Below are 57,671 nucleotides of genomic sequence, written 5' to 3'. Positions count from 1 at the left end.
CGGTTCAGCTCATCAAGACGCCGTGCCAGCACCGCCACCACGCCATTGCCTTCCACCGCGCAATCGTCACCACAATAGTCCTCGTTGTAGCCAAGCACGTCCGCTTCCATGGTGGTCAGATGCTTGGTGCGCCGCAGCATCATGCTCCAGGCCGGTGTCCCCAGGCCCTGCACCGCCGGCGTGGTCACCAGACGGACCACGCCCGGCACCACCTGCCCGGTGCGATACAGCGTCTGGTCCAGGAAGGAATAGGGCTCGCTCTCCGGCCAGTACAGGGCCTCATCGTCCTGGTAGTCGGGCCGGTCCCGATCCATGCCGCGCTGTCTCGCGTCAGCGGCGGCGATGCTGTTGGCGGTCACGTCCCAACCGGTTTCCGGAAATTTCACCAGACCGCTCAAGGTGTCGCTCAGGGTATAAACCGTGCCTCGCACCGGGGCCATCGGACCACGGGCAACGCCACCGTTACGCACCGAGGTGAAGCGGTCCCAGAACGAGACAAAGGCACCGGAGCGCCAACTGACATAGAGTGGATAGAAACCGTCACACTCCATCTCCGCCAGATAACGGTCCAGGCGTTCGTCGTTATAACTGGGGTGATTAAGGCCGCCATGGAAGAACAACAACACCTTTAGAGTGTCACCGCCCCGCCCTTTTTCCTGCCGGGCTCGCTCCAGCATTTTTGCTTCAATGTCATCAAGCAGTGCTTGATAGCGGGCGTACAGATTACGGTTCCCCGCCCCGGCCACGACAGCGCCGCGACGCTCGGCCTGGAACCGGTCCATGGATTTGAAGTTGGCCTGCTGATGTGAATACGGATCATAGGCTCCGTTGAGGTCGCTGCCGATATGGTGCAACCGTTTGGGGTCGTTCTGATCATATTGGGGTTTGGGAAAAAGCCGGGCACAGCCGGACACCATCATCAGGCTGGCGGCAAGCAGCAACACACCTGACAAACGGGCCCGGCCCGTCACACTGGGGGTGGCTGGCATACTGAAATCCTTATTGTGTTGTTATTTGGTTTTGGTCATTCCCGCCCTGAATAGAGCACGGATTAAAATGTGACGTCAATCACATAAATCAGCGCTCCCCGTGGCCAAGCATCGCCGTGGCTTCGCGGCCAGCCAGTGCCAGAAGACAGCCGCCACCGACCAGTAGATACAGATAAAAGGTCATGAACCGCCACACCAGCAACACCGTGGCGGTGGTCATGGTTCCCAGCCAGGGGGCCAGCAAAGCGGCACCGGCCACCTCCGCTCCGCCGGCGCCACCGGGTAGCAGAGTCAGGTAACCCGCCCCCATCGCCATCATCTGCACAAAAAAACCGTATACCCAATCCACATGCTTACCCAATGCCAGCACAGTGAGATAGATCACCGAATACCGCAGCAGCCAGTGCGTCAGGCACAGGCCGAACAGCGCCATCAAACGGCGGCGCGGCACTCGCAGGGTTTCCGCCATGCTCTGGCGAAAGCGCAGCAACGCGCGGGCCAGGGCACGCCGCCGCCGCAACGGCACCTGCCAGCGTTCCAGCCAGGGGTCGGTGAAGCGCAGGATATCACTGAACCGGTTCGCCACCGCCCAACACAGCAGCAGTGCCAGACCCAGCAATACCATCGGCAATGCCAGTTGCCACCAGCCCTCAAGATCCAGATAACGGCTCAGCCCGTACAGAGCCACCGTCGGCAGCAGTACCAGAAACACCACCAGGTCAGTGATCTGATCCACCGCGAACACCGCCGTGGCGGTGGCCGGTGTCACCTGATAACGACGCAATAGCGCCACCAGCGTAAAGGGCGCGCCACTGCCGCCGGGGGTGGCATTGAGCGCGCATTCAGTGGCCATCACCGTGGCGAGAGCACCGCCGTGGCCCAGGCCCTCGGCGCGATCCGCCAGCATAATGCGCAATCGCCAGGCATTGAGGTTCCAGCACAGGAAGATCATCGCCACCATCAGCAGCAACCAGGCCGCCGGAATATGCGTCAACCCATGAAAGGCACCCGCGCCCCCCAGCACCAGCGGCACCAGCGCCCCCAATCCCAGGGCCAGGAGCAACAGCCACCAGCGGCGCCTCACGGGGCCTCCCCGGTCAGTTCGTCAATCCATTGGGATTTGGTCAACGCCCGGCGACATCCGGCCAGCCGCTCAATGGCGGCGATCCAGGCGCGCCGTGAACGTGAATGGCGCATGTCCACTGGGTGCACCGCCAAGCGCAATACCGGTGAAGCATGATGCATCCACTCGCGCATCCGATTGACGCCCTGGAACAGCCCGCGCCGCCATGGTGATCGGGCTGACCACACCAGCGTTGGCGTCGGCAGAAACAGGTCGCTGGCGGGATAATGGAAACCGTCCCGATCCGTCCAATAAGCGAACCCGGCTTCGGCGATGGCGGCGCGTGAACCAGCGCTGGTCATCCAACCCGGAGGCACGAAGCCACGGGACCACCAACCGAGCTGATGAAACATCGCCAACCCCCGCTGTATTCGCACCGCCGCCGCTCGCCGGTCCAGGGCCGCGAACTCACCTTCATGCGTCAACAAACGCCGGCGCACCCAGTCCCCCGGCGTCGCCGGAGGGGGACTGTCGTCATGGTGGTAGTAGCCATGCAGTACCAGTTCGTCACCACGCCGGCGGCGCTGTTCCAGTGCCTGACAAAACCGCTTGTCCTCGATAAAGCCCCCGCCGCCATGGAAGTCCGGCACCACCAGCAAAGTCAGCGGAATCCGCGGGTGGCGCTCAAGGGCGCGCAGCAACGGCTGATAATCCGGCCAGGTGGCCGGACACACATCGTGCAGCGATAGCAGAAAGGCGCTGTCCGGCTGGTGGTCAGGTTTGTGGGCCATGGTGCTCCGATATCCGTGTTTCAGGACGGGCGCCAACCAGTCGCTGGTAATGGCGCACCAGACTGTCCACCACCTTGTCCCAACCGTGCTCCACCTCCACGTGGCGTCGCGCTCGCTCACCCATGGCTACCGGGTCAAGTTCCCCGAACAGGGCCCGCACCGCCGCCGCCATGGCCTCCCCGTCATGGGGCGGCACTCTTATTCCACACTCCTCCGGCACCACTTCCGGCAAGGCACCGCCATCGGCACAGATCACCGGGATTCCGGAGGCCATGGCCTCGAGCGCGACCAGCCCGAAGGTTTCCTGATCCCCGGCGTGCAGCAGCACATCCGACGACGCCAGCCAGGCCGCCACTTCCGTCGCCGGCAGAAACCCCTCGAATACCGTGGTGTTACCCGGTGCCTCCGGCTGCGCTCCGGTACCGATCAGCAACAGGTGATAACCGGAGCCCAGCTTCCGCATGGCATCGAACAACACTGGCAGATGCTTCTCCTGGGAGCCGCGACCGGCGAACACCAATAAACGCTCGTGTTCGCCGAGCCCCAGACGCGCCCGAGCCAACGGGTCGGCCCGGTTGGGATGAAAAACGTGAGCGTCCACGCCCAACGGCTGGATTTCCACATTGTGCAGACCACAGTCCCACAGCCGTTCGGCCATCACCCGGGACGGGCTGAGCACCAGATCGAAGCCGTCGTAAAGCTTTCTGACGTAGGCACGGGAGGCCCCGTCCAGTATCGGACTGATGCGGTTGTGCAGAAGCGTGATCAAATCGGAGTGGTAAAAGGCCACCGCCGGCACGTCCAGCAAGCGCGCTGCCTGGCGGGCCGACCAGGCCGGTGTGTAGGGGTCGCCGGCCTCTATCAGGTCCGGTTGCAGGCCGGCGATAATATGACTCCACAGCCCGACCCGGGTGGGAAAGCGGAAACCCGGCGCCATTGGCAGGTTGAGCGCCGGCAGTTGAATCAAATCACCCTGCAGCACTGTCTCCGCCCCCGGGTACACCACCTTGTGTTCGATGTCCCTGGCCAACAGTCCCTTGCGCTTGCTGTCCACATAGGTGTGTACCCCGCCGCTGGACTGCGCGTAAAACAACGTGGTATCGACGACTCTCAAGCGTGACTCCTTTCTCTCGCCTGTAATGAGCGCCCCGGGACCGGACCGGTTTGTGACCCGGTAATGACCCGGGGGTTTCAATATTGTGATAGGGCTAACGGCGCGGCCGTTCAATAGAAAAGGAGGAAAAATTTCACAGGCCCGCGAATTCCCTGGGGTCGCGGTGGTAAAGGGTTGTAAAACGGGGTCAGCGGCCGCGCAGCGGGTCCTGCCGGTAGAACAGAGTCAACTGGCCATAGACCTCCGGCAGGATCTGTTCGAGGGGCTCCGGCGTTTCGAAAAAACTTTCCGTGATGACCGCGAAAAACTCTCCCGGATCCTGCAGGGCGTAGGGATCGAGAAAGGGCTCCCCCTCCCGCTCGGCGTTTTCCAGCGCGCTCCAGGCGCGAGTGAAGGTGTCGTGCCAGACCCGGGCGTCCATGCCGTGATGCAGTGGCGGCGCGCCGTTGGCCGCGCCATTGCGCATATCCAGTTTGTGCGCCATCTCGTGCAGCACCACATTGAAGCCCGGCTCCGACGCCGCCGCCTGCACATCCTGCCAGGACAGCAGCACCGGTCCCCGGTCCCAGGCTTCCCCGGCCAGCACCCTCCCCTCACTGTGAACGATGCCGAACTCGTCCATCTCGTCGCCGGGCGTGACAAAGGCGTCCTCGTAGACAATCACCGTGTACCAGCCGTCGTACCAGTCCAGGTCCAGCCCCATGATCATCACCACCGCCATGGTGGCGATCTTCAGTTGCATGGCCGGCGTCACCTGGAAATCACCGCCGCCCCGAAACTCCTTGCGCAGCAGGAAGCGCAGCGTCTGTTGGAACAATCGCTCGCGCCGCTCCCCCTGGTAACGTCGCGCTGGTGCCCAATCAGCAATGGCGTGCTCCCATTGTTCCCGGGTCACCGGCAAACGGGCCAAACGTCGGTTTTCCAACCACAGACGGGTACGGTCGAACATGCGAGGTCCAGCAGGCAGAACAGGATCGCGCGGCAGCGCTCAGGCAGCTTGCCCCGTTCCCACGACACGTACAAGCATGGAACGATTGCAGGCTGTTTCAGAGCGCCGGCACGCCGATTCGCTGGCAAGCCGGCTTCCCACAGCGGCTTCGTGGATTGTTCCGTGGGAGGCCGGCTTGCCAGCGAATCGGTCTGGCCTGTTGCAAGGCAGCGGTTCATGAGCAGCGATTGTGGTGCTGCCCTCTCCGCCTCCTGCTACACTTCGTTCCTGCGTCCATACTGACGATTGTTCCGCTTTTATCCCTGGGAGAGAAAACGATGGTGTTGTCCATGGCCGTGCCTTTAGTGCTGCATATACTGGCGGCGGTGATTTGGGTCGGCGGCATGTTTTTCGCCTACATGGCTTTGCGCCCCGCCATGGGTGCCACTCTGGATCCGGAGTCCCGGCCACGCTTGTGGCTGCACACACTGGACCGTTTTTTCCACTGGGTATGGGGTTGCGTGGCGGTGTTGTTGATCACTGGCCTGTGGATGGTGTTCGGTGTCTATGGAGGTATGGGTTCCACTGGCGCCTATGTGCATACCATGCTGGCGCTGGGCCTGGTAATGATGGCGCTGTTCGCCCACGTTTACTTTGCTCCGTTCCGCCGTCTGCGCCAGGCGGTGACAGTGCGTCACAACGCAGACGCCGCCTTTCAGATAGGACAGATCCGGCGCATTGTCGGCATCAACCTGCTGCTGGGGCTGCTGGTGATCAGCATCGCCGCCGCCGGCCCCTATTTCTAAGAGCCTGTTCACGATCTTTACGCCACCGCGTTGCTGCTGGAAAACTCCCGGAGGGCCGGGCCCCACTTACTTTAGGTGGAGAGTCCACCAGGAGAGAAGGGAACTCCGGCGCGGCGGCGTAAAGATCGTCAACAGGCTCTAAGTATCCAGCGATCCCACGGCCCGGCCCGTGGCCGGTGAAGCCGCCATGCCGCCGTGCTAGAATCCGCATCGCCGTGCAAGGCGGCCCCACACTTGTAGCGGAGTTATGGTCCTTCCCAGTTCGACCAAATCGGATCTTCTGCTGGTCTGCGTGACCTTGTTGGCGGCAGTCAGTTGGATGTTCTCCAAGGAGGCGGTGTTGCTGATGCCGCCTCTTCTGTTCATGTGCCTGCGTTTTCTGCTGGCCGGCCTGATTCTGGCTTTGGTGGGACAGCGGCAATTGCGCCGCATGAATCGGGATCAGTACTGGCGCAGCGTCCAGGTAGGCATGGTGTTCGGCACCGCCATGAGTTTCTGGATCATGGGACTGCACTACGGCAACCATGTCGGTGAAGGCGCTTTCATCACCAGTCTTGGTGTAGTGCTGGTCCCGGTAATGGCGCGCCTGGTGTTCAAGGAGCAGCCACCGCTGAGTACCTGGCTGGCGCTGCCGGTGGCGGTGTGCGGGCTGGCGCTGCTATCTCTGGACGGTGGCTTCCAGGCCGAGTTGGGGCAGCTGTTCTTTCTCGCCTCGGCGACGATTTTCGCGTTGTTTTTCACCCTCAACACCCGCGCCGCCAATAACGCCACCATCACCGGCGCCGGTGGCCGGATCACCACCCGCGAACGGGTACCGGCACTGGCGCTGACCTCCGTGGTGTTGGGCACGGTGGGGCTGGTCACCGGCACCGCCTCCCTGCTGCTGGAGCCCTGGAGTCCCACTTTCCATTCCGGCGAACTGGGCCTGGTGATCGCGGCCTGGGTGGTTGCCAGTGCCACCCTGGGCACCGCCGCGCGGTTCTTTCTGCAGACCTACGCACAGAGCCTGTCCATGCACAGCCATGGTGTGGTGATCATGATCCTGGAACCAATGTGGACCGCGCTGCTGGCGGCATTCTGGTTCGGCGAAACCATGAACGCCACCCAACTGAGCGGCTGCGCGATGATCTTTCTGGCGCTGCTGGTCAACCGCTGGGGCGCGATACGGCGGGTGCTCAAACGCTGGATCGATCAACGCCGGGCGGCACGCGCGTGATCCCGGATCGCGGCGGTCCACTGCTGCTCCTGGCGGTGATCAGCCTGCTGCTGTTCGCACCGTTGGGGCCGGTGGTCTGGTGGTGGGCGCGGAAGGACTTGGATGCCATGGCGGCCGGCCGCGTGGACCCAGTGGGGCGCCCCTTCACATTGTGGGCCCGTGGGGTGTCGATGGCCGCCACCCTGCTGTTGGCGATGATGTTGATCGGGATATTGACTGCTTTATTTTCAATGAGATAGCATCTTTTTTTAATCTCAAATCAAGATCAAGAAGGTCCATTTTTCAACGCCTCCGTTGAAGCCGCTACCCGCCGCCCCCATCTGCTGGCGCTACTGTTTTTAATTAAGCCGGTTTGACCGTCAATCCACCATCGCCGGAAACCTCACTTGGTCGCTCTGTCGTCACGCAGCCTTCGCTCCCACCGTCGGGCACCGACAGGGAGTCTGCTCGCCCATCTGCTATGGGTGCTGATGCTGCTTGCCGCACCGCATTCCGGTCAGGCGTCTGGTACCGCCAAAGTCGGACCGCACACCCGGCCCCTCGACGGTGCCGCTCAACTGGCTCTGCCCTCCGGCTACCAGGTCCGTGGCGATACTTTCGCCGCTGATCACCACGACAACGGCGGTAACGCAGCGCTACTACCGTGGCTGCCGTCGGTGCCGCCGGCATCGTCCCGCCCTGGCCCGCTTCCTCCGCACCACCCCCTGGCGGTGGCTGTCGAGCACCACCGACCACAGGCTCCCCGCGCCCCACCCGCGTTCTCCATGCTCTGACGCCAAGAACACCGCCACAAGGTGGCGCCTTCGGGCGCGCGCCCGGCGGAGAGTGGTTTTAATGGAGAACGAACTTGAACCGATTTCGCTTACGGGCGACGGCCTATGCCCTCGTCATTCTGCTTGGTGTGCTCGCCGCACTGCCGAGTATCCTGCCACCGACGTCGTTGCAATGGGCGCCGGACTGGTATCGTCAACACCACCTGTCCCTGGGGTTGGACCTCCAGGGCGGCTCCCATGTGCTGCTGAAAGTCGAACAGGGACCACTGCTGGCCGAGAAAACCCGCAAGATCGCTCAGGAGCTGAGCCAGCGCCTGGACCGCAACGGTATTCAACATGGCCGCCCGGTCGTCGACGCTGATCATGTACGCCTGGCCATTCGCCCGGCTGCCGCCATGGAAGCCGCCGAGCGGCTGGCCGCGGACATCCGGGACAATCAGGGCCGCCGCCAACTCGCCGTGACTCACGATGGTCTGTTTCTGCTGTTACGGCCTTCTTCCAGTCTGTCGCAACAGGTGGTCAGCGATGCGGTGGAACGCAGCCTGGATGTAGTGCGCCGCCGCATTGATGAAACCGGCGTGGTGGAACCCCGGGTCACCCGCCAGGGCGACGATGCCATTCTGGTGCAACTGCCCGGCGTTACCGATCCGGAACGCATCACCGCCCTGCTCGGCCGCACCGCGCGCCTGACCTTCCACCTGGTCGCCGATGGCAGCGGCCCGGATCGTACCCTGGCGCTACCGGGAGCGGAGGACGGCCGGCGCTACCAGGTCGAGGCCACGCCTTTACTGGACGGCGGACAGCTGGCCGACGCCCGCCTGGGCTTCGACAGCCGTACTCATCAGCCGGTGGTGAATTTCACTCTGGACAGCGACGGTGGCCGCCTGTTCGGCGACATTACCACCCACAACGTGGGCCGGCCCTTCGCGGTGGTGCTGGACGGCGAGGTCATCACCGCGCCGGTGATCCGGACTCCGATCACCGCCGGTCGCGGTGAAATCAGCGGCAACTTCACCCCACAGCAGGCCGGTGACCTGGCCATGTTACTACGCGCCGGCTCCCTGCCCGCCCCGTTGCAAGTGGTGGAGCAACGCACGGTGGGCGCGGAACTCGGCGGCGACACCATCCGCATGGGCGTGATCAGCGGCGCCCTCGGCGCGGCCCTGGTGCTGGTGTTCATGATCTCGATCTATCGCCGCTGGGGCGTGATCGCCAACACCGCCCTGGCCATCAACGTGCTGCTGGTACTGGGCTTGCTGGCCAGTTTTGGCGCCACCCTGACGCTGCCGGGCATCGCCGGTCTGATCCTTGGCATCGGCATGGCGGTGGACGCCAATATCCTGATCAATGAACGCATCCGCGAGGAAACCGAGAAAGGCAAGAACGCCATGGCGGCCCTGCGCGCCGGCTTCCAGCGTGCCTTCGCCACCATCGTCGACGCCAATATCACCACGCTGATCGCCGTCGGGCTGCTGTTCGGTTTCGGCAGCGGTCCGGTGCGCGGCTTCGCCGTGACCATGGCGGTGGGTCTGCTGGTGTCGATGTTCACTTCGGTGTCGGTGACCCGGCTGCTGATGGAGTGGCGGCTGCGACGGCGGCAGCGGCAACCGCTGGCGCTGCCGGAGATCCCCGGGTTTCAGCGCCTGCGGCAACGCCAGCGGCCGATCCAGTTCATGCGCGTGAAGGCGTTGGGCATCGTGCTGTCGGTGCTGCTCTCGGCACTGTCCCTTGGCGCTCTGGTCTGGCCGGGACTGAACCAGGGCATCGATTTCCTCGGCGGCACCGCCATGGAAGTTCAGGTGCCGGCGTCACTGCCGGAGAATACTCTGCGTCAGGCATTGCGGGACGCCGGCCTCACCGACGCGGCGTTGCAGCCGTTCGCCAATGACGGCCATTTCCTGGTGCGGATGCCCGCCAGCGACGAGGGTAACGCCAGGGTGGAAACGGCGAAGACGGCGATCACCCGATTGGACGCCGGCAGCCGTTTTCCACGGGTGGATATGGTCGGCCCGGCGGTCAGCGGTGGCTTCATTGAAGCCAGCATCCTGGCGGTGCTACTGGCCGGGGCGGGCATGTTCGCCTACCTGCGGCTGCGCTTCGAACGGCATTTCGCCTGGGCGGCACTGATCACTCTGCTGCTGGACGTGAGCAAGACACTGGGGTTCTTTGTGCTGACCGGGGTGGAATTCAACCTCACCGCCATCGCCGCCCTGCTGACGCTGATCGGTTACTCGGTGAACGACAAAGTGGTGGTGTTCGATCGCATCCGTGAAAACCAGAAGCTCAATCCGGATCAGCCGTTGGAGACGCTCATCAACGTCAGTCTGACCCAGGTGCTGACCCGCACTTTGTTCACCTCCGCCACCACCTTCCTGGCCCTGCTGCCGATGGGGTTGCTGGGTGGCGGCGCGGTGGCCAGCTTCGCCCTGCCGGTGCTGTTCGGCATTGTTGTCGGCACCACCTCTTCCATGTACATCGCCGCGCCCATGGCGATGTTCCTGGAGCGCTGGCGGCCGACGCAACGGGCAGACACGGAGGCGCTGGCGGAACGACCCTGAGCCCCTCGCGGTTCGTGGATCAGTGGTGTCCCGGAATTCACAGGCACGCTCCATTCGCGGCCAAGGCCGCTTCCCACGGAAGGCACTACCAAGCCGCTGTGGGAAGCTGCTTTAGCAGCGAAGGCGGCGGTGGGCTTACCCACCGACCGCCACGTTGGCGTCCGGCTCTCAACCGTGACTCTTCAGCAACGCTTCCACCTTACTGATGTAGTTTTGCCGCGCGCTGTCCTGGTCCATGCCCTTGAGCCTGGCCCAAGCGTCGTACTTGGCGCGCCCCACCATATCCAGCATGCCCGGCCGCTTGCCGGTCACGTCACCGACACTGCCCTGCTTGAAATGGGCGTACAGATACAACAGGTCATCGTTGCCCGGCTTGCGTGACAGGGTCTGTACGTCCTTGCGGGCCTGTTCAAATTGCTCTTCATACGCCATTATTCGTACCTTCAGGTTGTGTTACCCATTTATCATTAGTCCGTTGCCCGGCGCGCTATCATGCCCCGGTTCGGCAAATAGTGTCCGCACCCACCAACGGAAGCAACCGGGCAAGCGACCACATAATAAGCAGCAACGTCAAAGAACGGGGGACTCCATGGCCACTGACAGCACTCAGACGCGATCTCTGGAAGCGGAACAGGAACGCGCCCTGAAACGCGCGCTGGGCACTCTCTGGGTACGGTTTCCCGGATCCCTGGAAGACGATTACATCGTCTACGCGGAACGCCGCGCCACCCAGTTGATCCGGCGATCGGTGTACATCCTGCTGGCGATTTTCCTGATCGTGGTGGTGCCGGTCTCGTTGCTGGTGAAGGACCCTTCGCTGAGCCGTTGGCAGGCCCTCGGCGTTTATCCCATTGCCTGTTCCCTGGTGTTGCTGCTGGCGGCGATCCATATCCGAGCGGTACAACGCCTGGTGGCCACATTGATCGGACTGGCGCTGATGATCTCACTGTCCGGCACCCTGATCGGCGCGATCCATCTGCAGGACCACTTCCTCGGCCAGGTGGCGGCGTTTGAAACCGTTTATGTGCTGATCATTGGTTTCTCGATCCTGCGGTTGCCGCCCACCCGCACCCTGTTCTGGTCCCTCGGTGCCCTGATCATCGCCCTGGCCGTGGCCCTTTATCAGGATTGGCGCATTACACCAATCTCACTGCTGCTGTACTACGGTTTCCCGCTTCTGGTATGCGCCTTGAACGGCTACATGCTCGACGCCAGTGCCCGCGGCAACTTCGCCAACATGTTGCTGCGCAACGCCGAGTCACAACGGCTGCGACGCTGGCGCGACAATGCCGACCGGGAAGCGCGGCGGCAGCGTCTGCTGAATGAATTCACCGCCCATATCGCCGGCAATCCGCGGGTCACCGAGCTGCTCGACAAGACCTTGGCGTTTCTGATCGAAAACACTCCGGCGGTGGCCGGCGCCGGCTACCGATTGGAGGACGACGGCCTGCACCTGGAAGCGGCGCGTGGGCTCGGCCAGACGGCGCGGGAGCAGTCCCACATCAAAAGCGACGGTTTCCTCGCCTCGGCCCTGGAGATTCAGGGCGCCTCGGTGCGCCACGAAGTACCCGGTGGCTACATGGATCTGGAAACCGGCCACAGCCAGATCCGCCCCGGCGAGGTACTGTTCCTGCCGATCCGGCAGGGCGAACACACCCTTGGCATCCTGGAACTGGCTTCCCTGGAGCCGTTCGACGAACACGTGCGTTCCGCCTGTGACGCCATCGCCACGCCACTGGGTTACGCCATGATCGCGGCCCTCGGCCGGGAGTCCTTCATCCGCCGCGCCAGAGAGAAACAGGGAGGGTACGAGAGCTTTGTAGGCTAGCGAATACTGTGCTCTGTTTCTTTCACTTTGGTGATCCTTCCCCCTATGAAAATGACATTGAATCTTATTTACAAATAAGCAAAAATGGAAATCGCAATGAAATACATTTCACTGCAAGGAAACATGAGCCAAACAAGGAGTAAAAATGGAATTTAGTAAAGGAATATCCTCATTCATGTTAGCCGGTTCTCTTCTTCTTTCTTCGGGGAACGCCATTTCAGACAATTACGCTGAACATAATACTGAAAGATCGTCGTGGTTTTACTCTCAAGCAAAGAAGGTGGAGAAGAAATTTAAGGATTGGGTAGAGGATTCTATCAACGAAGCGTTTGAAAAAGGGGCCTTAACCCTATTAGGGGAATCATTGGCCAACACTTTTGGTAAAAAGATTCTATCAAGTCTTTCAGGGCTAATATCTGTCGGCCCTTTCATCTCGTTCGATGGGATGATCAGTTTAACTGGAAGTTCAGGCGAAGCTCGCCTTGCCAGAAAAATTGAGATAATGACAAGGCTTATCCTTGATGCCATTGACGCATCAAAAGAAGAAATCATTAATTCAGTTGAGCAGCAATTTCAAGATGAAACCATGGCCCGCCTGAACACCATAATTCGAGATTATGGAATATACAACTCACGATCTGAAGAAGGCAGAAAAAGCGACTACCGGTTACTTCAAAACCTTATAAGTGACGCCAATTACGTATTAGAGAGGATGGAAATAAAGACTGACAAGTCTTTAGAAAACCTCCACAGCTATATGAATATAGCCAGCATACAAATGCTCATGCAGAGGGAATACACCCACTGGCTATACGTTAATGAAATTAATCCCAACGCGACGGAAGAAGAGATACAAGAAGAGACACAAAAGGTACTCAAAACCCAACTTGACTATGTAGTCACATATATCACAGAAAGCGCGGTTGGCGATATCGAATACTGGCGAAATGACTTTAGATCTCAATTCCCAACCTACGATACGGTAACGGGCTATGCGGATTCCCGAGAATATGATGCCCCAATGGACGAGCCGAGCTGGAGATTCTTTATATCCAGAGACAGTTTATACAACACCGGCTGGCAGGGTTATGCTCACTATTATTCTTACCCTATGGGGGATGGTCGCATACGAATCGGCACCATCCTGCACTCCATTTTCGAGGGGGACATACAGCTACCTAACCATCCTGACTCGTATGCCTGCAACTATTATGATGCAGCCGGAAAACTTATTGCGACTGAGAACAAAAGCGTTACTTGGATAGCGACTAAAGACCCCAAGACTTTATGCATCCCTAGAGCAGAGGACATAAAAACAGCCATTGATCGACATAGGGAAGACGAGGACTCTTTTGAACATTACATAATCGACGGATATCTGCCGGTACAGCAGATGATTGACACATGGTGGGACATGACGGGGAACCAACGGTCAAGACGGCTTTCTTCTGTAGATAACTACGTTTATTCTGCAGCGCAGAAATACTCCGATCTGTCGGTCAACATCCAAGATGTCGAAAATGGTAAAGGCAAGATCAGAATTAACAACTTCGGGCAAGCAGATACAGGGCGTGTAATTTTGAGATTTTCGGCGAATGGTAAATTTTTCATCACGGGATTAGAGCTTGATGATGGAACTCTCATTCAATTGCCCTATACCTGCACATCACAATCGCAATGCATACTCCCCATACTTAACGCTGAAAGCCAATTTCATGTACTTTTCAGTTACGGTAGCAGCACGACTACGTTTAACGCATCGGTGAAGTCATCCACAAAGGAATTGGGAATGGAGAACAACTACGCATCCGAAGAAATCTAGGTGCTTTGTTATGGCGCCGCGAAAGCGGCGCCATTCAGCTTTGATGTTAAACTAACGCAAAATGAATCAGGGATGATCTCATACGTCGCTCCTTAATCTTATAGCGGTCGTTCTCTTGTCGTAGGCTTTTTCGGGCTCACGCTGTACGGTATTTCCCACCCACTGTCGCTGCACATCTCCTACTTCGACGCCCGCGACCAGGCAGCGGCCAAGGGCAATGGACTGGCTTGGAGGTTTACATCACCATTGGGACTGGACCGACGGGTGCATCGCCGTCACCAATGAGGAAATCAGGGAGGTCTTGCCAGGAGTCCCCGACGGCACGCCGATCACGATTCATTGGTAAGGAGATCCGCCTCCTGCCCGCCACTGCCGGCGGCGCTTGAGCGGCGCCGACAGCCTTTCCGGATGGCGCGGCTCGACGTCGTCCAGCAAGGCGTAGATCGCTTCCAGATCCTTCTCCACATCGCCGGTGGGCCAGAACGCGTCCAGAATCCGCGCTTCCTTGCGCCGATAGCAGAACGTCACCACGATGATCGGCAATTCCAGCCCCAGGGCGATTCGATAGAAGCCGGTCTTCCATTCCCGCGCCCCGGTGCGAGTGCCTTCCGGCGTGATGCCGAGCCAGAATGGGTCGCCAGCGGCCAATAATCTCTGCGTTTCTTCCACCAACCCGCCAGCGCGGCCCCGGTGCACCGGAATGCCCCCCAGCGCCTTGAGCAATACGCCGGTGGGGCCCCGGAACAAGGTGTGCTTGGCCATGAAACGGATGTCCAGGCGCAGGCTCTGGATCGCGCTGATGCCCACCAGTCCATCGTAATTGGAAGTGTGCGGAGCGGCGATCATCACCGCCCGGGATATGTCCGGCAAACGCCCAACCACTTTCCAACCGATGGCACGGAGAACCCAGCGGCCCAGCAGCGCCATCATGGCGCTGCCGCGACGTGGCACCCGAGCGCCCAGATCCGCCGGATGTAGAGGAGGCAATTCAAGCCCGCTCATGGAATCAGCCAAACACCACGATGGTCTGGCGGCTGAACGCCACCGGACGGCCTTCGCCATCCCAGATCACCGAGCGATTCTGACCGTAGCCATCGGCGAAGCTATCGGTGTGCACGGTGTACAACCAATGATCGGTCCAGGGCAGCTCGGCCGGATCCTCCAGGAACTCCATGATCCAGGTCATGGAGCTGGACGGCACGCGCTTGGTCAGCATCGGAATCACCGACGGCGGCCAGACGTCCACCAGGCAGGCCAGGCTGGCGGCATCCTGGCGCTCCGGGCGTTCACGGAAGCTCATGTAGCCTTCGAAGTCCGGCTTATCGCTACCGGAATAAGGAAACTGACCGGCCACCGGGCGCATTTCGAACTCGCGCAGAAAGTCCGGCGAGACACCTTCCATGAACGGAATGGCGTGATACTTTTCCGCGGGGTTCCAGTCCGGCGCCGCCGGCCCCTGAACCCGGATGGAAGAGTCGCGGGCGTGCCCCAGGCTGGCCAGCATGGTGCTCACCACCTGCCCTTCCTGACGGGCGGTAACCTGCATCTGGGTCACGGATTTACCACTGCGCAGGATTTCCGCGTTCAACGCCAGCGGCCCCGGAACAGCGGGACCGACAAAAGTCAGAGCGAAAGAACGCAAAGGCGGAGGCTCCGGCAGTTCCCGCGCCAGATACGCCTGCATATGACGGATCAGGATGGCCCCCATCAAGCCACCAAAGGTGGCACGGCCCTGCCCCCAACCCTCGGGCAGAATCATTTCATTGGCTTCAGCCGCAACCATAATGGAATCAAATTTCATATTTCGCTCCCTCCGAGAGCGGCTATTGATAGCAGAGGGCGTGTTCCAGGGAAAGGGCCGAAACGATCACACTGCGGGATGCGTGGTCAATCAGGCTAATAGCGACACGGAAGGGACACCGGCGGCACCTCTAATAAGCTGTTCGCTGCCCAGGCAGCTTCCCACAGAGAGCACTACGGAGCCGCTGAGGGAAGCTGCCTGGGCAGCGAATCGGCGCTGTCGGCGGCATGTTACCCGCAAACGTGTTACCCCCGCCCCATGCCTTTCTTGGTCCGCGCCGTCGCCTCCGCGTGCAGCGGGTCCTCCGGCCAAGGGTGTTTGGGATAACGGCCGCGCAATTCCTTGCGGACCTCAGCGTACCCCTCCCGCCAGAAACGGTGGAGATCCCCGGTGATGGCCGCCGGGCGTCCGGCCGGGGTCAACAGCGAAGCGGTCAGCGGCAGTTGCCCATCGGCCAGGGACGGCAGCGCTTCCATACCGAAGCATTCCTGCAGTTTCACTTCCAGGCGCGGGCCGCCCTCGGGGAGATAATCGATCATCACGTCACGCCCCGACGCCACCGTGCAGCGTTCCGGCAACCACTGATCCAACCGCGCCTGCCGTTCGTGACCAAGCCACAGTGATAAGGCTTGCCCTAACAGCAGGTCACGCAGATCCCGCAAACTTCGGCGGCCAGCGAGAAACGGCAGCAACCAGTCCTCCAGCGTATCCAGCAGCGCCCCATCGTCCGCCGCCGGCCACTCTTGCGGGCGTAGCCGATGCATCCAGTTCACCCGTGCTTGCCACTGGCGCCAGCGGGGTTCCCATGGCAGCACCGACAGCCCCCGCTGACGGATACCGGCCAGCAAACCCTGCTCGATCAGCGCCGGCGATGGCGAGGGCAGCGGCCGCTGCTCAATCACCAACTGACCCAGGGCGCGTATCCGCTCGGCCACGACCCGCCCGCGCTGCTCGTCCCATCCCACCCGTTCGCTCCATGGAGCCTGCTCCAAGACCCTGACCAGCGCGTCCCCGTCCAATCCCCAAGCCAGCCGGATACGGCCCTCCTTGGGATCGCCGTCGGTGTCCAGCACCACCAGCCATTCATGTGCCGCCAGCGCCGAGCCCGGTGGCAGACGGGCGCCAGAGCCGTCAGCGAGAAGGTAACGAGAGCCGTCAGCCAGGGCACGACGGGCGCCATCAGCGACGGCATTACGACCCGTGCCTTGCTCTCGCCGGCGGGCCAGGCCGTCCGGAAAGGCCTCCGCCAGCACCCGCCCCAGCAGAAGGGCATCGGCTTCCTCCCGATCCGCCCGCACTCCGCGCAAACGCCGCAATGCTTTACGCAGTAACGGCCAATCCCCTGGGCGGGCTCGATAACGTTGCCAGCGCCGTTGCAAATCCACTTCCCGGTCCAGCCCGGCCGGCGCGTCCTGAATCAGCAACGCCAGTACCGCCGCGCTTTCCGAGCAGCCGTATTGATCACCCCGCGCCACCAGAGCCCCCTGCTCCGGGTCCATTGGCAGTTCCGCCAGCGCCCGCCCCAGTTCGCTGAGCGCGCCCTTCTCATCGAGCGCGCCCAACCGTTTCAGCCGCGCCCTCGCCGCCCGCCAGGGCCCCGCCGGCGGCGGCGTCAGCCAGAACAATTCACCGGGGTCGCGGCACCCCCAACGGGCCAGATCCAGCACCAGACCGTCCAGCGCCACCTGGCTGGTCTCCGCCTCAATATGCCGGGCCAGTACTTCCTCCCGGGACCACAACCGCAGGCACTGGCCCGGCCCAAGCCGCCCGGCGCGCCCGGCACGCTGGTCAGCGTTAGCCAGGCTGATACGGCGGGTGGTCAGGCGGCTGCGATGACGCCGTGGATCGTATTGCGGGCTGCGCTGCAAACCGCTGTCCACCACCGTGGTGACACCGTCCAGCGTGACACTGGTCTCCGCCACATTGGTGGCGAGCACCACTCTCGGGCTCTGACTGGCGCGCAATACCCGCTGCTGCTCATCGCCATCGAGGCGCCCATGCAAAATCTCCACCGCACAGCCCAGGCCAACCAGCGCCTCGCTCAGACGCCGGATTTCCCCGACGCCGGGCAAGAACACCAGTACCGTGCCCTGGCCCGCCATCTCACGCACGCAATCGGCACAATGATCCAGCCAGTGACGATCCCGCGTCGGCGCCCGATAGTGCACCGTCACCGGGTACTGCCGCCCCTCACTGCGCACCACCGGCAGTGCCAGCCCCTGGCCCAGCGGTTCCGCATCCAGGGTCGCCGACATCACCAGCAAACGCAGGTCCTCACGCAATGCCTGACGCACTTCCTGCACCAGGGCCAGCCCCAGATCCGCCTGTAGGGAACGCTCGTGGAATTCGTCGAACAGCACCGCCGCGTAATGCTCCAGCACCGGATCCTCATGCAGCATACGGGTGAGCACACCTTCGGTGACCACTTCAATCACCGTGTCCTTGCCCACGCGGCTGTCCAGCCGGGTGCGATAGCCCACCCGCTGGCCCACCGGCTGATCCAGCCGCGATGCCATGTAGGCCGCCACCGAGCGTGCCGCCACCCGCCGCGGCTCCAGCATCAGAATACGGCGCCCCTGACGCCAGCCGGCGTCCAGCAGAGCCAGCGGCACGCGGGTGGATTTACCGGCTCCCGGCGGCGCTTCCAGCACGGCGCCGCCATGCTGTTTCAGGGCATCGAGCAGGTCCGGCAGAACCTCGTCCACCGGCAGGGAATCGCAGGGGATAAAAGCATTCGTGGTCATGGCGCGTCATGATACAGACGCACCCGTCCGGCGGGCAGCCCTGTCAATGCACGGGCGCGCCGTCCACCAGAGCGCTGACCACATTCAGCAAGGGGTCGTCCGCCCGATCCGCGCGATGGGCGAATACCAGGCGCACTGGGGGGCCCGCTTCACAGAGCACGGTCACTCCGTCCTGCCGCCGTGCCTCATCGGTGCCGCCTTCATGCACCAGGCCCAACCCGGCACCGGCGGCGACCAGGCCCCGGGTCATGCTTTCCTTGTCGACCCGGATGATGCGCGGCGGTCGGATGCCGTGCCGCCGGAACAGCGCTTCCGCCGCCCGGCCGCAGCCGCTATCGGTGCCGGGACAAATCCACGGTAACGTCTCCAGACGCCGCCAGTCGAGCGGCCCCGGTGTCACCCAATCCGACGGCGCCACCAACTGAATGCTGAAGCGGGCCAGTTCCCAGGCGATCAGGCCTTCCTCCGCCGGCCCGGCGCGGTGATAAAAAGCCGCGTCCAGGGCTCCTCGCTGCAGCGCTTCGGCGAGGTCCCGGGAAGCACCGTATTCCAGCGCCACGTCCACATCGGGATGATGGCGCGCCAATTCGGTCAGCAAACGCCGTAACGGTGCCGGCTGAATATTATGGCCAGCACCCAGCCGCAACCGGCCCGCCGGCCCGCCGCGCAGGCGGGCGGCTTGTCGCAACAGGTCCTGGCGGGCCGCCAGCACCACTTCCGCCCTGGTCAGCAGGATTTCACCGTCGGCGGTGAGGTTCATGCCCCGGGGGGTACGTTGGAACAGGGTCAGTGACAGGGATTGTTCCAGGGCCTGAACGCGGGCGCTGATCGCCGGCTGGCTCAGGCACAGACGGCGGGAGGCGCGGGTGATGGAGCCTTCCCGGGCCACCGTCACGAATACGGTCAGTTGCTGCAGATCCATTCGCTCTTTATCCGGTCGCTCTTTATCCGACCGATTGGGCTTTCGGCCAGTTCCGCATCATGGCCCGAATCGGATAGCGTTGAGAAGCCCGCCGGGCCTTCAGCGCCGTCCGCTGACCAGGTGGACCCGCGCGCCCATCCATACTTCGCCGTTGCTCACATGGGCGCGGAACCGCTCCGTCAGCCGTTCCCGGGCGGTCTGGCGCTGGGCCTCATCCGCCTCCGCCAGCCGCTCCGAGATGGCGAAACTGGACAAGGCGAAATCCGCCGCCGGTTCCGGCGCCAGTCCGCCCCCTACCGGCAACCGCCCGCGCCATTCCTCCACGTGCAGGCCACTGAAACCGGCGGCCGCCAGCAACGCCAGCAACGGATCGGGATCGCCGTACCGAAACGGTCCCGGCGCTCGCCAGTCCGGCTCCGGCAGATTCATCACCGCGGCCACCTCACGGCGCGCTCCGTCCATCCACAGATTGTCATCCGCCGGTCCCCAGACCGCGAAAGTGAAACCGCCGCCGGGTGTCAGCCAGTCCGCCAATCGCGCGAACGCCGCCGCCGGCTCAGCGAAGAACATAATGCCAAAGCGGGACACCAGTTGATCAAACCGGGGGAAGGGAAGATCGACAACGGTGACATCGGACTGCTCGAAGAGCACCGGAGCGGCCGCGGCGGCCGCACGCTCACGGGCACTGGCCACCAGTTCCGGGGCGATATCGAAACCATAAACCTGGCTGCCGGCGGCCGCCCGTGCCGCGATGGCCAGGCTGGTGCCACCTCCTCCGGAACCGATATCGGCGATACGGCCGGGCCGGCTCAGATCCATGGCGTCCAGCAAGGGTCTGTCCACCGGTTTGAGCATGGCTTCGATGGCCCCCAACTGAGCCTGCCATTTACCGCCTCGCCCATTGGCCCAATCCCGGGATTGCAATGCATCGCTCATTCACTTCCCCTGCTTTTTCTGCCCGAAACCCGGGAGTGTGCCGACGCCGACCCACGCCATCCAATCGTTTTTACCGAGGGCCACCCCCGGCAAAACGAATACCCCCTTGTCCCGAGCCCGGCGGCGTTGGCTACGAAGCGGCTTCCCCCGCGGTGCCGCCCGCACCGCCGGAGTCGGCTGCGGATAATCCGGACGCCGGTGCGGCCGCTCGGCGAGATACCCTCCCGCGGTCTCCGCTAATGCCCTGTTGAATAACGGTGCCAGGCCGGCATGGAATTCACAGGTGACAAATTTGAACCGTTCCCGCAATCGCACCCGCTCCCAGGTAGCGGCCGGCGATGCCAGCCCCTGCTCTGGTCGCGGATCCGCCAGGTACCGGACTATCAGTGCGCCTTCGGTCAGCACCCGCCCATCGTCCAGTTCCAGGGCGGCAACATAGCCCTTCGGATTGATGGTGAGAAAGTCGCGGCCGTCGGCGGTTTTCTTGGTGCGGATATCCACCAGAATCCGTTCACTCGTGCAATACGATATGCGGCGACAAGGAGCAGGTACGCGGGGCGTCATACAGCTTCGTCGGGATCTCCATCTACAGGGCGCATGGCTTCGTAGAGGGGAATACTGGAGCATGCCCGCGCCATGCGGGCCCATCCGGACACGATCCGTGCACTGGTCGATGACAGCCACGGCCTGCGCTGTGGACGTCTCCGCCTGGGCCGCTTTCCTTCGGTCATCTCGACGCTATCGAGGTGGTTTCCCAGGAAGGCACTGATGAACTCGCCCGCCGCGCCACCGCGCCGGGCATCACGCTGGCGACGCAGCCGTTCATTCTCGCCACGGGCGGCTGCAAGGTGAACAGGCACAGCCTGTCTGCTCGGCACGGGGAGAAACGTTGCCGGCGGCACAGGCACTCCGGGAGCATCTGGCCGCCGCGATCCGAGCCGCGCCCCCGTCATCAGTAACGGCGCGGTGAAGAATTACCCTGGCATGCGCGTGGCGGCGTACTCGGCCAGGGCGGCGATGGTCTTGGACGGGTTCAATCCCAGCGCGCGGGGCACCATGGCGCCGTCCACCACATACAGGCCGGGATAGTGGAATACCGCGCCGGTGTGGTCCACCACCCCCTGCTTGGGGTCGTCGGCCATGCCGCAGCCTCCCAGTGGATGGGGGGTCACCAGATTCTTGAACCACTTCCAGGTGGCCGGCGTCATGCCCCGGCCGCCGGTGGCTTCAGTCAACGCCAGGTGGCGGTCGGCCAGCGCCTGCACCGCTTTTTGCGCCTTGCGGTAATCCCATTTCAGCCGCAGCCGGTCCTTTTTCCAGGGCGCGTACCAGCGCCGTCCCAGACGGAAGCGGCCGCCGGGATCGTCCACCGCCTGGCCGAACCACGGCATCATACGCAGAAACGGGTTACTGTCCTCGCCATATTCAAGCATGGCCGTGGCCAGGCGGGTGCGTGCCAGACGCGGGTGCCGGGCGGTGTGTTCCAGCAGATTACCCAGCAAGTCCGGCAGGCCGCCGTCCTCCACCAGGTAGCGAGCGCCGTTGTCGCTGCCATCCAGGTAATCGATGGCGCTGGTGATGGTGGGGCCGCGAGTCGGCGCGATCTCGCGATCGGCATAGAGCGCCGGCGTGAAGAAGTCGCCGTTACAACTCCAGTTGCGTCCCAGTACCCGGCTCAACTTCGGCAAGGTGCGGTACTGATCACGGCAACGCAACAGCAACTCGGTGGAACCGACACTGCCAGCGGCGACGATCACCCGGCCGGCGCGATAGCGGCGCCAGGCACCGGCCAGCAGATCACGCACGCCCACCTCGTAGCGGCCGTCTTCCAGCGGCCGTATCCAGCGCACGTGGTGCAACGGGCGAATATCGGCACCGTGCTGCTCCGCCCGTGCCAGATAGTTCAGGTCCAGAGTGTTCTTGGCGTTCACCGGACACCCCAGATCACAGTTGCCGCAATGCACGCAGGTGCCTTGCTCGCGGCCGTGGGCATTGGTCCAGGTTTTGCTGTGGCGATAGTCGTAAGCGTCATCGAGGCCGGCATGCCAGTCCGGATCGAACTGGATCGCCTGCGGCACCACTTTGAAGCGGCCACCGTGACCGAGCTTCTCCGCCGCCTCGTGCATCAGGCGGGTGCGCGGCGTCCACTGATTGTCCGGCAGCGACTGCACCCCCATCATTTGGCCGACGGTGTGGTAATGGCGGCTCAATTGCGGGAAACGAATGGCTTCCGGCCAGCCCTGTTCGAACATCTCCGGGCGAGCATCCAGGCTGACGTTGGCATAGATCAGCGAGCCGCCGCCCACGCCCGCGCCCATGGCGATGCTCATGTCACCGAAGTAGCGGAAGTCGAGCCAACCGTTCTGATGTTCGGGTTCGTCCTCATCCCATAGCCAGTTGTCCTGGCTGACACTGGGGTAGTCCCGTGACTGCCAGCGGCGCCCCCGCTCCAGCACCACTACCCGTTCCCCTCGTTCCGCCAGCCGGCAGGCCATCACCGACCCACCGAACCCACTGCCGATAATCAGTGTCGCCACTGTTTCCATGGCGCTTCCCCCCTGCTCCGTTCCCAACCCGGACCGCCGCAAAAGCCGCGCGACCGTGTCGCGCCCCCAGGCAATGACAAAGAGTCCGTTTTATTCCCTATGCTTTTCAAACACTTGCATGATGGATTGAAAGTAAATTCCTGTCCATCCGCGGTGCTATGTATTATCCTTCGCGCATCTCAGCCCCGCCAGCTTTTCATCATGGAACAGATCGATTTCGTCGACCAGCAGCAGAACCTCCCGACCACTCCGAAACGGGCACCGCGCATGCGCCGTACCGGTTCAGTGCGGGCCGGACACCGACGCCTCACCGCCGACATTCCCGCGGATCTGCACAAGCGCCTGAAGATGCAGGCCCTGCGCGAGGATCGTTCGGTTACCGATCTGATCGTTCACGCGGCGGAATATTATTTGCGGAAGGTCTAAACAGGGTCGCGTCCCATGGCACATGGGCCCCTGTAATTCGCTGGCACGCTTACACGCAAGCACGCTTGCACGCTAAATCCAAAACCCAGTAGCCAGTCCTGAAAACATGCTGGCCCACCCTTCACTTGTTAAGCAATCAGCCCTTTCCGCATGGCTACTGGGCTGGCAAGCATGGCGTGCTTGCGTGCTTGCGTGTCCTATGCCAGCGCCTTATCCCCGCCTTCACCAAACCGTCAACAATCCGTCACCGATCCGTCCTTGCTCATTCCTTAGCCTGCCGTGGAATCGGACAAGCGGAGGGACAATCATGGACGCGGATCTCTTTGTACTCGCCCTGGCGGTGCTGTTCGCCTTGAGCTACCGGCTACTGTTCCGTGCTCTGCCCCGGGAGCGCTGGCAATTCGTTGCCTGCCTGCCGTTGGCGAAAAACCGGGACGGCACCTGGCGCACGCTGAATCTCACCTATTATGGACTGTTCACCGGTCTGGCCGGCGGCTTTGGCGTCGCCGCGTTCGTGTTGCTCACCGCCGCTTCCGGCGTCCCGCTGGGCATTTCACTGGGACTGACCGCCGGAATCCTGGCAATCTGTCTGCCGGCGGCCAAGCTGATCGCCACGGTGGTGGAAAAGAATCGCCACGGCTTTACCGTGGGGGGCGCCAGTTTCGTCGGTATCCTGCTGGCGCCGCTGCTGCTCTGGGGTGCCGATGAAGTGTCCCGGCAATGGTGGCAAGAGCCGTTGCCGGTGATGCCACTGCTGGCCGCCATGACCATCGCCTATGTGCTTGGCGAAGGTATCGGCCGGCTCGCCTGTATCAGCTTCGGCTGCTGTTACGGGAAATCCCTGGAGCACGCGCCGGCCTGGGCCCGGCGTTGTTTCGCCGGCTTGCACCATGTCTTTCACGGCTTCACCAAGAAGATCGCCTTCGCCGGGAACATGGAAGCGGTGCGGGTCATTCCGATCCAGGCCCTCACCTGCGTGTTCCACACCCTGCTGGCCTTAGCGGGCATGGCCTTGTACTTCCACGGACTCTATGCCATCGCCTTCGCTCTGACACTGACCGGCGGACAATCGTGGCGGGTGTACTCGGAGTTTTTACGGGCGGATTTCCGTGGCGGCAAGCGCTTTACGGTTTACCAGACCATGGCCAGCCTGGCGGCGCTCTACGGCCTGCTGATCAGCGCGCTGCTACCGGGCGGCGACACTGTTGTGCCGGTATTGAGCGCCGGTCTGACCACCCTGTGGCAGCCGGGTATGATTCTCTGCCTGCAGTTAGTGACGGTGGGCATGTTCCTGTTTTCCGGCACCAGCACCATCACCACCGGGGAGCTGCGCTTCGGGCTGGCGCCGGACTGGCGCGGACAGGCCGGTTGCGATAGCGAGGCCGAGCCGCCCCTGGCTACACCAGCGCGGCGGCCTTGATCTGGGCATGGACCCGGCTCCCCGGAGCCAGTCGCAGCCGGTCCCGGGAATAGCTGGACAGACGCGCCAGCAACCACTGCTGTTCACATCGCAGCCGCACCAGACACTGCCCCTCGGGCAGTGTCCGTACATCGTCGACAATGGCCGGCAGGATATTCAGCACGCTGGAATCGCTGGCCGGCGACAACGTCAAACTCACGTCCCGCGCCGCCACCCGCAGACGCGGTGTGTCACCGCCGGGCCCGGAGGCCGGCACTCTCATCTCGCTGGCACCCAGCGCCAATACCAACAGATGATGCTCCGGTTCATAACGCAGATGCCGGGTGCGCAGCACCACCGCCGCGTCCCGGTGCTCCGCCAGCGGTGAGCCGGGGCCAGCCAGCACATCGTTGACCTCGCCCTGCGCCGCCAGGGCACCGTCGCGCAACCACCAGAGGTGCTCCCCCAATGTCAGAACCTCGTCCAAATGGTGGCTGACATACAGAACCGGAATGGTCTTCGCTACTTGGCCAATCACCGCCATCAGCGTCTGACGCCGGGCCTGATCCAGGGCCGCCAGAGGCTCATCCAGCAGCAGCAACCGTGGCGCGCTCAACAGCGCCCGTCCCAACGCCACACGGCTGGCCTCGCCACCGGAAAGCCCCTGTACCCGGCGCGACAGCAACGGCGCCAAGGACAGCAGTTCCAGGACTTCTTCCCAACGCTCAGCCGACACCGGTGCCCGCCGCGCGGCGTAGCGGAGATTGCCGATGACGTCCAGGTGTGGAAACAGCGCGGGTTTTTGCAACATCAGGCCCACCGGCCGGCGATGGGCCAGCAGCGTTCCGGCACGACCCTGCCAACGTTCACCGTCGAATTCAATCCGTCCCTGGCAAGGCTCAAGACCCGCCACCGCCCGCAACAGGCTGCTTTTGCCGGCCCCGGACTCTCCGAACAGGATGGTCACGCCACGCTCCGGCAACGTCCCCTGCACGGAAAGCTCAAAAGCGCCGCGACGAAGGGCGATATCCAGGCACAGACTCATAGCGGCCCCCGCGCCTTCTTCTGCCAGCGGAACACCGCCCACAGCAGCGCCAGCGACATCACCACCAGCATCAGCGCCAAACGCTGGGCACTGGCGTAATCCCCGGCCTCCACATGCTCATACAGCGCCACCGAGGCGACCCGGGTCTCGCCGGCAATGCTGCCGCCGATCATCAGCACCACCCCGAACTCTCCCAGGGTATGGGCGAAGCCGAGCACCGCGGCGGACAGGTAACCCGGGCGCGCCAATGGCAGCACCACGGAGAAGAAGCGGTCGAGAGGACTGGCGCCGGCGGCGGCGGCCATGTCCAGAACGTCGTTATCGATGGCGGCGAACGCGTTCTTTAACGGCTGCAGCACGAACGGCAGTGAATAGACCACGGAACCGATCACCAGACCGGCGAAGGAGAACGCCAATCCCGGCTGATTCAGCAAGGGACCAAGCCAGCCGCCGGGACCATCCGGACCAAGAAACAGCAGCAGATAAAAGCCCAGCACCGTGGGTGGCAGCACCAGCGGCAACGCCAGCAGCGATTCCAGCAGGGCCTGACCGGGACGGAAACGCCGGGCCAGCCACCAGGCCAGCGGTGTGCACAGCAGCAACAGGATAACGGTGGTGATCAGAGCCAGTTTGACACTCACCCATAATGCCAGAGCGTCACCGGCCGCCAGCATCAAGGCGTCTCCAAGCGATACCCGGCCGCGTCGATCCGTTGCCGGGCGGCGTCACTGAACAGGAAATCATAGAAAGCGCGGGCCGCGGGCCGGTCATCCAGCAGCACCGCCTGTTGGCGAATAGCCGGATAGGACTCCATCGGCGGCAACCAGAGACTGCCGCCGGCGTCCTTTACCTGGGACAGGGCCACGAATCCGGCCCGGGCGGCGCCGCTTTGGATGAACTGAAAGGTCTGCCCCACGTTCTCGCCACGCACCAGAGTGACGAACTCCGGCAACGCCATGGTGGCCAGCACCGCCTCGGCGGCAGCCCCGTAAGGCGCGGTACGGGCGTTGGCCAGCGCCAGCGGCGTCAGTTCGCCGCCCCGCAGTGCTTCCGGTCCCAGAGTCAGCCCCGGCTCCCGGCTCCACAGTGCCAGCACGCCCAGCGCATAGGTACGGCGGCTGCCGGCGACAATGCCCTGCTGCTGCTCCAATTGACGCGGGCGGGCCTCATCGGCGGCGAGGAACAAGTCCAGCGGCGCGCCCTGCCGTATCTGTGCATAAAGCTTGCCGGTGGAGCCCACGCTGACGGCCACCTCGGCCCCGGTGTGCCGGGATTGGTAATCCGCCACCAGCTGCCGCATGGGACCGGCGAAATTGGCGGCCACCGCCACCCGCACCGGCGCTTCCGGCCACGCCAGTAGCGGAAGCACCATCAGCAAAGCACAGCAGGCGAAGCGGACCATGCCGGTCTCCGTTAATGTGATCCGGACTCCCGGGGATTTTGTCCAAGATGGGCTTCGCCACGTTGGCGGGACAGTTCGATCTGACGCTGCCGCTCGGCGAAGCGGGCTTTCTGATCCGCCGTGGATTCGTGATAGCAACGCGGGCAAGACACCCCCGGCTCGTACATCGGGGACAGTTTGTCCTGATCCGAGATCGGCCGGCGGCAGGCATGGCACTGTTGATACTGGCCAGGCTTCAGGTCGTGATCGACGGTGACCCGCTCATCGAACACGAAGCATTCGCCCTGCCACAATGACTCGTCCCTGGGCACGTCTTCCAGGTACTTGAGGATACCGCCCTTGAGGTGATAGACCTCCTCGAAGCCTTGCTGGCGCAGATAGGCGGTGGACTTTTCACAGCGGATGCCGCCAGTACAGAACATCGCCACCCGCTTGTGGCGGGCCGGGTCCAGATTTTCACGCACATAATCCGGAAACTCACGGAACGCCCTGGTGTGAGGATTGATCGCGCCGGCGAAGGTGCCTACTTCGAACTCGTAGTCGTTGCGGGTATCGATCACCAGGGTTTCAGGATCGGCGATCACCCGGTTCCAGTCCTCCGCCTCCAGATAGGTGCCACGTTCGGCATCCGGATCCAGGTCCTCCACGCCCATGGTGACGATCTCTTTCTTGAGCTTCACCTTGGTGCGCAGGAACGGCGGCTCGTGGGTATAGGATTCCTTGTACTCCAACCCCTGAAAACGGCCGTCCGCCGCCAACCAGGCCAGCACCGCGTCAATGCCCTCACGGCTGCCGGCGATGGTGCCGTTAATGCCTTCCCGGGCCAACAGCAAGGTGCCGCGCACGCCGGCTTCGGTCATGCACGCCAGCAGCGGCTCACGCAGGTTCTGATAATCGTCGAGACGGGTAAAGCGGTACAACGCCGCCACCACGATGACATCGTTCATCGACTGAACTCCGGATCATGTTTGCTGCCGCCACGGCAATCCGGCGAGGCCGTCACCTCGCCGCCGCGGGCGTCCCATTCCTCGGGCGTGAACAAATGCAGGGCCAGTGCATGCACCGGACCAGCCAATTCCTCGGACAGTATCGCGTAGATCGCCTGATGACGGCGCACCGGCATCTTGCCGGCGAACGACTCGGACACCACCGTCAGTTTGAAGTGGGTTTCCGAGTCGGGCGGCACGTTGTGACGGTGGCTTTCGTTCTCCACCATGACATGGACCACCGGCATGGCGTCGCGGATTTTGCGCTCAATGGCTTGAGCCACGCTCATACTGCTCTCCGTGGAATCGGGTTTGGGGACGCTATTCTACGGTTTTGCTGGTCATTTTGCAGTCTTTGCCGATAATCCGCTTGCGCGCTTGCACGCAACACGCTGGCACGCTTACACGCAAAATCAAAGGAGCGCCCGGGCAAGCCCGGGGTAACAATGTGTTTTCCAAGCGTGCCAGCGTGTTGCGTGCAAGCGTGCCAGCGGGTTTGCTACGGCCGTGGAATCACCGACTCCCACAGCGCCTCGCCCTGTTCGTCCAGCAACGCCGCTTCACTGTCACCGGGCCCGAACTGGTGCACCCGGCGGCTTTCGCCCCAGGCGGGCCAGTCCGCGCCACGACCGTGGGCAAAGTCGCTCCACACCTGTTGTACCCGGCGGGCAAGCTGTTTCGGCTCCTCGCCACCACCGGTGAAATACTGCCCCACCGGCGTATCGGTAATGCCGAACACGAACGGCACATCGATCACATGGCAGGCGCCCATGGGAATACCGAACTGGGTGCTTGGCCAGGTGAACTGGAACCCCCAGGTGCGCGGCTGCCGGGAAGCCTGAGCGTCCAGCAAACGCAAAGTCGGCACCCGGAAAAGACGGTCGCTCTCCATGGCGGAGAACCAGTCCATGTTGCTGCGTTGCGGGTGCGGGGTGATGTGAGCGCGATAATAGTCGAACAGGCGCTGGCCGTTGCCCGGCGCGGCACGTTCAAAGCGACGCAGAATCTCGGCATCGTCCATGGCGCGCATCTGCTCCACCGTGGGGAAGCCGGCCAACGGCCCGGAATATTGAAAGAAGTTCCATTCGTCCCGGCACACTCCGGCGAGCAGCTCAATATCCGCGCAGGCCCCCTCGGCCATGGCCTGGACCGGGACCCGTGGCAGCAGGTCGCCGTCCACCATTGGCAAAAAATTCATCCCGAACTGAGGGGTGGAATCCCGCAATCCCCGCGCCACCGAAGTACGCAGGGCCTCCCCCTGGGCCGCCAGCCAGGCTTCACCGTCGGCCTGCCGTAAACGGTCGGCGACATCACCCTCGCCGGGCAGCGCCGCCAGAAACGCCTCGGTGACGCGCCGGGACTCCTCCGGCGACAGCACGAAATCGGCGCCGCCGGACTGGATGATGGCGCGCTGGAACAGTGGCCGCGCCCGTGGCGCCGCCATCAGCGAGGCGACACTGAAACCACCGGCGGATTCGCCGAAAAGGGTTACCTGGTCCGCCCGGCCGCCAAAGGCCTCGATGTGGCGATTCACCCATTCCAGGGCGGCGATCTGATCACGCAACCCCAGGTTGCTGTCCGCTCCCGGCAGTACCGAAGCAAAATCGGCGAAGCCATGAGCGCCCAGCCGGTAGGCGGCGTTGACCACCACCACCTTGCCATGACGAGCCAGCTCGGCGCCGTTATACAGCATCTGCGAAACCGATCCGGCGGTGTAGCCGCCGCCGTGATACCACAACATCACCGGAAAGAGGCCCTCGCCTTCGGGAACCCAGATATTCAGATACAGGCAATCCTCGCCGGATTCCTCCACGCCCATCAGCGGGTTACGGCGCTGCAAGGAGGGCAGCGGATAACGGTCAGCCCGTTGCATCTGATCACTGTCGGGCAGCGGCTGGGGCGCCTTGAAACGGCGCTCGCCCAACGGTGGCAAGGCATAAGGCACGCCCCGGAATTCGTGGACACCCTCCCCCGGTACGCCCTGATAGCGACCCTGCGACAGGGTCACGGTCTGTTCATTCGCCACCTTGTTCTCCTTAGAGCCTGTTCACGATCTCTACGCCACCGCGCCGGAGCTCATTTTGCCGTCAGAGCGTGATTTCGATTGTGCGGTCTAGTCATTCTACATAAACAAGCGTAATCACGCTCTGGCGGCAAAAGGGGCCCGGCCCTTCGGGTTGCGCTGGAGTAGAGATCGTGAACAGGCTCTTAGCATTGGCTGGTTGTCGAATTGTTCGACAGAAAAAAAGAGCCCCGCATGCACTCAACGTACACTTGTAGCCGTTACTACAACGCTTACGACTTGGCACAGGAGCCATTCAATGAGTGAACATGACGTAGCAGAAGCCCAGACCGAAGTCACCGAAACCGCAGGCCTGCGCGCGCGCCTGTCCGCCACCACGGACAAGCTTAACAAAGCCGCCCGGGGAATCGTGAATCAGATTACCGGGAATGGTGAGCGCCTGTTGAACGGGCTGGTGGAGACCGGTGAAGCGCTGCGCGGCAAGGCCGGTGACAAAGCCAAGGCCGTGGTCCCTCAGGACTGGCGTGCCAATCTGGCCCATGTGCTTGGCCTGCCCACCCGCGACGAAATGGACGCGCTGGGCAAGAAGCTGGACCGCATCAGCCGCAAGGTCAACAAAATGGCCCGCGAGCAGAAAGCCGCCGGCTAAGCGCCCGGACGCGCTTACACGCAACACGCTTGCACGCTATACCCAAAGCCTGATCGCCGGCAGCAACTAGGTGCCGGCGTGTTTGCGTGTTGCGTGTAAGCGTGCTAGCGACTCCTTCCCCCGTGCGCTTGGCGGCGCGGTCCTCTATAATGCGCGCCGACTTCATCTCCCCACGATCTAGGAGACCTTCATGAAAGCACCTGTACGCGTGGCGGTGACTGGCGCCGCTGGTCAAATCAGCTACTCCCTGCTGTTCCGCATCGCTTCCGGCGACATGCTTGGCAAGGATCAGCCGGTGATCCTGCAACTGCTGGAAATCACCCCCGCTCTGGAAGCCCTGAAAGGGGTGGTGATGGAACTGGAAGACTGCGCCTTCCCGCTGGTGGCCGGTATCGTGCAAACCGACGACGCCAATGTGGCCTTCAAGGACGCCGACTACGCCCTGCTGGTAGGTGCCCGTCCCCGTGGCCCGGGCATGGAGCGCAAGGACCTGCTGGAAGCCAACGCGGCGATCTTCTCCGCCCAGGGTAAAGCCATCAACGACAACGCCAGCAAAGGCATCAAAGTGCTGGTGGTGGGCAACCCGGCCAATACCAACGCTCTGATCGCCCAGCGCAACGCGCCGGACATCGACCCGCGTCAGTTCACCGCCATGACCCGTCTGGACCACAACCGCGCCATGGCGCAACTGGCCAACAAACTGGGCAAGACCGTCAACGATGTGAAGAAGATGACCATCTGGGGCAACCACTCCTCCACTCAGTACCCGGATCTGCACCACTGTGAAGTGGACGGCAAAGTGGCCGTCGATCAGATCGAGCAGGACTGGTACGAAGCGGACTACATCCCCACCGTGCAGCAACGTGGCGCCGCCATCATCAAGGCCCGTGGCGCGTCCTCCGCCGCTTCCGCCGCCAACGCCGCCATCGACCACATGCGCTCCTGGGCGCTGGGCACCGATGAAGGTGACTGGGTTTCCATGGGGATCTACAGCGACGGTTCCTACGGTATCCAGGAAGGCCTGATCTACTCTTTCCCCTGCACCTGCAAGGATGGCGACTGGAGCATCGTTCAGGGCCTGGAAAACAACGAGTTCTCCAAAGCCAAGATGCAAGCCACCGAGCAAGAACTGGCCGAAGAGCGCGACGCGGTAAGCCACCTGCTGCCGTAATCGCCTTCCGTATTCACCGGGGACCCGCACTCGCGGGCCCGGTGAAGCGGCGATCAGGCTTCCGAAACAATACCGTCCTCGGCGGCCATCTCCAGCATCGCGCGCAGAATATCGTGCCGGCTGATCTGCCCCACCAGTTTTCCGTTCTCCACCACTGGAAGGCGGCGGCGGTGGTGGCGCAGAAAAACCTCCATCGCTTCCAATACCGTGGCACGGGCCGGCAGCACCTGTGGTTCACGGCTCATATAATCCGCCACCACACCGATCTCGATACCGTGGTACCGGGCTTCCAGCATGCCGCGCAGGCTGTCTGACTCCGAGAACATCCCCACCAAAACACCCCGCTCCACCACTGGTGCTCCGGAAATACGATTTTCCAGCAACAGCTCCATGGCACGGAACAGGGAGACACCCGGATCAAGCGTAAGCGGACCACGCTTCATGTAGTCCGTTACTTTCATTGTTTTCCACATGATTTCATTCCCTTGATCCAGACGTATCCAACAAACCGCGCCCCCGGCGGTCTGGGCTCATAGCAGAGCTTCGGTGGAAGTGATCACGCCATTGGCATCGGCGTAGACGAAATCACCGGGGCGGAACGTGACACCACCAAAGGTGATGTCGATGTTCAGTTGGCCTTCACCGCGACGGACCGATTTGATCGGCACACAGCCCAGAGTGACCACGCCAAGGTCCAGTTTCGCTAATTCCAGCACGTCACGGCAGGCGCCATGAATAATCACCCCTTCCCAACCGTTGCTCACCGCGTTTTCAGCGATCATGTCACCGATCAGGGCATTGCGCAGGCTGCCGCCACCGTCCACCACCAGCACCCTGCCTTTGCCGTCAGTGGCCAGATGCTCCTTCACACGGGAGTTATCCTCAAAACACTTTACCGTTACGATCTCGCCGCCAAACGCCTGACGGCCACCATAGCTGAACCAATTAAGGCCGGTAACCACGGACACTTTATCGGCATGCTCATCACACAGATCGCAGGTTACGAACGTCATATTCACTCCTTGGCAGGCCCGCCGCGGCGTGGCCGTCGGCCGGGCGAATCAACATTAATGGGGGAAATCAGGCCAGAGCCGGGAACTGACTCTGGAATTTGCCGGCGAACACCTGAAAGTCCCGATACCGTACCCGGTGGACACCGGTGTCCGGCCCCATCAGGGCCATGCCCACCATGGCCTGCGCCACCCGTTCCGCCGGCACCGGCAACCAGTGCGCGTCAGTCCAGCGGGTCACCGGTTCCAGCAACCGGGAGATCAGATTGCCCACGCCTTCCGCCAACCGCTTCTCTCGCCGGTCGCCGCGCAGCAAGGACGGCTGGATCAAGGCCAGCAGCGGCAGACCGAGCGCCTCCAGATCCTGTTCCATGCGCCCTTTCACCCTCGCATAGAAAAAGGAAGAACGGGCATTGGCATTGACCGCGGACACCACCATGAAACGCTGTACACCGGCCTGCCTGGCCATGTGTCCACAGCGCACCACCAACTCGTGGTCCACATGTTCAAAGGCTTCCCGTGAGCCGGCTTTTTTCATGGTCGTACCCAAACAGCAGAACACATCGTCCACTTTGAAGAAGTCGCCTTCCTGTTCCAACTGCTCCGGATCAATCACTTTCTCCCGCAGGCGGGGGTGCTCCACCTCCACCTCACGCCGGGTCAGCACCCGCACTTCATCGTAGGCCTTGCAGCCCAGCAGCAGTCTCAGACAGTGCCGGCCAACCAGCCCGGTGGCGCCCAACACCAGAGCACGTCGGGTCATTATTATTCTCCTTCGCTTCCGTCGTTATCGTCGCTCACCGATCCCAGCGGCAGCCAGCGGCGCAGTACCGTTTCCATCTCCTCAAGATGCACCGGCTTGGCCAGGAAGTCATCCATTCCGGCGGCAAGACAGCGGGCCTGAACGCCCTCGGCGGTATTGGCGGTAATGGCGATGATCGGCGTGCGTGGCCGGCCTTCCTGACGCTCGCTTTCGCGCATTACTCTGGTCGCCTCGAACCCGTCCATGCCTGGCAACATGCAATCCATCAGCACCAGATCGTAGGTCTCGCGCTGCAACAGTGACAACGCCGCCGGTGCATTGCTGAAGGTCGTGACCTGATAACCCAGCTTCGCCAGCATGCCTTTGGTGACCAGCTGATTGACCTCGTTGTCTTCCACCAGCAGCAATCGATAATGTTTGCGGCGCTCCATCGCCTCGGCGTTTTCCAGGGGCAAATCCCGTACCGGCGCGGTCCTCGGCACGCCGAGCAGGCGTTCCAGAGCCCCCCGCAGGACGCTGCGGTGCACCGGCTTCACCAACACCACCAGGCCATGTCGTTCCACCAGACGCTGAATCGCCGGCTGGGCCCGCTCCTCGATAGTGCACATCAGAATCAGTTTGACCGGCCGCAGCGCCGGGTCCACCAGCACGTTGTGGCACAGATTCAGGGCCAGTTCCTGTCGTTCCCGGGTGTCCACCAGCAACAAATGAAACTCGGATTGTTCGCGCTGTCCGGCCCGCAGCGCCTGCAGCGCGTGGTCGTAATCACGGGCACCCTGGCACTGGCAGCCGAGCGCCTCGAGTTCTTCCTGCAAGCCGGCCAGGGCACCGCCCGCGCTGCCCACCACCAGCGCTTGCAAACCGTCCATGGCGCTCAGCAGTTTCTGCGGTTCATTCATGTCGGCTTGCATGCCCAGGCGGACCGTGAACCAGAAGGTGGCGCCCTCGCCTTCCACGCTTTCCGCGCCAATGGAACCGCCCATGGCCTCGGTCAGCCCCTTGCACACCAGCAAGCCAAAGCCGATGTGCTTGGCGGCGAAAGCATCCTGGGCGCCGTCCAGAAAATGGTCCTGGAACAGGGTACGCAGGGTATCGGTATCCATGCCCCTGCCCTGGTCACTGACCCTGACACGCAGCACGCCTTCGTTGTCGCTTTCTTCGGTGAAATCCACGTCCAGGCGGATCTCGCCCTTGTCACTGAATTTGACCGCGTTGCTGAGCAGATTGGTCAGCACTTGCATGAAGCGATCGCGATCGCCACGTACCCGCCGGGGCAGCATGCGATCAACCACCGCGGACAGCTCCAGCCCCTTGCTCTGGGCCATCGGACCAAACGCCTCCAGGGCCTGCTCAAGGGTACCGCGCAGATCGAAATAGTCGGGGCTCAGCACGATGCGGCCAGTGAGGATGCGGGAGTAGTCCAGCACATCGTCGATCAGCGCCAGCATCAGCTTTCCGCTCTGCCCCGCCGCTTGCAGGTATTCACGCTGCTCATCGGAAAGCTTGGTTTCCTCCAGCAGCGACATCATGCCCATCACTGAATTCATCGGTGTGCGCAGCTCATGGGCCAGCCGGTAGACCAGGCTGAGCTGGATGTCGGTACCGGCATGATGATCCCGCCGCCGGTCATGCTGTTCGCCACGCCGTTCACGGGTTACCGCGTGCCAGAACAACTCATACTGTCCCCGGTAAAGGCGGAACAAGTAGAAGGTGTAGGCACCGACCAGAACCACCAGCAGCCACTCTTTCACGCCACCATAGAAAAACAGCCCGAGCAGGACCGGCACGAACATCAATACGATGTAGAGCTGGCGCACGCGCAATCCGGCCATCCAGGAACTGCCCAAAGCGGTGGTGACACCAACGTTGTAGAGAATAACCACGAAGAAGTTGAAGCCGGCGCCGGTGCGCCACAACAGCCACACCGGCATCACGCCCCAGACCAGTGCGTGCAGGATCAGTCCGGCGCCGAACAGCTTGCGCCAGCGCGCGGGACCGGCGCCGTACAGGGCGTCGAACCGGGCGATTAGCCACAACCGGAAGGCCGTGACCAACACCACCGCGGCGCCAACCATCAATGTTTCCAGTTCGTAGGCCCGGTATACCCCGCCCCAGGCCGTCACCAGGGCATAAACCAGAAGGGCCGCCAACACCCCCATCAGGGAGTTCTTGGCGGCCCCGTAATCCACTCGCTTGAGGACCTTGCGATCTTTTCTGTATATCACCGTCATTCTGCCGACATACGGATCAGCCGTAAGTTAGGCCTTGCCGCCATTAAATTCAACCGTAAAGTCACTGTGGGAGCGTGCTTGCAAGCGAATTCTTGACGAACGGGGCGATTCGTTTGCAGCGGCCCGCCGCCCGGAAAAAGCTCCCACGACGGCGCGGTAGCGAATATGGTGGCAAGCAGCACTCCACGAACCGCGATAAGCGGTTGGCATGCCGGCAACATCTTTACGTTTACGTAAACTTCCCCTATGCTGCCACCATGACAACACAAAAGACCTACAGCATCGGCGAGTTGGCCCGCGAATTCCAGATCACCACGCGTACCATCCGCTTTTATGAGGATCAGGGGCTGCTGCACCCGCAACGGCGTGGCCAGACCCGGATTTATCTACCTTCCGACCGCGTCGCACTCAAGCTGATTCTGCGTGGGAAGCGCCTTGGATTATCCCTGGCCGAATCCCGTGAACTGATCCAGCTCTACATCCCCACCGGGGATAACCGCCATCAATTACAAGCCCTGCTCGACAAAATCGCTGAAAAGCGAGCCATGCTCGCGCAGCAACTCAAAGACATCCAGGCCATGCAGCAAGAAATGGATGAGGCTGAACAACGGGCCCGCGAGGCCATGATGCAATTGGAGAACAATAATGTTTGACGGTGGATTGGACTTTCACTTCGACGAAACCCTGAATGCCCTGCGCGACAGCGTGCGCGCCTTTGCCCGGCGTGAAATCGCGCCTATCGCCGCCCGGGTGGACAGCGACAACCTGTTTCCCAATGAGCTGTGGAAGAAGCTCGGTGATCTCGGTGTGCTTGGCATCACCGTTTCCGAAGAGTACGGCGGCGCCGGCCTGGGCTACCTGGCCCACACCCTGGTGATGGAGGAAATCTCCCGTGCTTCCGCTTCCATCGGTCTGTCCTATGGCGCTCACTCCAATCTCTGCGTGAACCAGATTTTCCTCAATGGCAACGAAGCGCAAAAAGCCCGCTATCTGCCCAAGTTGGTCAGCGGTGAACATATCGGCGCGCTTGCCATGAGCGAGCCCGGTGCCGGCTCCGACGTGGTGAGCATGAGCCTGCGCGCGGAGAAGAAAGGCGACCGTTACGTACTCAACGGCAACAAGATGTGGATTACCAACGGGCCGGACGCCAACACCTATGTGATCTACGCCAAAACCGATATCAATGCCGGACCGCGCGGCATCACCGCCTTCCTGGTGGAACGGGATTTCCCCGGTTTCTCGCGGGCGCAGAAGCTCGACAAGCTGGGCATGCGCGGCTCCAATACCTGCGAACTGGTGTTCGAGGACTGTGAAGTGCCGGAGGAAAACATTCTCGGCAAACTGAACGAAGGCGTTCGCGTTCTGATGAGCGGCCTGGATTATGAGCGCACCGTGCTCTCCGGCGGCTCCACCGGCATCATGCAGGCGTGCCTGGATGTAGTCGTGCCCTACGTGCACGAACGCAAGCAGTTCGGTAAGGCCATCGGCGAATTCCAGTTGATGCAGGGCAAGCTCGCCGACATGTACGTGACTCTCAACGCCAGCCGCGCCTATTTGTATCAGGTCGCCCGCTGCTGCGACGCCGGCCAGACCACCCGCAAGGACGCCGCCGGCGTCATCCTGTATTGCGCGGAAAATGCCACCAAGATGGCTCTCGACGCCATTCAGTGTCTCGGTGGCAACGGCTATATCAATGAATACCCCACCGGCCGCCTGTTACGCGATGCCAAGCTCTATGAAATCGGCGCCGGCACCAGTGAAATCCGCCGCATGTTGATCGGTAGAGAGCTGTTCAACGAAAGCCGCTAACACGCATCACGCAACACGCTGGCACGCCGCCTATAGCGTAGTGCCAGCCTGTTGCGTGTGAGCGAGGAATGTCCATGCCTAAAATCATCAGTCATCTTAATAAAAGTGCACCGGAATTCGATCAATACCGCGAGCACAATCTGACGCTGCGCGGGGAACTGCGGGAGAAACTCGCGCGTATCGCCCACGGCGGTGGCGAAGCGGCGGAGACACGATTGCGGGAAAGAGGCAAGTTGCCGGTGCGGGAACGCATCCAGTACCTGCTGGACCCCGGCTCCCCCTTCCTGGAACTGTCGGCGCTGGCCGCCGATGGGGTTTACCCCGGCGAAGACGTCCCCGCCGCCGGCTGTGTCGGCGGCATCGGCCGTATCAGCGGCGTGGAATGCATGATCGTCGCCAACGACCCCACCGTGAAAGGCGGCAGCTATTACCCGCTGACGGTGAAAAAGCACTTGCGCTGTCAGGCCATTGCCGCGGAAAACCGCTTGCCCTGCGTCTATCTGGTGGATTCCGGCGGCGCCAATCTGCCGCGCCAGGATGAGGTGTTCCCGGACCGGGATCACTTCGGACGCATCTTCTTCAACATGGCCAATATGTCCGCCAACGGCATCCCGCAAATCAGTGTGGTGTTGGGCTCCTGTACCGCCGGCGGCGCTTATGTACCGGCCATGGCCGACGAAGTGATCATGGTGCGCAATCATTCCACCGTGTTCCTTGCCGGCCCGCCTCTGGTCAAAGCCGCCACCGGCGAGGTGGTGAGCGCCGAGGAACTGGGCGGTGCCGCGCTCCACGCCGAACAATCCGGCGTCGCCGACCACCTGGCCGAGGACGAACCCCACGCCTTGGATCTGGCGCGGCGCTGTATTGCCCGGCTCAACTGGCGTAAGCCGGAGCAACTCGATCTCCGCGAGAGCCGCGCGCCGGCCTATGATCCTCAGGAACTGTACGGGCTGATCCCGCCCACCACCCGTTCGCCGATGCCGGCCCGGGAATTGATCGCGCGCATCGTCGACGCCTCCGAGCTGGATGAGTTCAAGGCCAGCTACGGCACCACCCTGGTCACTGGCTTCGCCCGCATTCATGGCATACCGGTGGGCATTCTCGCCAACGATGGCGTGCTCTATTCCGAATCGGCGCTGAAGGGCGCGCACTTCGTCGAGCTGTGCAACCAACGCAAGATTCCGCTGCTGTTCCTGCAGAACATCACCGGTTTCATGGTCGGCAAGAAATACGAAGCGGAAGGGATCGCCAAACACGGCGCCAAGATGGTCAACGCGGTAGCCTGCGCCCGGGTACCGAAATTCACCGTGATCACCGGCGGCAGTTTCGGCGCCGGGAACTATGGCATGTGTGGCCGCGCCTACGACCCGCGTTTCATGTTCATGTGGCCCAATGCCCGCATTTCGGTGATGGGCGGCGAACAGGCCGCCAGTGTGCTCACCCAGGTCAAGGTGGCGTCACTGAAGAAGAAGGGCGAGAGCTGGAGCGAGGACCAGGCGCAAGCCTTCCAGGAAGAGATGACCGCCCAATATGAGTCCATGGCCACGCCCTGGTATGCCAGCGCCCGGCTCTGGGACGACGGCGTCATCGACCCGGTGGACACCCGCGATGTGCTGGGGCTGGCGTTGTCCGCCAGCCTCAATGCACCGATCGAGGAAACCCGCTATGGCGTGTTCAGGATGTGAACAAGACGCTGACACGCAACACGCCAGCATGCGGACATGCTGCACGCTTACACACGGAGTACGTTTGTCTTTTGCGTGCAAGCGTGTTGCGTGCAAGCGCCATAAAACTTTGGAGCCTTCCATGAGCGTTCAACTCAACATCAACGGCCCGGTCGCCCGCATCACCCTGAACCGGCCGGAAAAAAGCAACGCTTTCGACAATACCGTCATCGAGGCCTTAATCGACGCTTTCGCCCAGGCTTCCGCCGATGATCAGACCCGTGTCATCGTACTCGATGCCGCTGGCAAACATTTCTCCGCCGGCGCCGATCTCAATTGGATGCGGGCCATGGGCCAACTGGACCATGAAGAAAATCAGCGCGATGCGCTGAGGCTGGCGGCGCTGATGGCATGCATCGATCAGGCCGGCAAGCCGGTCATCGCCCGGGTCCAGGGCGCGGCCTTCGGGGGTGCACTGGGATTGATTTGCGCCGCCGACATGGCGGTGGCGGCGGACAACGCCCGCTTCTGCCTGAGCGAGGTCAAGCTCGGTATTCTGCCCGCGGTGATCGCTCCCTACGTGGTTCGTGCGCTGGGCCCCCGCCAGGCACGCCGCTATTTCATGACCGCCGAAGTGATCGCCGCGCCACGCGCCGGGGAACTGGGCATCGTTCATGAAGTGGTGGCCGAGGATCAATTGGACGCCACCGTGGCAGGCCTGGTTGACGCCTTGTTGAAAGGCGCCCCGGAAGCCCAGTTGGAAGCCCGCGATCTGGTACGGCGCAGTGACGAGCAGCCGCTGGACCAGAACCTGATCGGCTACACCGCCGAATTGATCGCCCGGTTGCGCACCGGTGACGAAGGCCAGGAAGGGCTCGCCGCCTTCCTGGAAAAACGGGCGCCCTCCTGGAGCGCCTCCTGATTCGTTGGTGACCACGCAATCCCGAGAGTCATCGAACCCCGGGAGTGTCATACAGAGATCGATAAAAGGGCTGATATAAGAATGACCAACATCACCACACTGCTGATCGCCAACCGCGGAGAGATCGCCCGTCGCATCATCCGCACCTGCCGCGAACAAGGTATTCGTACCGTGGCGGTTTACTCCGAGGCCGACGCCGGTCTGCCCCATGTCCGCGAAGCGGATCAGTCCGTTTGTCTCGGGCCGGCGCCGGCCCGGGACAGTTATCTGGATGTCGGCAAGGTGATCGACGCCGCCCGCGCCACCGGCGCCCAGGCGGTGCACCCCGGTTATGGCTTCTTGTCGGAGAACACCGCGTTCGCCGCCGCCTGCGACGAGGCCGGCCTGATCTTCATCGGCCCCGGCGCCAACGCCATCCGGGTAATGGGCGACAAGGCCGCAGCCCGACAGTTAATGAGCGAAAACAAGGTGCCGGTGCTGCCCGGATTCGATCAGGAAGGCGCCGACGATGCCACCCTGGCGAGCGAAGCGGAACAGGTTGGTTTTCCATTGCTGATCAAGGCGGTGGCCGGCGGCGGCGGCAAAGGCATGCGCGTGGTGGAAAGCGCGGACCGCTTCGATGAGGCGCTGGCCTCCGCTCGCCGCGAGGCTCAGGGGGCGTTTGGTGACGACCGGGTGCTGTTGGAACGGTACCTGCCCACCGCCCGCCATGTGGAAGTGCAGGTGTTCGCCGACCAACACGGCAACGCCGTCCATTTGTTCGAGCGGGACTGTTCGGTGCAGCGCCGCCACCAGAAAATCATCGAGGAAGCCCCCGCCCCGGGGCTGGACGAAGCACTGCGCGAACGGCTCGGCGAAGCGGCGGTGCAGGCCGCTCGCGCCATCGACTATGTCGGCGCCGGCACCGTGGAATTCCTGCTGGCGCCCAACGGCGAATTCTTCTTCATGGAGATGAACACCCGCCTGCAGGTGGAGCACCCGGTCACCGAGATGATCACCGGCGAGGACCTGGTGGCCTGGCAGATCACCGTGGCCGAGGGACGCGCGCTGCCAAAACGCCAGGAACAGATCCAGCGGCACGGCGCCGCCATGGAAGTGCGCCTCTACGCGGAAAACCCTTATCAGCATTTTCTGCCGTCTTCCGGCACGCTGCAACCGCTGGTGTGGCCGGAAGGCGTGCGGGTGGACGCCGGCTTCGAGGCCGGGGATACCGTCAGCGATCACTACGATCCGATGATCGCCAAGCTGATCTGCCATGGCACCGACCGCGAACAGGCCCGCCGCCGGCTGGTGCTCGGCCTGGAAAATCTCATGCTCGGCGGCATTCACCACAACAGCGCCTTTCTGCACCGGGTACTGAGCAGCGAACCGTTCAGCCAGGCCGAGCTGGACACCCGCTTGCTGGAGAAACATCCGCATCTGCTGGAACCGGTAAGCATACCGGCACAGGCTCTGGCGGTGGCCGCCGCGGCGCTGGTGGTGCAACGGCCGGCGGCCGGCGGCGATCCCTGGCGGACCCTGAACGGCTGGCGGCCATTGAGCCAGCGCCAGACCCTGGTGCCGCTCAAAGTGCGGGACGAGCACCTGATCGTGATCCTGGAGGACGGCGAGGCCAGAGTGAATGGCGCCCCCCTGTCCTTCCGGTTTCACAGTGATGGCGGACGCTTCCATCTTGGTATTGATGGCGGCACACTCGACGATGCGATGACCGGCGGCAACATAACCCTCTCCGGCCGTTTCGTCGACGAGGCGCAACGGTTGTGGCTGTTCATAGCCGGTCAGGATTACGCCATTGACCTGCACCCGGCGCGCGAGAGCGAGCATGATACCGGACACGGCGATTTCACCGCGCCCATGAGCGGCACCATCGTTGCCCTGCATGTCAACCCTGGTGATCGCGTAGACGCTGGCGACGCCGTGATTACATTGGAAGCAATGAAGATGGAACACACCCTGCGCGCCGGTGAAGCGGGCGTGGTTCAGGCCTTCACCGTGAGCGCCGGAGACAGCGTTGGCGAAGGCACGCTGCTGGTGGAGTTTGAAGTGGAGCAACAATGACGACCCTCGATCAACAACCGCTTTGGCAACCGGATCAGCAACGCCTGCAACACAGTGCGCTGAACCACTTCTGGCAACAGGCCCGTGCCCTGTCCGGCCAGTCCTTGCCGGACTATCGGGCCCTGCACCAATGGTCGGTAAACGAACCGGAAGCGTTCTGGAATCTGGTTTGGGACTTCTCCGCGCTGCAGGGCGAGAAAGGCAGCGAGGTGCTGGAACGGGCCGAACGCTTCCGCGACCACCGCTGGTTTCCCCAGGCCCGCCTGAATGTGGCGGAGAACCTGCTACCCCGTCATGACGATCACACCGCTCTGATCAGCGTGGACGAAGCCGGCCAACGGCACCGGATCAGCTACAGCGAACTGCGCGTGGCCGCCGGCCAGGTGGCGGCGCAGTTGCACGACGCCGGCGTGCGCCCCGGCGACCGGGTGGCCGGCTATATGCCCAATCGCATCGAGACCGTCATCGCCGCGCTCGGTGCCGCCTGGATCGGCGCGATCTGGTCATCCTGTTCCCCGGATTTTGGTGTCCAGGGCGTGCTCGATCGTTTCGGCCAGATCGAACCGAAGGTACTGTTCGCCTGCGACGGCTATCAGTACAACGGCAAGTGGATCGATCTGGGCGAGCGCCTGCGGACCTTGCGCGAACAGCTCAAACCGGAACTGCTGGTGGTGGTTCCCGGCCGCGGCAAGGCCACCACCGTGCATGCCGCCCTGCCCTGGCGCGAGTGGCTGGCCGCCGCCGGGCCAGCGCCGGAATTCGCCGCCCTGCCCTTTAACCATCCGCTGTACATTCTCTATTCCTCCGGCACCACCGGCGCTCCCAAGTGCATCGTTCATGGCGCCGGCGGCACGCTGATCCAGCACGCCAAGGAACACCGGTTGCACGGCGACCTGGGCGCCGATGATGTGCTGTTCTACTTCACCACCTGCGGCTGGATGATGTGGAACTGGCTGGTGGGGGGGCTGCAGACCGGCGCCACCCTGGTGCTGTACGATGGCAACCCGGCCTACCCGGACGCCTCCCGGCTGTTCGATCTGATCGACGCCGAGGGCGTGACCCATTTCGGCACCAGTGCCAAGTTCGTTCAGGCGGTGGAAAAGGCCGGCGTGGTGCCGCGCCAGAGCCATGACCTGAGCACGCTGCGCAGCCTGTTTTCCACCGGCTCGCCATTGCTGCACGAAAGCTATGATTTCCTTTATCAGAAGGTGAAACCGGATCTGCTGGTGAGCTCCATTTCCGGCGGCACCGACATTATTTCCTGCTTCGCTCTGGGCAATCCGATGCTGCCGGTGTATCGCGGCGAGTTGCAATGCGCCGGTCTCGGCATGGACGTGGCGGTATTTGATGACCATGGTCAGACCATAACCGGCGAGAAAGGCGAGTTGGTCTGCCGCACGCCGTTTCCATGCTGCCCGGTATCGTTCTGGAACGACCCGGACGGCAGGCGCTTCCAGGAGGCTTACTTCGAGCGTTTCGCCCCCCTTGGCATGGACATCTGGGCCCATGGTGACTATGCCGAAACCGTCGCCCACGAAGGTCACGACGGCCTGATCATCCATGGCCGCTCCGACGCCGTGCTCAACCCTGGCGGCGTGCGCATTGGCACCGCCGAAATCTATCGGCAGGTGGAAACCCTGCCGCAGATTCGCGAGGCGGTGGTGATCGGCCAGCAGTGGCAGGGTGACGTGCGCGTGGTGCTGTTCGTGGTGATGGCCGGGGACGCGACCCTGGATGACGATCTCAAACAAACCCTTCGCCAGACCATCCGCGACGGCGCCAGTCCGCGCCACGTGCCGGCGGTAATCCTGGAAGTGCCGGAAATCCCCCGCACGGTCAGTGGCAAGATCGTGGAACTGGCGGTGCGTGACATCGTCCATGGACGCGAAGTCCGTAACCGCAACGCTCTGGCCAACCCGGATGCACTGGCGCATTTCGCTGACCGGCCGGAACTGGCGGAATAAACCGCCGCCAGCCTCCACACCGTCCGTGTGCTTGTTTCCATATGGGACATGCGGACGGCGGGGGCTGGTCTGTCTGTTGTTATTCCTTCTCTCCCTTCCCGCCCACGCGGCTCTGATCACTCTGACCATCGAAGAACACAGCCCGCTGGTTGGAGCGGACCGGAAGGACTTGATGTTGGTCCACTACCGGGGTGGCGCGTTTCATGAAGTGCGGCATCAGTGGCTACCCTGGACCCTGGGCCATCAGCCCTATTTCCAGGAAGATGTCGACGCCCGCCGGGATGCTCCGGTAGACCGGGTCGCCGCTGGAGACCGCTTGCTGCTGCGCTCCGAGGACGCCGGGGAGACACATCCCATGCCCTTGCCGGCGGAGGTGCTTGCCACGCTGCCCGTTCCCGACGGCGTTTTCTATGTTCCGCAAGCCCGGTCCCGCGCCACTTTCGCCCCGGCGGCCACGCTCGAACGCACGCCCCTGGCAATCAGCGGTGATCGCTTCCGGCTCGCCTTTATTGACGACAATCTGTTCCGTTGGGGTGATTTCACTTATCGGGGCTGGGACGGCGAAGGCACTTTGCTGGATGGCCTGAAGCTGAGACTCAGCGCCGGCCTGTTGTTACGTAACGCGCGGGTCACTCTGGACAACGATAATCTGGACCCGGTGATCCGGCAGGTCATCACCGGTCCGCTGGCGACACTGGTGTACGCCACCACCCGGGTACGGGTGGCCGGATTACGCGTGCTCACCGTGCATAATTATTTCATCGTTGGCGCCGACAGCGTGATGGTGCACAGCCGCTTTACCCTGCCGGCAATGGCCGCCGCCGTGTTGCGCGAACCCAGCGCCCGCATCACCGTGGACGGCTATCGGTTGCAAGGGGCGCGCCTGCGTACCAGTTGGACCGGCGCGCGGGAAGCGGTGGTGGACGGCAAGCTCAGTGACACGGAGCAGATCATGCGTGGCAGCATAGTGCCACGGGACAACACGCTCAGGTTCGATACCGGCAAAGGGTTCGCGCTACGTGCCCGCCTGCGTTTCATGGAAGGTTTCGACACACCGGTGCGTTTTATTTACCAGGATGACCCGCAACGGCCCGATCCGCCGGAACGGTTTCCCGGTCAGGAGCCGGAAGTGGGCTTTTTACTGCAGGATCTGCCCTTCGGGCAGGAATATTACGTCATCGCTGAACTGTGGTTCTCTTCCTCCTCGCCGTGATACCGGGCCATTCGCTGCCAAGCGGAGCGCCGCCCGGGCCTCTTCCCACAGCGGGCTTCGTGGCCGGGGGTGATTCGAAGTAAACGGTTTCAGAGCTCGTGGAGGGCCGGCGGTCAGGGTTCCAGGACCGTGCTTCTCCCGTGTCCTGGAACCCTGACCGCCGGCTCTCCTCCCCTGGCAAAAGGCGCTCCCTCAACCCTGCCTGTTACGCCAGCTTTTCCAGCGCTTTACGCAACGGTTCCGGAATCGGCACCGGGCGGCCGCTTTCACGATTGACGAACACATGCACCACGTGGCCCAGGGCCTTGGCCGCGCCCTCGGCGCCGAACACCGCCAAACCATAACGCACCGAGCTGTTACCCAGTTTGTCCACGCGCATGCCCACCGCCAGGGAGTCCGGATAAGCCGCCGCCTCGAAATACTCACAGCCGGAGCTGACCACATAGGCGATCACATCACCCTGATGAATATCCAGACCACCCCGTTCAATCAGATAACGGTTAATGGTGGAATCAAAGTAGCTGTAGTAGGTGACGTTATTGACGTGGCCGTACAGATCGTTGTCGGACCAACGGGTATCCAGGGGGCAAAGGTAACCAAAAGCGTCCCGCGGCGGACGTGTGTTCGCGTCAGTCATGGTTTCTCCTGTGTGGATTTGCGGCGCGACAGCCGCGAGCGGCAATGATAGCCTAAGAGCCCATTCAAGATCTTTACGCCACCGCATTGTCGCTATCATCGCACAGGGAACGCCATGGAAAGCGCTGCTTCCGTTATTGTTCGTGCAGGCCTGCGTATCGTCTGGCCGCTGTCACTGGCCACGCTGCTCAGCGCCTGTGTCACCGTTGCCCCCCATACTCCGAAATTGAACTCTGCCCCCGCCAAGACCTGGTTCTACCTATTGGATATCGAACCAGCGCTGCCGGCCAGCGAGGTGCAAGTGGAAGCGTTGTACGTGCCCACCAAACCGGACTGTCCGTTGCGTCAGGTGGGCACCGACGTGCCGTTGGAACCGCAGGGATTGAACTATCGCATGACGGTTTACCTGGACCGCTTCGACGACCCGCTCTGCGGCTGGCGTTTCAATCAGTTATGGCTGGGCCTGAACCGGGAAAGCGGCTACGCCACCCGCTTCAGCGTGGTACCCGGCGGCGGCGACCAGACCCGCTGGTGCCGCCTCAATCCGGAACATGGCGTGTGCATGCTCCGGGAACAGGACGTTCTCGACTACAAGGTGCCCGGCACCGTGCACCGCGTCAGGCTGATGCAGCAATAGCCTCGGCGATGCGGGTCGCCAGAGCGTAAACCGTGATCTGCGGATTGACGATAATCGAGGTCGGCAACAGGCTGGCATCGGCGATATAGAGCCCGGCCACGTCATGGGTTTCTCCGCTTTCCGCCGCCACGCTGTTGGCGGGATCCGCGCCCATGCGGCAACTGCCCTGGGGGTGATAGCTGACCATGCGCAGGTGATGCGGCTGATTCTCCAGGCGTTCCACCATCGGATCGATATCCGCTTCCTGGCGTATCACCAGCGGCTCACTGGTGGGCACATACACCTGCTCCGCCCCAGCGGCCAGATGCAGCCGCGCCGCCGCTTTCAGGGCGTTTTTCATGGACGGGAAATCGATATCGTCCAGTTGGTAATCGATGACCTTATTGTCCCCGTCCCAGTGCACCCGGCCCACATTGTGATCGTGAATCAGGGTCACCAGCCCGGCCAGATAACGGGCCTCTCCCATGAAATCCATGAACGGCGCGCCGGTGCCCGGCTCCGCCGTCATCGACAGTTCCACGATCCCGGCGCCACCGTCCTCCAGCACGAAACCGCCGTCCTCCGGGGCCATGAATTGGTCCACGTAGACCCCGAGCATGGCACCGCGCCAGGCGTGCACCGGTTGCGGATAACGGGCACTGACGTACAGCGACGGGTGACAGGCGAAGTGGCGCCCGACCTGATCGGAGCCATTGGCCAGCCCGCTGCGCAGCAACAACAGCGGTGTCTGCACCGCACCGGCGGCCAGCACTACCCGTGGCGCCGTCACCGTCATCGACGCCACCGGTTCGCCGCCGGTTCCGGTGACCTCGGCGCGAACGCCGGTGGCGCGGCCATTATCGGTGACAATTTCAATGACCCGGGTGTCGGCGAAAATGCGCGCGCCGTGGGCCACCGCCCAGGGCAGATAACTGACCAGCATGGATTGCTTGCGCTCGGTCTTGCAGCCGGACAAGCAGTGTCCGGTAAGCGCGCAATCGCGGATATTGCGTTGAAACGGCTTTACCGACCACCCCAGCTTGTCGGCGCCGGCCCGGATCAGACGGGCATGGGCGGCAATCTCATGTTCACCGTTTTCATGCACGCCCAGGTGTTTTTCCACCCGTTCGAAATAGGGCCTCATGCCGTCGCTGGTGAGTCCGCTGAGACCGAAATTCCGCTGCCAGTCCCGCAGAATGAAGTCCGGAGTACGAAAACAGACGCCCGCATTGACCACAGTGGAACCACCGACACAGGCCCCCTGCAGAATCAGCAGATCGCCGCTGCGATTGGTCTGGCCACCGTGGTCCTGATACAGCTGCTCCAAGGCGTCCGGGAAGCGTTCACTGAAATCCCGCGACGGCACATAGGGCCCCGCCTCCAGCACCAGCACCCGCTTGCCGCGCCGAGCCAATTCATAGGCCGCCACGGCGCCGCCGGCACCGGAGCCGACCACCACCACATCCGCCTGCAAATTCAAGCGCGATTGGTGGATGTCTTTCGCCTCGGTCACCGCCAGGCCGGAGTCACGCCAAAGTGTTGTCGTCATTCCGCTACCCCCACCTGTACTTCCCCGTTTTCTTCCGGCATCGGCGCGTTCCCCAGATACGCCAGCCCCCAGCGATCCGAAACCGGACCGTCGAATTCCAGAGCCTGCCAGGTACGTTCGTCGCGCCAATAAGCGCTGTACACCAGTTGCTTGATCACCGTGGCCAGAGTTCGTTGCAACACCAGCCCCCGCCCCCAGCGATCGAAATAGTCCCGCGCCGTTTCGTCGTCGAGATCCACGAAACGGCGGCCATGGCGGAACACCGCGGCGTTATCAAACAATCCCAACCCCCGCGACAGTTGCCGGCGCAGTGCCGGCGCCATCAGCGACAGCGTGCGCTGCACGTTGGCCACCACCGGCACGGTTTCGGTATCCGGCAGGCCCCGCCCTTCAGTAGGCAATAACACCCGCCGGCAACGGTCCAGCAACAAAAACTCCCCGGGGCTGAGTCCACCGGCCCAATCCGGTATCCGCTGCTGGTCCAGGGGGGAACGGCGCAGCCAGAGAAATCCGCCCGCGGCGGTACCCACCATCACGGCACTGGCGGCCAGCGTCCACTTGAGAAAACGGCGGCGCGCCAAGCCTTGTTGCAGCCACTCCAGCCCCGGCGGCGCACTGTGTTGTTGTGTCATCGTCGCACTCACGGAAGGGAATCAAGCCCTCAACATAGTCAGCCCGAGCAAGGGAAACAACATGTATACCAGCCAGCAGACGGATTGACCCGATCGGCACATCGGAATACTGTACACAAGGACAGTATATGGATGCTTACCTCATGAATGCGGACGCCCTGCAACAACTGCTTCGCCGCCAGGACACCTGGCAAGGCTCCAGCCGGGGAGCGGCCCGCGAAGAACGCCGGCACACCGGTTTCCCGGCCCTGGACCGCCTGCTCTGGCAAGGTGGCTGGCCCAACCAGGGGCTGGTGGAACTGCTCTGTCCACTGCCCTGTCCGTCATTACTGCATTTGCTGTTGCCCCTGTTGCGTCGCCGAGAGGACGGCGCCCGCATTATCGCCAACCCCCCGGCCCGGCCTTCCGCCACCGCCTTGAAGCGGGCCGGGTTGCCGCTGGAGCACATCCTGGTGCTACAAGCCCGGGAACGCTCCACGCTGTTGCGTGCCTGTCTGGAAGCCGCCTCCAGCGATACTCTGGACAGTCTGGTGTTGTGGGCACCGGGAGGCACCCTGCCCACCGGGACTCTGCGCCGCCTGCACATGGCCGCGCAGCAGGGCCGTTGTCTGTTTCTGCTGGTGCGCCCGCGACGGGCCTCGAAACAGCCCAGCCCGGCGCCCCTGCGTCTGCTGCTGGACGTCGATCAGCCCGGCGAACTGAGCGTCACCGTTGGCAAGCAGCCCGGTGGCCGCCACGGTCAGCAATGCCGGTTGATGGTGCTGCCCGAGCACCTGCGCCACCCCCCACCGCCCTGCGCCACCATGGCGGCCCGGACCCGCCGCCCGGAGACCACGACGACGCCCTCTCCGCTGGCACTGCCGGCGCCAACATCGGAGCTCCGTCCATGAATCCCCCCTTGTGGCTGGCCCTGCATTTTCCCTTGCTGGCTCTGGAAGCCGTGGATGGCCCCAGCCCCGAGCCCCGTGTGCTGGTGCGACAGCAGCGGATCACCCTGGCCAATGCCGCCGCCCGTGGCGCCGGCGTGAACATAGGGCAGCGCCTGGGCACGGCGCGCGCTTTATGCGACGGCCTCCAGGTGCAACAAGCCGCCCCCCGGCAGGAGGAACAGGCCTTGCAACGGGAAGCCCGTCATCTGCTGGCCATGACGCCACAGGTCTGCCTTGCGCCTCCCCATACCCTGCTGCTGGAAGTCGGGGGCTGCCTGAGTCTGTTCGGCGGTTTCAGTGGACTGCTGTCACGAGTGGACCAATACCGCCTGCACTGCCCGCTAACCAGCCATCTGGGCCTTGGTCCCACGCCGCTGGCGGCCTGGCATCTCACCGAACCGCCCAACCTTGAGCAGATGCCGGAGCGCAGTCGCTTCCAGGCCTGGCTGGCGGCCCTGCCGATCGACTCCCTGGCTCTGGAAGACGCCGTCAAGGAACGTCTGAAGGCCCCTGGCTTTCATACCCTCGGCGACCTGTTCGCACTGCCGCGGGCCGCGCTCGGCAAACGATTCGGCGCTTCCTTTCTGGATTGGTTGCAACGCCTGCTTGGAGAGAAAGCGGACGTGCGCCGGACGATTCCCGCCCCGGCACCATTCCGGGAACAACAGCAATTCGATGATCCGATAAATGATCAGGCCCTGCTCAAAATCCCCATGGCGGCGCTGCTTGAGCAGATGGAGCAACACCTGAGGCGCTATCAGGAGCAGGTGCTGGCGATACGCTGGCATTTGCGTCTGGACAATCGCGAACGGCACACCCTGCTGGTGCGCCGGGCCTGGCCGGCCCATGACGCCGCCGGTTGGCTCGATCTGAGCCTGCGGCGCCTGGAGCACCAGCCTCTGGACGGCGCGGTGCTGGGACTGGGTTTGGATACCAGCCGGCCACGGCCATTGAACCCCGGCCTTGCCGCCCTGTTTCCGGAGCCCGGAGCCCGCGCTCCGCTGAACGGCCTGCTGGAAAAGCTGGTGGACACTCCGGGGCTGGCGCTTTATCGCCCGGCCCTGGCCGACGATCACTTGCCGGAATACAGCGAATGCCGTCAGCCACCGTTCGGCGCGACACCACGAGAGCATGAAAGCGATCAGGCGGATCAGGACCGTCCTCTGTGGTTACTGGAATCCCCACTGAGACTGCACCAGGACAACGGCGTGCCGGTATGGCGGGGGCAGCGCCTGCGACTGTTTCCGCAACAGGAACGTTTCAGCCAGCCCTGGCGGGGAACGATGCCCCGCCATTACCGGCTGGCGCACCACCCCCAGGGCGAATGCTGCTGGCTGTTCCAGGATGCCCGGCAGCAGTGGTGGCTGCATGGTTTCTTCTAATAAGGCCAGGGGCCTTCCGCCAGCTTATACGGTTATCCCGGAAGCTATCGTCTGGCCGCCGCGCGCCCACGCCGGCACGCAACACGCTTACACGCCATCCTTGCCAACCCCGCGGACAATTGGGAAAGCCTTCCCGTCCGGCCAACGGAAAGGGGGACATTCTTTGGCTGACGGCGGTTTCCGCGTGTTGCGTGTCAGCGTGTTTGCGTGCCAGCGTTTTCCGTCAACGTGGCACCCGCCCCATCAGGTAGAACTCCTCGTTGGGCGGCGTTCCGGTGAGATTGACCATGCGATTGGACATACCGAAGAAGGCGGCGATGGCGCCAATATCCCACATGTCCTCGGTGGTGAAGCCCACCTCCGCCAAGCGGGCCTCCCAGTCGTCGTTCATCTCCCCCTGTTCCAGGGCCAGATGGAACGCGAAGTCCAGCATCACCCGATGACGCTCGCTGATCGGCGCGGTGCGGTGGTTGATCGCCACCTGATCCGCCACCAGTGGATTCTTGCTGTAAATCCGCAACAGAGCGCCATGGGCCACCACGCAGTACAGGCAGTGATTGCGGGCGCTGGTGGCGACCACGATCATTTCTTTTTCCGCTTTGCTCAGGGTGTCGGATTCGCGCTCCATGAGGGCATCGTGATAAGCGAAAAAGGCCCGGAATTCCGCCGGGCGGCGGGCCAGCATGAGAAACACATTGGGCACGAAGCCGGCTTTTTCCTGCACGCCGAGAATCACCTCGCGGATGTCTTCGGGCAGGTTGTCCAGACTTTCCGGCGAGGGAAAGCGTTTGTTATTCAGAGTCATGGTGATATCCCAAGGCAAACGAATGAAACAGGCTCTCCAGTTAACGTTAACGTCAGGTTGATGTCCATCCTTCAATGGCGGCCCCAGAGGGGATCAAGGAGCCGCGTATGAATCCGGGCCCCCCGCCTTTCGCCGAGTTGCATTGCACCAGCGCCTTCAGCTTTCTCACCGGCGCCAGCCAACCGGAGGAGTTGGTACAACGTGCCCACGAACTGGGCTACCGGGCTCTGGCGATTACCGATGACGCCTCTCTGGCCGGGGTGGTGCGGGCCTGGCGGGCGCACCAGGCGCTGCGTGACGACGTCGGCACCACCCTGAAACTGATCATTGGCAGCACCTTCCGCCTGGAGACCGATCAGGGCGCTTTGCATCTGGTATTACTGGCCCGGAACCGCCGCGCCTATGGCGAGATATCCACCTTGATCACCCAGGGACGCCGGCGGGCGGAAAAAGGAAAATACCAACTGCACTGGCGGGATCTGACGCGGCTGGAACGTCATGCCCTGTGTCTGTGGTTCCCCGCCGGTGATGGCCGCGATCCCCATCATGCCACCTTGCTCCAGGCTCATTTCGGCGATCGTTTCTGGCTTGCCTGTGAACTGCTCCAGGACCGCAACGACGCCCTGCACTATCGCTATTGCCTGGATCTGGCGCACCGCTTCGAGCTCGCCATGAGCGCCGCCAACGATGTGCACTATCATCGCGCCGAGCGACAAAGACTGCAGGACGTGCTCACCGCTCTGCGGCTGAACACCTCGGTGTACGAGTTGGGCCGCCGCCGCTTCCAGAATGATCAGCGGCATCTGCGTCCGTTGGAAACCCTGGCCGATATTTACCCGGAAACCCTGCTTCGCGAGGCGGCCTGGATCGCCGATCAGTGCGAGTTCAAGCTGGACGAAATCCGCTACCAGTATCCCGAGGAAGTAGTGCCGCCCGGGCAGAACGCCGACGATTATCTGGCCGCCCTCGCCCATCAAGGCGCCGCGCGGCGTTATCCCAAAGGCGTGCCCGCCTCCGTACGAACCCTGCTGGAGCGGGAGCTGGCGCTGATCCGCGAACTGGAATACGCCCATTACTTTCTCACCGTCCACGACATCGTCGCCTACGCCCGTGGCCAGGGCATTCTTTGCCAGGGGCGTGGTTCCGCCGCCAATTCCGCGGTGTGTTACTGCCTCGGCGTCACCGAAGTGGACCCCAACCGCAGCCAACTTCTGTTCGAGCGCTTCATTTCCAAGGAACGGCGGGAACCGCCGGACATCGACGTGGATTTCGAACACGAACGCCGCGAAGAAGTGATGCAGTACCTGTACCGCAAATACGGCCGGGACCGCGCCGCCCTCGCCGCTACCGTGATCCATTACCGCACCCGCTCGGCGGTCCGCGACGTGGGCCGGGCGCTGGGCGTGGATCTGTCGATCATCGAGCGGCTCAGCGCCAACCTGGCCTGGTGGGACAAACCCGCCGATCTGCAGGAGCGGTTCCGCGAAGTCGGTCTGGGCGATACCGCCCTGGGCCGGCAGTACCGGGCGCTGGTGTTTGAGCTGGTCGGCTTTCCCCGGCATCTGTCCCAGCACGTGGGCGGCTTTGTCATTACCCGTGACCCGGTGCCCACGCTGGTGCCGGTGGAAAACGCCGCCATGGCCGACCGCACCGTGATTCAGTGGGACAAGGACGACCTGGAAGCACTCGGGCTGATGAAGGTGGACGTGCTGGCCCTGGGCATGCTCACCGCGATCCGCAAAACCCTGGACCTGATCAGTCACTACCGTGGCCGGCCGTTGATCATGCAGGACATTCCCACCGAGGACCCGGCCACCTACGACATGCTCTGCAAAGGCAACAGCCTGGGGGTGTTCCAGGTGGAATCCCGGGCGCAGATGAACATGCTGCCGCGACTGCGGCCCCGCAAGTTCTACGATCTGGTGATCGAGGTGGCCATCGTCCGCCCGGGGCCGATTCAGGGCGACATGGTGCATCCCTATTTACGCCGCCGCGACGGCCTGGAAGAACCGGATTACCCGGACCCGAAAGTGGAAGCGGTACTGAAACGTACCCTGGGTATCCCCATCTTTCAGGAGCAGGTGATTCAACTGGTCATGGTGGCGGCGAAATTTTCCGGCGGCGAGGCGGACCGGTTACGCCGGGCCATGGCCCGCTGGGGCAAGAGCGGCGAGCTGATGCAGTTCCAGGACAAGGTGATCCAGGGTATGCGCGCCAACGGCTACAGCGAGGATTACGCCCAGCGTCTGTTCGAGCAAATGAAAGGCTTCGGCGGCTACGGTTTCCCGGAATCCCACTCCGCCAGTTTCGCCCTGCTGGTGTACGTGTCCGCCTGGCTCAAACGTCATCACACCAGCGCCTTTTATTGTGGTCTGCTCAACAGTCTGCCGATGGGCTTTTACAGCCCCTCGCAAATTCTCCAGGATGCGCGCCGCCACGCCATCGAACTGCGCCCCCTGGACGTACGGCACAGCCACTGGGACCACACTCTGGAAGAGACACAAAGACAGAAACTCGGGGTGCAGCCGGCCTTGCGGCTGGGATTTCGTCAGTTGAAAGGATTCAATCCGGAAGCCGCCGAGCGCCTGGCGCGGGCCCGCGCCGAGCGCCCTTTCAGCAGTGTGCGGGATCTATGCCAGCGGGCCCGCCTCAATCAACGGGAGCGGGAAGCCCTGGTGGCTGGTAACGCACTGCGTGCACTCAGCGGCCACCGCCACCAGGGCCATTGGGAAATCCAGGGACTGGAAGCGCCGCGGCCATTACTTGAAACGGAGCGCGGTGCCGGCAAGGATCATGACGGAGTCTACCTCGACGCCCCTTCGGAGCACGCTGATCTGCTGCAGGATTACCGTCACCTGGGCCTGACTCTGGGCCGGCATCCCATGGCCCTGGTCCGCCATCTCCCCCGCTTTCGCGGCTGCCGCCGGGCACGGGACTTGAAGCGGGGCCGGCCGGGACAACTGATCCGGGTCGCCGGGCTGGTGACCAACCGGCAAAGACCCGGCTCCGCCAAAGGCGCGCTGTTCATGACACTGGAGGATGAGACCGGCAACACCAACGTGGTGATCTGGAATGCCATTCAGGAACGGTTCCGCAAAACTCTGCTTCGCAGCCCTTTGGTGATCGTCAAAGGCACTCTGGAAATCAGTCCGGAGGGGGTTGTTCACCTCATGGCCGGCGCACTGATCGATGCCAGCGACGCCTTACTGGAATTGAATATCAAATCCCGGGATTTTCGCTAGGGCTGGTATCCACCAGATACAAATACAGCGGATTAGCAAGTCAGCGAGGGAGCGTTGCCGGTCAGGGCGTTCCAGGACACGCTACAAGCACGTCCATGTGCGCTCGGGTTTGGCCATCCCTGGCCAAACACGGTCCTGGAACGCCCTGACCGGCAACGCTCCGCGAGCTCTGAAACACTCAGCCTCAAATCAACGGCGGTGAAAAGAAAAACGAGCCCTTCGCTTGGCTGCGACCGAGGGTTTTGCGGGTACCCCGAGGTGTCCATGCCCCGCCGTGAACCCACCCCTGGGGGCTTGCGGTCGGCGTCCTGCCTCACACAGTCATGGACACCTCGGGGTACCCGCAAAACCCGCCTTCGGAGCTCCACTGAGAAAGACAGTCTTTCTGTTTAAAACGTCTTCCCTCGATCTCAAAAATAAACCACAAAAAAACCCCGCTCAATGAGCGAGGTCTTTTTGTAGTGGCGTCCCCTAGGGGAGTCGAACCCCTGTTACCGCCGTGAAAGGGCGGTGTCCTAGGCCACTAGACGAAGGGGACGTATTTGGTGGAGCTAGGCGGGATCGAACCGCCGACCTCTACAATGCCATTGTAGCGCTCTCCCAGCTGAGCTATAGCCCCAGATTGTGACCACCGGTATGTGCGTCCCGTGTGGTGCGGCGTATTCTACCCAGGGGCCCTATCCTGTCAAGCACTTAGCGGCGGTTTTTCACGGTTTTTGCCCCGTCTGTTCATCCCTTGGTCAAATTGCCGCAATCTTAATCAGCCCGGCCAATCAAAGCGGCGTAGGCCTTCTCCAGCTTCTTGGTTTGCTTCTTGGAGACCCCGCCCAGCACCTCCACCGCGTGACGCAATCGCGCCCGGCTGATATCGGCGCCCAGCAATGCCATGCTGTCCACCACCGAGAAACTGGCGCTGGTGCCGGCGATGGCCACGAACACCGGAAACAGGAAATCACGGATTTTCACATCCAGGGCATCCGCCAGGGCCTTGGCATCGACGAACAGATTATCCCGATTCCAACTGCGCTGAGCCTCACAGGACCAGAGGAAGAACTGCAGCCATTCCTTCATATCCTCGGTGCTGTACTGCTTGTGCTCGAAATCCTGTTCACTGATGGTGAGCATCCCGGAGAAACAGAAGCCGGCCTTGTCCACCACGTCACTCAGCGTTTCCACCCGCTGCTTGATATGCGGCAGCACCTGCATCACGTAGTCCCGATTGAAAGCCCAGCCCATCAGCTGTTGCAGGAACTGTTCGTCGGACAGGTCCCGCAGCCACTGGCCGTTGAGCCAGCTCAGCTTTTCCACATCGAACACCGGTCCGCCCAGGGACACACGGTTGATGTCGAAAGCCGCTTCCATCTCACTCAAAGAGAAACGCTCACGTTCGTCGGGCATGGACCAACCCATGCGGCCGAGGTAGTTCACCAGCGCTTCCGGCAGGAAACCCATGCGGCGATAAAAATTGATACTGGTGGGGTTCTTGCGCTTGCTGAGTTTGGATTTGTCCGGATTACGCAGCAGCGGCATGTGGCACAGCGCCGGCATGTCCCAGCCGAAATACTCATACAGCAGCTTGTGCTTCGGCGCGGAGTTCAGCCATTCCTCACCACGCAGCACATGAGTGATGCCCATCAGATGGTCATCCACCACATTGGCCAGATGATAGGTGGGCAGGCCATCGGATTTCAGCAGGACCTGCGCGTCGGCCAGGGCCCAATCCAGCTCCACGGTGCCGCGCAGCATGTCCTCGATGGCACAGCGCCCATCCTCCGGCACCCGCATGCGGATCACATAAGGTGCCCCTTCCGCTTCACGGCGGGTCTGCTCGGCCTGATCCAGCTCCAGATCACGGGGTTTCAATGCCCGGTTTTCACCGCTCTCCTTGATCCGGGCACGTAACGTGTCCAGTTCCTCGGCGCTACGGTAACACTTGAAAGCGTGGCCGGCCTGAACCAATTGCTCGGCGTACTGACGGTAGATATCGCCGCGCTCACTTTGACGATAAGGCGCGTGAGGGCCGCCGACGTCCGGCCCTTCGTCCCAATCCAGCCCCAGCCAGCGCAGGGAATCCAGGATCGCCTGCTCCGATTCCGCGGTGGAGCGCACCTGGTCGGTATCCTCGATCCTGAGAATGAACTGACCACCGTGCTGACGGGCGAAACAACGATTGAACAAGGCAATGTAAGCGGTGCCCACATGGGGATCGCCAGTGGGGGACGGGGCTACCCGGGTACGAACGGTCATGACAACTCCACGGCCGGAAAAAGGCGGCATTATACGGCATTTGCCGGCACGCCGACACGCC

Annotated in this window: 51 protein-coding genes and 2 tRNA genes (1 of these 53 running past the window's edge); 23 read left to right on the top strand and 30 right to left on the bottom strand. The window is 62.7% G+C overall.

Going from position 1 to position 57,671, the window contains the following annotated elements; all coding sequences use genetic code 11:
* The 5 genes from A6D6_RS11605 to A6D6_RS11585 form a co-directional block, all read right to left on the bottom strand.
* A protein-coding gene (locus A6D6_RS11605) for an alpha/beta hydrolase family protein (protein ID WP_159660812.1) crosses the window boundary here: on the bottom strand, nt 1-989 show its 5' portion. 514 nt of this gene lie to the left of the window's left edge; 989 of the gene's 1,503 nt are visible here — the first part of the coding sequence; its start codon is at nt 987-989; its stop codon lies off the left edge, out of view.
* Nucleotides 990-1,077: 88 nt separating this feature from the next.
* A complete protein-coding gene (gene gpgF, locus A6D6_RS11600; RefSeq protein ID WP_236564087.1) occupies nt 1,078-2,073 on the bottom strand; it encodes a glucosaminyl phosphatidylglycerol flippase in 996 nt (331 codons plus the stop codon).
* Nucleotides 2,070-2,843 (bottom strand): N-acetylglucosaminyl phosphatidylglycerol deacetylase, encoded by a 774-nt coding sequence (gene gpgD, locus A6D6_RS11595; protein ID WP_133490950.1) that lies wholly within the window; start codon nt 2,841-2,843, stop codon nt 2,070-2,072. Before gpgD ends, gpgF begins: the two co-directional genes overlap by 4 nt.
* Entirely contained in the window at nt 2,827-3,957 is a 1,131-nt protein-coding gene (gene gpgS / locus A6D6_RS11590) for an N-acetylglucosaminyl phosphatidylglycerol synthase (protein ID WP_133490951.1), read from the bottom strand. Before gpgS ends, gpgD begins: the two co-directional genes overlap by 17 nt.
* 187 nt (nt 3,958-4,144) lie before the next feature.
* Nucleotides 4,145-4,906 carry a M90 family metallopeptidase gene (locus A6D6_RS11585; RefSeq protein WP_159660811.1) on the bottom strand — a complete coding sequence of 254 codons (762 nt, stop codon included), beginning with the start codon at nt 4,904-4,906 and terminating at the stop codon, nt 4,145-4,147.
* A 329-nt stretch (nt 4,907-5,235) separates the two neighbouring features.
* Here A6D6_RS11585 and A6D6_RS11580 point away from each other — a divergent pair, with 329 nt between their 5' ends.
* The 5 genes from A6D6_RS11580 to secD all read left to right on the top strand — a co-directional run bounded on the left by A6D6_RS11580 (nt 5,236) and on the right by secD (nt 10,238).
* Nucleotides 5,236-5,691, top strand: coding sequence for a CopD family protein (locus A6D6_RS11580; protein ID WP_133490953.1), 456 nt, complete (start codon nt 5,236-5,238; stop codon nt 5,689-5,691).
* A gap of 247 nt (nt 5,692-5,938) precedes the next feature.
* Nucleotides 5,939-6,907: a DMT family transporter gene (locus A6D6_RS11575; protein WP_133490954.1), complete on the top strand. Its 969-nt coding sequence runs from the start codon at nt 5,939-5,941 to the stop codon at nt 6,905-6,907.
* Nucleotides 6,904-7,146: a hypothetical protein gene (locus A6D6_RS11570; protein WP_133490955.1), complete on the top strand. Its 243-nt coding sequence runs from the start codon at nt 6,904-6,906 to the stop codon at nt 7,144-7,146. The genes A6D6_RS11575 and A6D6_RS11570 overlap by 4 nt, the downstream gene beginning before the upstream one ends.
* A 147-nt stretch (nt 7,147-7,293) precedes the next feature.
* Nucleotides 7,294-7,680: a hypothetical protein gene (locus A6D6_RS11565; RefSeq protein WP_159660810.1), complete on the top strand. Its 387-nt coding sequence runs from the start codon at nt 7,294-7,296 to the stop codon at nt 7,678-7,680.
* A 74-nt stretch (nt 7,681-7,754) separates the two neighbouring features.
* Nucleotides 7,755-10,238, top strand: a complete 2,484-nt coding sequence (gene secD, locus A6D6_RS11560; RefSeq protein ID WP_159660809.1) for a protein translocase subunit SecD — start codon at nt 7,755-7,757, stop codon at nt 10,236-10,238.
* 168 nt (nt 10,239-10,406) lie between these two features.
* Here secD and A6D6_RS11555 read toward each other — a convergent pair whose 3' ends face one another.
* Nucleotides 10,407-10,670 carry an acyl-CoA-binding protein gene (locus tag A6D6_RS11555; protein ID WP_133490957.1) on the bottom strand — a complete coding sequence of 88 codons (264 nt, stop codon included), beginning with the start codon at nt 10,668-10,670 and terminating at the stop codon, nt 10,407-10,409.
* 157 nt (nt 10,671-10,827) lie between these two features.
* Between A6D6_RS11555 and A6D6_RS11550 the strand changes: the two genes are divergently transcribed.
* The 3 genes from A6D6_RS11550 (at nt 10,828) to A6D6_RS22165 (ending at nt 14,234) form a co-directional block, all read left to right on the top strand.
* On the top strand, nt 10,828-12,066 hold the full coding sequence (locus A6D6_RS11550) for a GAF domain-containing protein (protein ID WP_159660808.1): 1,239 nt from the start codon (nt 10,828-10,830) through the stop codon (nt 12,064-12,066).
* Nucleotides 12,067-12,211: 145 nt separating this feature from the next.
* Complete coding sequence (locus A6D6_RS11545) at nt 12,212-13,888, top strand: hypothetical protein (protein ID WP_159660807.1); 1,677 nt, start codon at nt 12,212-12,214, stop codon at nt 13,886-13,888.
* Nucleotides 13,889-14,105: 217 nt separating this feature from the next.
* Nucleotides 14,106-14,234: a L,D-transpeptidase family protein gene (locus tag A6D6_RS22165; RefSeq protein WP_369412877.1), complete on the top strand. Its 129-nt coding sequence runs from the start codon at nt 14,106-14,108 to the stop codon at nt 14,232-14,234.
* Here the strand turns inward: A6D6_RS22165 and A6D6_RS11540 are convergent.
* From A6D6_RS11540 to A6D6_RS11510, 7 genes are all read right to left on the bottom strand, one after another.
* Complete coding sequence (locus A6D6_RS11540; protein ID WP_159660806.1) at nt 14,225-14,890, bottom strand: 1-acyl-sn-glycerol-3-phosphate acyltransferase; 666 nt, start codon at nt 14,888-14,890, stop codon at nt 14,225-14,227. The two genes, A6D6_RS22165 and A6D6_RS11540, sit on opposite strands and share 10 nt — an antisense overlap.
* Before the next feature lie 4 nt (nt 14,891-14,894).
* The gene (locus tag A6D6_RS11535) at nt 14,895-15,689 is read right to left on the bottom strand and encodes a thioesterase family protein (protein ID WP_133490961.1); all 795 of its coding nucleotides are present in this window, start codon (nt 15,687-15,689) and stop codon (nt 14,895-14,897) included.
* 245 nt (nt 15,690-15,934) lie between these two features.
* Nucleotides 15,935-18,433 carry an ATP-dependent helicase HrpB gene (gene hrpB, locus A6D6_RS11530; RefSeq protein WP_159660805.1) on the bottom strand — a complete coding sequence of 833 codons (2,499 nt, stop codon included), beginning with the start codon at nt 18,431-18,433 and terminating at the stop codon, nt 15,935-15,937.
* Between the two features lie 43 nt (nt 18,434-18,476).
* Nucleotides 18,477-19,355: a LysR family transcriptional regulator gene (locus A6D6_RS11525; RefSeq protein WP_133490963.1), complete on the bottom strand. Its 879-nt coding sequence runs from the start codon at nt 19,353-19,355 to the stop codon at nt 18,477-18,479.
* A gap of 99 nt (nt 19,356-19,454) precedes the next feature.
* A complete protein-coding gene (locus A6D6_RS11520) occupies nt 19,455-20,291 on the bottom strand; it encodes a class I SAM-dependent methyltransferase (RefSeq protein ID WP_133490964.1) in 837 nt (278 codons plus the stop codon).
* Entirely contained in the window at nt 20,292-20,792 is a 501-nt protein-coding gene (locus A6D6_RS11515) for a glutathione S-transferase family protein (RefSeq protein WP_201303773.1), read from the bottom strand.
* A gap of 473 nt (nt 20,793-21,265) precedes the next feature.
* A complete protein-coding gene (locus A6D6_RS11510) occupies nt 21,266-22,837 on the bottom strand; it encodes a GMC oxidoreductase (RefSeq protein WP_159660804.1) in 1,572 nt (523 codons plus the stop codon).
* A 201-nt stretch (nt 22,838-23,038) separates the two neighbouring features.
* On the opposite strand from A6D6_RS11510, the gene A6D6_RS11505 reads away from it, so the two are divergent.
* Complete coding sequence (locus A6D6_RS11505; RefSeq protein WP_133490966.1) at nt 23,039-23,263, top strand: hypothetical protein; 225 nt, start codon at nt 23,039-23,041, stop codon at nt 23,261-23,263.
* Between the two features lie 307 nt (nt 23,264-23,570).
* Nucleotides 23,571-24,683 (top strand): hypothetical protein, encoded by a 1,113-nt coding sequence (locus A6D6_RS11500; protein WP_133490967.1) that lies wholly within the window; start codon nt 23,571-23,573, stop codon nt 24,681-24,683.
* Here A6D6_RS11500 and modC read toward each other — a convergent pair.
* From modC to A6D6_RS11470, 6 genes are all read right to left on the bottom strand, one after another.
* The gene (gene modC, locus A6D6_RS11495; RefSeq protein ID WP_133490968.1) at nt 24,661-25,707 is read right to left on the bottom strand and encodes a molybdenum ABC transporter ATP-binding protein; all 1,047 of its coding nucleotides are present in this window, start codon (nt 25,705-25,707) and stop codon (nt 24,661-24,663) included. The two genes, A6D6_RS11500 and modC, sit on opposite strands and share 23 nt — an antisense overlap.
* Complete coding sequence (gene modB, locus A6D6_RS11490) at nt 25,704-26,381, bottom strand: molybdate ABC transporter permease subunit (protein WP_159660803.1); 678 nt, start codon at nt 26,379-26,381, stop codon at nt 25,704-25,706. Before modB ends, modC begins: the two co-directional genes overlap by 4 nt.
* Entirely contained in the window at nt 26,381-27,109 is a 729-nt protein-coding gene (gene modA, locus A6D6_RS11485; RefSeq protein ID WP_159660802.1) for a molybdate ABC transporter substrate-binding protein, read from the bottom strand. The genes modB and modA overlap by 1 nt, the downstream gene beginning before the upstream one ends.
* Before the next feature lie 11 nt (nt 27,110-27,120).
* Nucleotides 27,121-28,056 (bottom strand): oxygen-dependent tRNA uridine(34) hydroxylase TrhO, encoded by a 936-nt coding sequence (gene trhO / locus A6D6_RS11480; RefSeq protein ID WP_159660801.1) that lies wholly within the window; start codon nt 28,054-28,056, stop codon nt 27,121-27,123.
* Nucleotides 28,053-28,385 (bottom strand): BolA family protein, encoded by a 333-nt coding sequence (locus A6D6_RS11475; protein ID WP_133490972.1) that lies wholly within the window; start codon nt 28,383-28,385, stop codon nt 28,053-28,055. The genes trhO and A6D6_RS11475 overlap by 4 nt, the downstream gene beginning before the upstream one ends.
* Before the next feature lie 209 nt (nt 28,386-28,594).
* Entirely contained in the window at nt 28,595-30,121 is a 1,527-nt protein-coding gene (locus A6D6_RS11470) for a carboxylesterase/lipase family protein (protein WP_159660800.1), read from the bottom strand.
* Nucleotides 30,122-30,416: 295 nt separating this feature from the next.
* Between A6D6_RS11470 and A6D6_RS11465 the strand changes: the two genes are divergently transcribed.
* Complete coding sequence (locus tag A6D6_RS11465; protein ID WP_133490974.1) at nt 30,417-30,767, top strand: poly(hydroxyalkanoate) granule-associated protein; 351 nt, start codon at nt 30,417-30,419, stop codon at nt 30,765-30,767.
* A gap of 190 nt (nt 30,768-30,957) precedes the next feature.
* Nucleotides 30,958-31,938, top strand: coding sequence for a malate dehydrogenase (locus tag A6D6_RS11460; protein WP_133490975.1), 981 nt, complete (start codon nt 30,958-30,960; stop codon nt 31,936-31,938).
* A 53-nt stretch (nt 31,939-31,991) separates the two neighbouring features.
* Here A6D6_RS11460 and A6D6_RS11455 read toward each other — a convergent pair whose 3' ends face one another.
* From A6D6_RS11455 to A6D6_RS11440, 4 genes are all read right to left on the bottom strand, one after another.
* The gene (locus A6D6_RS11455) at nt 31,992-32,399 is read right to left on the bottom strand and encodes a CBS domain-containing protein (protein WP_236564086.1); all 408 of its coding nucleotides are present in this window, start codon (nt 32,397-32,399) and stop codon (nt 31,992-31,994) included.
* Nucleotides 32,400-32,468: 69 nt separating this feature from the next.
* On the bottom strand, nt 32,469-32,951 hold the full coding sequence (rraA, locus tag A6D6_RS11450) for a ribonuclease E activity regulator RraA (protein ID WP_133490977.1): 483 nt from the start codon (nt 32,949-32,951) through the stop codon (nt 32,469-32,471).
* 67 nt (nt 32,952-33,018) lie between these two features.
* Complete coding sequence (locus tag A6D6_RS11445) at nt 33,019-33,711, bottom strand: NAD(P)H-binding protein (protein WP_133490978.1); 693 nt, start codon at nt 33,709-33,711, stop codon at nt 33,019-33,021.
* A gap of 2 nt (nt 33,712-33,713) precedes the next feature.
* Nucleotides 33,714-35,942 carry a response regulator gene (locus tag A6D6_RS11440; protein ID WP_133490979.1) on the bottom strand — a complete coding sequence of 743 codons (2,229 nt, stop codon included), beginning with the start codon at nt 35,940-35,942 and terminating at the stop codon, nt 33,714-33,716.
* 257 nt (nt 35,943-36,199) lie between these two features.
* On the opposite strand from A6D6_RS11440, the gene A6D6_RS11435 reads away from it, so the two are divergent.
* The 7 genes from A6D6_RS11435 (at nt 36,200) to A6D6_RS11405 (ending at nt 45,572) form a co-directional block, all read left to right on the top strand.
* The gene (locus A6D6_RS11435) at nt 36,200-36,595 is read left to right on the top strand and encodes a MerR family transcriptional regulator (protein WP_133490980.1); all 396 of its coding nucleotides are present in this window, start codon (nt 36,200-36,202) and stop codon (nt 36,593-36,595) included.
* A complete protein-coding gene (locus A6D6_RS11430; protein WP_133490981.1) occupies nt 36,588-37,751 on the top strand; it encodes an isovaleryl-CoA dehydrogenase in 1,164 nt (387 codons plus the stop codon). The genes A6D6_RS11435 and A6D6_RS11430 overlap by 8 nt, the downstream gene beginning before the upstream one ends.
* A 74-nt stretch (nt 37,752-37,825) precedes the next feature.
* Nucleotides 37,826-39,436 carry a carboxyl transferase domain-containing protein gene (locus A6D6_RS11425; protein WP_133490982.1) on the top strand — a complete coding sequence of 537 codons (1,611 nt, stop codon included), beginning with the start codon at nt 37,826-37,828 and terminating at the stop codon, nt 39,434-39,436.
* Nucleotides 39,437-39,557: 121 nt separating this feature from the next.
* Nucleotides 39,558-40,337, top strand: a complete 780-nt coding sequence (locus tag A6D6_RS11420; protein WP_159660799.1) for an enoyl-CoA hydratase/isomerase family protein — start codon at nt 39,558-39,560, stop codon at nt 40,335-40,337.
* 81 nt (nt 40,338-40,418) lie between these two features.
* Nucleotides 40,419-42,395: an ATP-binding protein gene (locus A6D6_RS11415; protein ID WP_201303772.1), complete on the top strand. Its 1,977-nt coding sequence runs from the start codon at nt 40,419-40,421 to the stop codon at nt 42,393-42,395.
* Nucleotides 42,392-44,359: an acetoacetate--CoA ligase gene (locus tag A6D6_RS11410; RefSeq protein ID WP_159660798.1), complete on the top strand. Its 1,968-nt coding sequence runs from the start codon at nt 42,392-42,394 to the stop codon at nt 44,357-44,359. The genes A6D6_RS11415 and A6D6_RS11410 overlap by 4 nt, the downstream gene beginning before the upstream one ends.
* 172 nt (nt 44,360-44,531) lie before the next feature.
* On the top strand, nt 44,532-45,572 hold the full coding sequence (locus A6D6_RS11405; RefSeq protein ID WP_159660797.1) for a hypothetical protein: 1,041 nt from the start codon (nt 44,532-44,534) through the stop codon (nt 45,570-45,572).
* A gap of 205 nt (nt 45,573-45,777) precedes the next feature.
* On the opposite strand, the gene A6D6_RS11400 is transcribed toward A6D6_RS11405, so the two are convergent.
* On the bottom strand, nt 45,778-46,209 hold the full coding sequence (locus A6D6_RS11400; protein WP_133490987.1) for an acyl-CoA thioesterase: 432 nt from the start codon (nt 46,207-46,209) through the stop codon (nt 45,778-45,780).
* Between the two features lie 114 nt (nt 46,210-46,323).
* Between A6D6_RS11400 and A6D6_RS11395 the strand changes: the two genes are divergently transcribed.
* Nucleotides 46,324-46,845 (top strand): hypothetical protein, encoded by a 522-nt coding sequence (locus A6D6_RS11395; RefSeq protein ID WP_159660796.1) that lies wholly within the window; start codon nt 46,324-46,326, stop codon nt 46,843-46,845.
* On the opposite strand, the gene A6D6_RS11390 is transcribed toward A6D6_RS11395, so the two are convergent.
* A complete protein-coding gene (locus A6D6_RS11390) occupies nt 46,826-48,373 on the bottom strand; it encodes an FAD-dependent oxidoreductase (RefSeq protein ID WP_159660795.1) in 1,548 nt (515 codons plus the stop codon). The two genes, A6D6_RS11395 and A6D6_RS11390, sit on opposite strands and share 20 nt — an antisense overlap.
* Nucleotides 48,370-49,005 (bottom strand): hypothetical protein, encoded by a 636-nt coding sequence (locus tag A6D6_RS11385; RefSeq protein ID WP_159660794.1) that lies wholly within the window; start codon nt 49,003-49,005, stop codon nt 48,370-48,372. Before A6D6_RS11385 ends, A6D6_RS11390 begins: the two co-directional genes overlap by 4 nt.
* Before the next feature lie 128 nt (nt 49,006-49,133).
* On the opposite strand from A6D6_RS11385, the gene A6D6_RS11380 reads away from it, so the two are divergent.
* Together A6D6_RS11380 and A6D6_RS11375 are read left to right on the top strand one after the other, a co-directional pair.
* Nucleotides 49,134-49,895: a SulA-like leucine-rich domain-containing protein gene (locus tag A6D6_RS11380; protein WP_159660793.1), complete on the top strand. Its 762-nt coding sequence runs from the start codon at nt 49,134-49,136 to the stop codon at nt 49,893-49,895.
* Nucleotides 49,892-51,316 (top strand): Y-family DNA polymerase, encoded by a 1,425-nt coding sequence (locus tag A6D6_RS11375; RefSeq protein WP_159660792.1) that lies wholly within the window; start codon nt 49,892-49,894, stop codon nt 51,314-51,316. Before A6D6_RS11380 ends, A6D6_RS11375 begins: the two co-directional genes overlap by 4 nt.
* Before the next feature lie 223 nt (nt 51,317-51,539).
* Here the strand turns inward: A6D6_RS11375 and A6D6_RS11370 are convergent, their stop codons facing one another.
* Nucleotides 51,540-52,121, bottom strand: a complete 582-nt coding sequence (locus A6D6_RS11370) for a peroxidase-related enzyme (protein ID WP_133490991.1) — start codon at nt 52,119-52,121, stop codon at nt 51,540-51,542.
* 107 nt (nt 52,122-52,228) lie between these two features.
* On the opposite strand from A6D6_RS11370, the gene A6D6_RS11365 reads away from it, so the two are divergent.
* Nucleotides 52,229-55,363: an error-prone DNA polymerase gene (locus A6D6_RS11365; protein WP_159660791.1), complete on the top strand. Its 3,135-nt coding sequence runs from the start codon at nt 52,229-52,231 to the stop codon at nt 55,361-55,363.
* A gap of 462 nt (nt 55,364-55,825) precedes the next feature.
* Here A6D6_RS11365 and A6D6_RS11360 read toward each other — a convergent pair.
* The 3 genes from A6D6_RS11360 to gltX all read right to left on the bottom strand — a co-directional run bounded on the left by A6D6_RS11360 (nt 55,826) and on the right by gltX (nt 57,610).
* Nucleotides 55,826-55,901 (bottom strand) — tRNA-Glu (locus A6D6_RS11360).
* A 5-nt stretch (nt 55,902-55,906) separates the two neighbouring features.
* A tRNA-Ala gene (locus tag A6D6_RS11355) sits at nt 55,907-55,982 on the bottom strand.
* Nucleotides 55,983-56,119: 137 nt separating this feature from the next.
* The gene (gene gltX / locus A6D6_RS11350) at nt 56,120-57,610 is read right to left on the bottom strand and encodes a glutamate--tRNA ligase (RefSeq protein ID WP_133490993.1); all 1,491 of its coding nucleotides are present in this window, start codon (nt 57,608-57,610) and stop codon (nt 56,120-56,122) included.
* Nucleotides 57,611-57,671 lie beyond the last annotated feature (61 nt).

Source organism: Alcanivorax xiamenensis (genome assembly GCF_009846745.1).
Taxonomy (GTDB): Bacteria; Pseudomonadota; Gammaproteobacteria; order Pseudomonadales; family Alcanivoracaceae; genus Alloalcanivorax; species Alloalcanivorax xiamenensis.
The sequence above is the reverse complement of the archived record's forward strand: the minus strand, read 5'-3'. Positions and strand labels throughout refer to the sequence as shown.

Coding starts and splice junctions, on each gene's coding strand:
- A6D6_RS11380 (WP_159660793.1), top strand. CDS start 49,134: ATGGATGCTTACCTCATGAATGCGGACGCCCTGCAACAACTGCTTCGC.
- rraA (WP_133490977.1), bottom strand. CDS start 32,951: ATGACGTTCGTAACCTGCGATCTGTGTGATGAGCATGCCGATAAAGTG.
- A6D6_RS11455 (WP_236564086.1), bottom strand. CDS start 32,399: ATGAAAGTAACGGACTACATGAAGCGTGGTCCGCTTACGCTTGATCCG.
- A6D6_RS11540 (WP_159660806.1), bottom strand. CDS start 14,890: ATGAGCGGGCTTGAATTGCCTCCTCTACATCCGGCGGATCTGGGCGCT.
- A6D6_RS11420 (WP_159660799.1), top strand. CDS start 39,558: ATGAGCGTTCAACTCAACATCAACGGCCCGGTCGCCCGCATCACCCTG.
- A6D6_RS11545 (WP_159660807.1), top strand. CDS start 12,212: ATGGAATTTAGTAAAGGAATATCCTCATTCATGTTAGCCGGTTCTCTT.
- A6D6_RS11475 (WP_133490972.1), bottom strand. CDS start 28,385: ATGAGCGTGGCTCAAGCCATTGAGCGCAAAATCCGCGACGCCATGCCG.
- A6D6_RS11395 (WP_159660796.1), top strand. CDS start 46,324: ATGGAAAGCGCTGCTTCCGTTATTGTTCGTGCAGGCCTGCGTATCGTC.
- hrpB (WP_159660805.1), bottom strand. CDS start 18,433: ATGACCACGAATGCTTTTATCCCCTGCGATTCCCTGCCGGTGGACGAG.
- A6D6_RS11500 (WP_133490967.1), top strand. CDS start 23,571: ATGGACGCGGATCTCTTTGTACTCGCCCTGGCGGTGCTGTTCGCCTTG.
- A6D6_RS11410 (WP_159660798.1), top strand. CDS start 42,392: ATGACGACCCTCGATCAACAACCGCTTTGGCAACCGGATCAGCAACGC.
- A6D6_RS11415 (WP_201303772.1), top strand. CDS start 40,419: ATGACCAACATCACCACACTGCTGATCGCCAACCGCGGAGAGATCGCC.
- A6D6_RS11525 (WP_133490963.1), bottom strand. CDS start 19,355: ATGGATCTGCAGCAACTGACCGTATTCGTGACGGTGGCCCGGGAAGGC.
- A6D6_RS11430 (WP_133490981.1), top strand. CDS start 36,588: ATGTTTGACGGTGGATTGGACTTTCACTTCGACGAAACCCTGAATGCC.
- modB (WP_159660803.1), bottom strand. CDS start 26,381: ATGCTGGCGGCCGGTGACGCTCTGGCATTATGGGTGAGTGTCAAACTG.
- gpgD (WP_133490950.1), bottom strand. CDS start 2,843: ATGGCCCACAAACCTGACCACCAGCCGGACAGCGCCTTTCTGCTATCG.
- A6D6_RS11520 (WP_133490964.1), bottom strand. CDS start 20,291: ATGAGCGATGCATTGCAATCCCGGGATTGGGCCAATGGGCGAGGCGGT.
- A6D6_RS11400 (WP_133490987.1), bottom strand. CDS start 46,209: ATGACTGACGCGAACACACGTCCGCCGCGGGACGCTTTTGGTTACCTT.
- A6D6_RS11445 (WP_133490978.1), bottom strand. CDS start 33,711: ATGACCCGACGTGCTCTGGTGTTGGGCGCCACCGGGCTGGTTGGCCGG.
- A6D6_RS11390 (WP_159660795.1), bottom strand. CDS start 48,373: ATGACGACAACACTTTGGCGTGACTCCGGCCTGGCGGTGACCGAGGCG.
- A6D6_RS11365 (WP_159660791.1), top strand. CDS start 52,229: ATGAATCCGGGCCCCCCGCCTTTCGCCGAGTTGCATTGCACCAGCGCC.
- A6D6_RS11370 (WP_133490991.1), bottom strand. CDS start 52,121: ATGACTCTGAATAACAAACGCTTTCCCTCGCCGGAAAGTCTGGACAAC.
- modA (WP_159660802.1), bottom strand. CDS start 27,109: ATGGTCCGCTTCGCCTGCTGTGCTTTGCTGATGGTGCTTCCGCTACTG.
- trhO (WP_159660801.1), bottom strand. CDS start 28,056: ATGAACGATGTCATCGTGGTGGCGGCGTTGTACCGCTTTACCCGTCTC.
- gltX (WP_133490993.1), bottom strand. CDS start 57,610: ATGACCGTTCGTACCCGGGTAGCCCCGTCCCCCACTGGCGATCCCCAT.
- A6D6_RS11555 (WP_133490957.1), bottom strand. CDS start 10,670: ATGGCGTATGAAGAGCAATTTGAACAGGCCCGCAAGGACGTACAGACC.
- modC (WP_133490968.1), bottom strand. CDS start 25,707: ATGAGTCTGTGCCTGGATATCGCCCTTCGTCGCGGCGCTTTTGAGCTT.
- A6D6_RS11535 (WP_133490961.1), bottom strand. CDS start 15,689: ATGAAATTTGATTCCATTATGGTTGCGGCTGAAGCCAATGAAATGATT.
- A6D6_RS11440 (WP_133490979.1), bottom strand. CDS start 35,942: ATGACGGTGATATACAGAAAAGATCGCAAGGTCCTCAAGCGAGTGGAT.
- A6D6_RS11575 (WP_133490954.1), top strand. CDS start 5,939: ATGGTCCTTCCCAGTTCGACCAAATCGGATCTTCTGCTGGTCTGCGTG.
- A6D6_RS11505 (WP_133490966.1), top strand. CDS start 23,039: ATGGAACAGATCGATTTCGTCGACCAGCAGCAGAACCTCCCGACCACT.
- A6D6_RS11435 (WP_133490980.1), top strand. CDS start 36,200: ATGACAACACAAAAGACCTACAGCATCGGCGAGTTGGCCCGCGAATTC.
- A6D6_RS11465 (WP_133490974.1), top strand. CDS start 30,417: ATGAGTGAACATGACGTAGCAGAAGCCCAGACCGAAGTCACCGAAACC.
- A6D6_RS11460 (WP_133490975.1), top strand. CDS start 30,958: ATGAAAGCACCTGTACGCGTGGCGGTGACTGGCGCCGCTGGTCAAATC.
- A6D6_RS11385 (WP_159660794.1), bottom strand. CDS start 49,005: ATGACACAACAACACAGTGCGCCGCCGGGGCTGGAGTGGCTGCAACAA.
- A6D6_RS22165 (WP_369412877.1), top strand. CDS start 14,106: ATGGACTGGCTTGGAGGTTTACATCACCATTGGGACTGGACCGACGGG.
- A6D6_RS11375 (WP_159660792.1), top strand. CDS start 49,892: ATGAATCCCCCCTTGTGGCTGGCCCTGCATTTTCCCTTGCTGGCTCTG.
- A6D6_RS11405 (WP_159660797.1), top strand. CDS start 44,532: ATGTTGGTCCACTACCGGGGTGGCGCGTTTCATGAAGTGCGGCATCAG.
- A6D6_RS11425 (WP_133490982.1), top strand. CDS start 37,826: ATGCCTAAAATCATCAGTCATCTTAATAAAAGTGCACCGGAATTCGAT.
- A6D6_RS11585 (WP_159660811.1), bottom strand. CDS start 4,906: ATGTTCGACCGTACCCGTCTGTGGTTGGAAAACCGACGTTTGGCCCGT.
- A6D6_RS11550 (WP_159660808.1), top strand. CDS start 10,828: ATGGCCACTGACAGCACTCAGACGCGATCTCTGGAAGCGGAACAGGAA.
- A6D6_RS11510 (WP_159660804.1), bottom strand. CDS start 22,837: ATGGAAACAGTGGCGACACTGATTATCGGCAGTGGGTTCGGTGGGTCG.
- A6D6_RS11580 (WP_133490953.1), top strand. CDS start 5,236: ATGGCCGTGCCTTTAGTGCTGCATATACTGGCGGCGGTGATTTGGGTC.